The organism is Mesorhizobium sp. M0019, assembly GCF_040323975.1.
GTDB lineage: Bacteria > Pseudomonadota > Alphaproteobacteria > Rhizobiales > Rhizobiaceae > Mesorhizobium.
The window spans coordinates 112,060-168,513 of record NZ_JAMYVK010000004.1 but is presented as its reverse complement, the minus strand read 5'-3'; the positions used below and the strand labels follow the sequence as shown (position 1 = coordinate 168,513).

Below are 56,454 nucleotides of genomic sequence, written 5' to 3'. Positions count from 1 at the left end.
TGAGCCGGCGACGATCGCCAGGACAGCTGGTGTGCGCATGACCGTGCGCGCTACGCCAAGTTCGATCATCATTGTCGGTGGCGGCGCCAGCGGCGTCGTGCTTGCCGCGCATCTGCTGAAGTCGCCCAATCCCGATCTACGTGTCAGCTTGATCGAAAAACGCCCTCATTTTGGGCAAGGCATGGCCTATTCAACGCTGCTGTCGGCACATGTGCTGAATGTCAGCGCGTCGGGCATGAGCGCCTATGCCGACGATCCCGGCAATTTCTCGCGCTGGCTGCTTGAACGCGGCCTGGCAACGCCGGAACAGGCGCCGGTCTATGCGCCGCGCAGCGTCTACGCCCGCTATCTCAAGGAGCTGCTCGACGAGCTCGAGGCGCGTGAGCAGCAGACGGGCCGGCTGCGCCTGATCCGCGAGGAGAGCCTGTCGATCTCGCCGACCGCGTCAGGCGTCGAAGTGGCGCTGGCCAATGGCACCAGCGTGGTCGCGCATCTTGCCGTGCTCGCCACCGGGCATGACGAAGAGCCGGGGGCGGGGCAGGGGCATGCGATCAGGATGGGATCCGAGGCGGACACTGCGCTCGACCCCGAAGCCCGAGTCCTGGTGCTGGGCACGGGCTTGAGCATGGTCGATGCCTTCCTGTCGCTCGAGCAGCGCGGCCACCGCGGCGCGATCGTCGCGGTGTCTCGGCGCGGCCTGCTGCCTTCGCCGCATCGCAAGGGCAATCCGATCAAGCTCGACGTTGCCGACATTCCGCTCGGCACCCAGCTTTCCTATTTCGTCGGCTGGTTCCGCGACCTGATCCGGGAAAACCAGAAGGCCGGCATCGACTGGCGCGACGTCGTCGACGGTCTGAGACCCTTCAACCAGAAGATCTGGCAGAACTGGCCGTCCTCGGCCAAGCGCCGCTTCGTCGAGCACACCAAAGCCTGGTGGGACATCCACCGCCACCGCATGGCGCCTGAAGTCTACGCCCGCGTTGCCGAGGCGGTGCAAGCGGGCCGCATCCGCCTTGTCGCCGGGCGCGTCGTCGAGATCGCCGCCGGCGACGGCTTCAGCGTACAGGTCCAGTCGCGCCACACGCAGCAGCTCGAAAGCTTCGACATCACCCGCATCTATGATTGCACAGGCATCGCCAGGGACATCTCGACCACCTCGAACAGCGTGGTGCGGTCGCTGGTCGAGCGTGGGCTGGCACGGCCGGATCCGCTGCGCCTCGGCCTCGACGTGACCGCGAACTGCGAGGTCATCGCCGGCGACGGCACGGTATCCGCCAAGATCCTCGCCGTCGGGCCACTGACGCGCGGCACCTTCTTCGAAATCGACGCCATTCCCGATATTCGCGTGCAGTGTGCGCGGCTAAGCAAGCGCTTACTCGGATGAGGCCCTTTGTCTTGACGCAATTCCGGACGCAGGACACCTGCCGCCGGGTGAAAAGATCTCGGCCACATAGCCGCGTTCGGTGAAGGCGAACCAAGGGTGCGGGAGCTCGCTCCACCAGAAGCCGACCGGCCAGCCCGTGGTGGTCGAGACAGCCGGGTTGGCGATGACGCCACACGTTTCGGCCGTCTCGCATTGACCGGATTGGTGTCGCGGGCGCTCATCTTCGTTCTCCTCCATGGATTTTGTAGCCGGCCAGGCCGTGAGCCGCGACCCTGGCCAGATGACCGGGCAAATTCTGCTTCCGTTGTCACCGTGCCTTGCCTAGCATTGGCGCATGACCCAACGCGGAAGACTGTACGGCTGTCCGGTCGAGTTCGCGCTCGACGCGCTCGGCGGCAAATGGAAGACGGTGATCCTGGCGCGGATCAAGGAACAGCCGATGCGCTATTCCGACCTGCGCCGGCTGATCCCCTCACTCTCGGACAAGATGCTGACGCAGCGCCTGGCCGAGCTTGTCGAGATCGGCTTCGTCACGCTCGAGACGTCGCCCGACGGCAAGGGGCGCTATGCCTTGACCGGGCGCGGTGAAGATCTCGCCGCCGCGCTCCAGGCGCTCTACGACTGGGGCAGCGTGCACGGCCGCGCCGAGGGCGTGCGTTTTCGCACCGACAGCGCAGCCACCACCTAGATCAATTCCGGGAAAAGCGCGGAGCGGTTTTCCGTCCGCAATTGCGTGAAGACAAAGCGATGGAGCGGTTCGGCGTTGCCGTGAAACGGTGGGTCGCGCGGCAAGCCGATTGCCCTCAACCCGCGCCGGCAAGCGCGCTGCAGAAGCTTGCGACGTCGGTGACGACGGCTTCGCCGAGGAAGCGTAGCGTCGCCATCGAGCGGTCGCGCGCTTCGCGGTTGCCGAAGCCACAGGCGTCGTCGATTACCACGGCGACAAAGCCATTGTCGGTCGCCTGGCGAACGGTCGGCTCGATGCCGATCTCCATGGCGATGCCAGCGAGCGCTATCGTGCGCACGCCGCAATCGCGCAAGGCAAAGCCGAGCGCGGTGGAATCGAAGGCCGACATCGTGAGCTTGTCGAACACCGCCTCGTCATCGCGGGGTTCCAGCTCGGGCACGATCCGCGTCGCTTCGGCGTCGCGCGGGAACCACGGCTCAACCGTGTCGGGGCTGTCGCGCCGCTGCCAGTTCATGGCGGTGCGCAGCTGCGTCGCGCCCATCCATTTGCGCGGCAGCGACAGATGGCGCGTGAACGCCACCCGCATTCCGGCCATGCGCGCCGCTTCCAGCACCGTGCCGGTGCGCTCGACGATGGTGGCGGCGCCGGCCACCTGCCGGCAGATGCCGACCTGCATGTCGTAGACCACCAGCGCCGTGCGGCGCGGATCGCACCACTCAGCCAGGCTGGCCGGGATTTCGATCCCGTCGCTCGCCCGGATCATGCCGCAGTCCGGTCCCATGGCTTGGCGATATCGACCGTCGGATCGAACAGGAATTCCAGCGGCAATGGCGCGTCGAAGGCGATGAAGTGCCATTCCAGCAGCCCGGCCTTGGACAGCGGGAAGTCCTCGGTGTATCGCCTCGCTTCCGCGACGCTGTCGAGCTCGAAGACGATGATGACGCCGCCAATATCGCCGCGCGCATAGTTCTCGCGCACGATCCCCGCCTTCCAGAGCCGCCAGACATTCGACACTTCGTCGCGCAGATAAGGCCGCAAATCGTCGAGCGTGACGCCGGGCCTGAAATTGTCATAGGCAAGAATCTTCATCGGCCGTTCCTTGCATTGCTGTTCGCCCAGCGCCGGGTAGCATGGCGGAATCGGCAGCCGCAACGAACGAGATGGTGCGTTGAAACGGCCGCACGATTGCCGTTCTGTGCCGCGCGATCCCTATGGGCGGCCGGGCGGCCGCGGGATAATTTTCGCTGAGGAGGAAAAGCGCGGTGACATCGAAAGGCTGAACCCCGAGGGCATGCACAGCAATCCGGCCTATTCGCAAGGCGTGTCGCTGCCGGCATCCGCGCGCATCGTGCTGGTCGGCGGCCAGAATGGCGTCGACGCGCAAGGCCGGATCGTCGCCAGGGACGATCTCCCTGCACAGGCCGCTCAGGCGCTTTCCAACCTGGCAAAGGTGCTCGAAGCCGGTGGGGCAGAGCCTGAAGACCTCGTCAGCCTCTCGGTCTATATCGCCGGCGACCTGGACATAGGGCCGGCCTTCGGCGCCTGGATGGCCTTCTGGGCAAACCGTGGCGCGCCGCCGATCATCAAGGTGCTGCGCGTCGCCGGCCTCGGTAATCCGGATTTTCTGATCGAGACCGAAGCCCAGGCGGCGATCGCCTGAACCCTAAGCGGGTTCTGCAAATCTTTTGCCTGCCTGCAGGCCGGCGAAGCTTTCGCGAAATTCCATTCCCCTGCTGGCGGCCGGATTGGCACGATCTATCTTCTTTCCAACTGCAAACGGCTGGAAAAGACGGTAGGTTGCCGTCTTCCAGGGCGGTTGCTCATTCTGGCAACGGAGCATCTGACATGAGCAAGCACAAGATCGTGGCACCAGACGATGCATCGTCCCGCCTGCGCCCGCCCTATGCCTCGGTTCTCGACCTGATCGGGCAGACACCGGTCGTCGAGCTGACCAAATTCGACATCGGCAAGTGCCGGCTGTTCATCAAGCTCGAAAGCCAGAATCCCGGTGGCTCGATCAAGGACCGCATCGCGCTGTCGATGATTGCCGCCGCCGAAAAACAGGGCAAACTGAAACGCGGCGGGACGATCGTGGAGGCGACCGCCGGCAATACCGGTCTTGGTCTCGCCCAGGTCGGCATCCCCAAGGGCTACCGCATCATCCTCGTCGTGCCCGACAAGATGTCGCGCGAAAAAATCCAGCATCTGAGGGCGCTCGGCGCGGAAGTGCGCATGACGCGTTCCGATGTCGGCAAGGGCCATGCCGAATATTATCAGGACATGGCCGAAAAGATCGCCGCCGAGTTGCCCGGCGCCTTCTACGCCAACCAGTTTGCCAACCCGGCCAATCCGCTGGCCCACGAAACCACGACCGGGCCGGAAATCTTTCAACAGCTCGGAGGCGATGTCGATGCGGTGGTCGTCGGCGTCGGCTCCGGCGGCACGCTGACCGGGCTTGGCCGCTATTTTGCGAAAGTCTCGCCGAAGACCGAGATGATTTTGGCCGATCCGGTCGGCTCGGTGCTGGCACCGTTGATCAAGACCGGCAAGATGGTAGAGGCCGGAAGCTGGACCGTCGAAGGCATCGGCGAGGATTTCGTGCCGCCCAATGCCGATCTGTCGCTGGTCAGGAAGGCCTATTCCATCCCCGACAAGCAGAGCATGCTTGCGGTGCGCGACCTGCTTTCGAAGGAAGGCATTCTCGCCGGCTCGTCGTCCGGTACGCTGCTTTCGGCAGCGCTTCGCTATTGCCGCGAGCAGACCGTGCCGAAGCGCGTCGTTACCTTCGTCTGCGACAGCGGCAACAAGTACCTGTCGAAAGTCTTCGACGATTTCTGGCTGGTCGAGCAGGGCCTGGCCGAGCAGGAGCAGCATGGCGATCTGCGGGACCTGGTCATGCGCACGCTCCGCACCGGCGATGTCGTGTCCGTCGGCCCGGACGAAAGCCTGCTCAACGCCTATGGCCGCATGCGCCGATCGGATGTCTCGCAGCTGCCGGTGCTGGACGAGGGCAAGCTCGTCGGCATCATCGACGAAAGCGATATCCTCGCCAAGGTCGAAGGCCCCTATGACAGCCGCTGGGACCGCTTCAAGGCCCCGGTCAGTACGGCTATGACCTCTACCCTGCACACGCTGGAAGCCAGCCAGACGCTGGACGCGTTGCTGCCGGTCTTCGATCGCAACGAGGTCGCCATCGTCTTCGATGGCGACGAATTCATCGGCCTGATAACACGCATCGACCTGATCAACCATCTGAGGCGCGCCCGATGACCGTCAAAGCCACCGTATCGGGCAAAAACCGCCTCGCCTTTTCGACGCGCACCATCCATGGCGGCCAGAGCCACGACCCGACGACGGGCGCGGTGATGGTACCGATCTATGCCACTTCGACCTACGGTCAGCAGAGCCCGGGCGTGCACAAGGGCTTTGAATATGCCCGCAGCCAGAACCCGACCCGCTTCGCCTTCGAGCGCGCGGTGGCCGACCTCGAAAGCGGCACAGCCGCCTTCGCCTTCGCTTCGGGGCTGGCGGCGATCGCAACCATTTTCGAATTGCTCGATTCAGGCGCGCATATCGTCGCCACCGACGACATCTATGGCGGCACGTTCCGGCTGCTGGAACGGGTGCGCAAGCGCTCGGCCAATTTGCAGGTCGACTTCGTCGACTTCACCGACCTTGCCGCGGTCGAGGCGGCGATCCGCCCGGAAACCAAACTGCTCTGGGTCGAGACGCCGACCAACCCGCTGCTGCGTGTCGTCGACCTCGAAGGCGTCGCGGCACTTGCCAGGCGCAAAGGCGTGCTCTCAGTCGCCGACAACACTTTCTGCAGCCCCTATCTGCAGCGGCCGCTGGAGCTCGGCATCGACATCGTGGTCCATTCGACGACGAAATACCTCAACGGCCATTCCGACATGGTCGGCGGCGTCGCCGTGGTCGGCGACAACAAGGATCTCGCCGACCGGCTGAAATTCCTGCAGAACGCCATCGGCGCCATTTCAGGGCCGTTCGACAGTTTCCTGGCGCTGCGCGGACTGAAGACGCTGGCGCTGAGGATGGAGCGTCATTCGTCGAACGGGCAGAAGATCGCGCACTGGCTGGAAAGCCGTCCCGACATCCGCCGTGTCATCTATCCCGGCCTGCCCAGCCACCCGCAGCACGCCATCGCCAGGCGGCAGATGCACGCCTTCGGCGGCATGATCACGGTCGAGCTCGACCGCGACCTCGCCGGCACCAAACGCTTCCTCGAACATACGCAACTGTTCACGCTGGCCGAAAGCCTCGGCGGCGTCGAAAGCCTGATCGAGCACCCGGCGCTGATGACGCACGGCTCGATCCCGGCGAAAAAACGCGCCGAGATCGGGATTTCGGATTCGCTGGTGCGGTTGTCGGCCGGGATCGAGGACGGCGACGATCTGATCGCGGATCTGGATCAGGCGCTGGCCAGTTGAGCCGGATAGCGAGACGTCGGCGGGACGGCGCCCCCTCTGCCCTACCGGGAATCTCCCCACGAGGGGGGAGATTGGCCATTATCTTGCGCTTTCGCCAATCTCCAACGCTGAAACGGACGGGACGGCGAAGGGGAGACGTCCGGCAGGACAGAGGGGGGCGTGAGGGATCGCCGACAAGCGGCAATTGTTCTGCGTCGCACCCCCAAGCTTGCACGCTATTCCGTTGACCCAGGGCGCATCTGCCTGAATTGTAGCGTCCCGATCCTTTTGGCTCCATAAGCTATGAACAACCGACAACGCAACCAACCGACGGCAAGCGACACCCCCCTAACCTTTGCCATCCTGGTCTTCCCAGGCTTTCCGATGATGGCGTTCAGCTCGGTGATCGAGCCGCTCCGCGCCGCCAACGTGCTGGCCAAGCGGGACTGCTATCGCTGGATCATCGTCGGCGCCGCCGAAGGCCCGGTGGAGGCCTCGAACGGCGTCGTCATCCAGCCCGGCTTTGCCGCCCATGACGCGCCGAAGGTCGATCGCGTCGTCGTCTGCTCGGGCGGCGATGCCGATCATCTCGTCGCGCACGATGCGGTGAGCTGGATCCGCAGGAGCCTGCGCGACGGCGCCCATATCGGTGCGGTGGCGGATGCCGCCTTCTTCCTGGCTCGGGCCGGCCTGCTCGACGGTCATGCCTGCACCTTGCACTGGACCAGCCAGGCTGCCTTCACCGAAGCGTTTCCGGATATCGAGCTGAGGCGCGATCTCTATGTCATCGACCGCAAGCTCTTCACTTCGGCCGGTGGCGTCGGCAGCCTCGACATGATGCTGGAGATCATCACCAGCGATTATGGCGCCGAACTGGCCGCCGGCGTCGCCGAATGGTTTGTGCACAGCCCGCTACGCTCCAGCGTCGACCGCAAGCTGATGCCGCTCAGGCTGCGGACCGGCGTGCAGAACGAACTGGTGCTGTCGGCCATCGCCATCATGGAGGATGCGGTGGAGGAGCGGCTCGGCATGGCGGAACTGGCGGGGCGACTTGGTGTCTCCTCCGATAAGCTCGAACGCAATTTCCGCTCCGAACTCAGTATCTCGCCCAACGGCTATTACCGCCGCCTGCGGCTGAAGCGTGCCGCCGACCTCTTGGCGCATTCGACGCTGATGGTGCGCGACGTCGCGCTGGCCTGCGGCTTTGCCTCGATGTCGAGCTTTGCGCGGGCGTTTCGGGAGGAGCATGGCCATGCGCCGAAGGTGATGCGGCGGTCTTAGGTGTTTTAACTGCGCCGAGTTCCCGCCCACTCTCCCCCACAAAGGGGGTAGATTGGCCGTCGCCTCCGCTTTCGCCAATTGCCAACATCGCGAGAGTAGCGCCATCGGCGAAGCTGCCGATCTCCCCCCTCGTGGGGGGAGATGTCCGGCAGGACAGAGAGGGGCGCGAAGGATCGCCGGCGCGTCGGGGCTGCGGCATCCGGCACAACATATGCGGCATCTCGCACAGCCTCTACGCGGCGCATAGCCCATCCTCGCCGCTTCCAGGAGGCACCCATGAGCATCGTCGTTTTTGACCCCGACAGCACCGAGGATGTCGACTTCAAGGACCGCATGCGCCATCCGGCGGCGGCGGATCCGGCCGGCGGCATGTGGCTGTCGGACACCGAGCCGTCCTTCATCGACGCCGACGCGCTGCGCAAGGGCCGGCTGGCCAGGCTGCGCGCCTGGATGCGCGAGGCCGGCTATGGCGGCGTCGTTTTGTTCGACCCCAACAACCAGCGCTACGCCACCGGCTCGCGCAACATGTTCGGCTATTTCCTGCGCAACTCGACGCGCTACTTCTTCATCCCCACCGAAGGGCCGATCGTGTTGTTCGAATATCCGCAGAGCTACCATGTCTCGATGGTGCTCGACACGATCGACGAGGCGCGTCCGTCCAAGCTGGTCTGGTCATCGGTGTCAGGCCGCGACGACGAGACCGCCGGCCCGTTCGCCGATGAGATCGCCGAATTGCTCAAGGCGCATGGCGGCGGCTCGATGAAGCTCGGCCTTGACCGCTGCAGCCATCTGCAGGCACTGGCGCTGGAAAAGCGCGGCTGCGAGGTGCGGGATTGCCAGGGCGAGATTTTGGCGGTGCGCGCGGTCAAGACGCCCGAGGAAGTAAAATGCCTGCAGGTGTCGATGGCTGGTGCCGAGGCTGCGGTCTATGCGGTGCGCGAGGCGATCAAGCCTGGCGTTTCCGAAAACGAGCTGTTCGCCATCATGTATGGTGAGGTGATCCGGCAAGGCGGCGAGTTCATCGAGACCCGGCTGCTGACCTCGGGCCAGCGCACCAATCCGTGGTTCAACGAGGCGAGCGGCCGCAAGATCAGGCCGGGCGAACTCTTGGCGCTCGATACCGATACGATCGGCTGCTACGGCTATTATTCGGACTTTTCGCGCACCTTCCGTTGCGGACCGGGCAAGCCGACGGACTATCAGAAGTCGCTCTACCGCATGGCGCACGACCAGGTTCAGCACAATATCGGGGTCGTCAAGCCGGGCATGGCGTTTCGCGCGATTGCCGAAAGGGCCTGGAAGATACCGGACCGCTTCGTCGACCAGCGTTATACCTCGGTCATGCACGGCGTCGGCATGCATGGCGAAACGCCGTTCATAGCGCACGCCATGGACTACGAGACCTATGGCCGCGACGGTGACATCGTGCCCGGCATGGTGGTCAGCGTCGAAAGCTATATCGGCGAGAAGGGCGGCCGCGAGGGCGTCAAGCTGGAAGACGAGATCCTGATCACCGAGACCGGCACCGAGCTCCTGTCGCGCTTCCCCTATGAGGATGATTTCCTTGACAGGCATGTTTGAGTGTTGACAGGCAGTTTTGCATGAAAAGCCCGATCTCGATCAAGCGCGGCAAGGTGGCGGCGGTGTTCATCGATCTCCAGGAGGAGCATCGGCGGGACAAGCGCTATCTGGTCGAAGGCTATGGCGACATCCTCGCCAACGTCCAGCGGCTGCAGGAGGCGGCGCGGGCCAACAATGTGCCCCTTTACCACTGGGCCTATATCGTCGATCTCGCCACGGCGCGGCCGTTCCACCCGGTCGAGGCCAGCGGCAAGTCGGCGTTTTCCGACAAGGACGATCCGCTGACTGCGATCTGCGCGGAAGTGGGCCCGGCGACAGGCGAGATGATGCTGGTCAAGACCGATGCCAGCGCCTTCCGCGCGGGGCCTGCCGCCGAGCGGCTGAAGGCCGACGGCATCGAGTGGCTGGTCGTTGCCGGCGTCTGGACCGAGGCCTGCATCGATGCCACCGTCAAGGATGCGGTGGCGCTTGGGTTTCGAGTGCTGCTGGTCAAGGATGCCTGCGGCAGCGGCAGCACGGCGATGCACCAGACGGCCATCCTCAACCTTGCCAACCGGCTCTATGGCGGTGCCGTCACCACCACCGACGGCGCCTGCCGGCTGCTGGCAGGCGAGACGGTCGAAGCCTGGCAGGTCGAGGGCTCGGTGCCGCTGCGCTTCAGCTATGAAAATGCTGCCCGGCTCTACGCCGAGCTCTGAGCGGGATCGCGCAGCGATGATCACCGAGGCCGAGCGACCCGGAACGAGAGGGCGCGGAAAATACCAAACGCTGCTCGATCCGGAGCTGTGGGCCTATATCGATCGGGTCAACGAGTGGTATCCGCCCGAAATCGTCTACATGCCGATCGACAGGCAGCGGGCGGTCTATGATGCCACGTGCCGGGCGTTCCGCGAGCCCTATCCACCCGGCGTCAAGGCCAGCGACAGCGCGGTTCCTGCCGGCGACCGTGCGATCTCGGTCCGGCGTTACCAGATGGCGGGCACGGCGCCGCAAGCGATGGTTGTCTATTATCACGGCGGCGGCTTCGTCCTTGGCGGGCTCGACAGCCATGACGACATCTGCGCCGAGATATGCGCCGGCACCGGCTTTGCCGTGCTGTCCGCCGATTACCGGCTGGCGCCCGAGCATCTGCATCCGGCCGCCTTCGACGATGCGCTGGCCGTATTCGAATGGGCGACGGCGACGGCCGGCCTGCCGATAGTGCTCTGCGGCGAAAGCGCCGGCGGCAATCTGGCCGCTGCGGTGGCACAGGCGACACGCCGCCATCCTCGCCATGCGATCGGCCAGGTGCTGATCTATCCCGAGCTCGGCGGCCCGGAACCAGTTGGCAAAGAGAGCGCCGGGTCCTGTGTCGAGCACGCCGAAGCGCCGCTGCTGACGTTGCGCGACATCGAGTTCTATCGCCAGATCCGGTCGGCGAAGGGACAGTCGCAGGACGACCCGACCTTTTCGCCGCTCAGCGACACCGACTTCTCCGGGCTGCCGCCGACGGTCATCGTCACCGCGCAATGCGACCCGCTGTCCTCGGAAGGCGAGGCCTATCGCGACCGCATCCTCGCCGCCGCCGGTCGCGCCTGGTGGCATGAGGAGCCGCGCCTCGTGCATAGCTTTCTACGCGCCCGCAAGACCGTGCCGCGAGCCGGCGAAGCCTTCGGGCGCATCATTGCGGCCATCGCCGCGCTCGGCAAAGGCGACTGGCCTTACTGAGGTTGCGAAGGCCCCCTCATCCGGCCGCTTCGCGTCCACCTTCTCCCCGCTGGGGAGAAGAGGCTGGCATCAACGCTGGCGACCTCGTCTCCCCCCGGGGGAGAGGTCGGATTGCCCCGAATTGCCCTTCGCAATTCGGTTGGCAATCCGGGTGAGGGGGACCTTCCGTTTGCGGAACAGCGCACAAGAACTGCGGAAGTCCGAACACTCCCCCACGGGAGCTCGCCCTATCATCCCCGAGGCAATGGCGCTCCGGCGATCGCATCCGTCCCCCGCGTTTGGCGATCGGCAGAGGTGCCCAACAACAGGGGAATGACGACAATGAAGTTCATGCTGACCGATCGAAAACTGCATCCGCAGGCCGAGCCCGTCGCCGATGGCTTCAAGAAAGGCCAGATGAACCGGCGCGAATATCTCGCCACCATGGCTGCGCTCGGCGTCAGCGCTACCGGCGCGCTGGCGCTCGGCGGGCTTGCGCCGTCACCGGCCAGGGCCGAGGAGCCGAAGCGCGGCGGCATCTTGCGCGTCGCCATGAACGTCAAGGGCTGGAAGGATCCGCGCACCTTCGACGGCGTCGAGATGTCCAACGTCGCCCGCCAGTGCAACGAATATTTGGTGCGCTGGAAGCGCGACTTCACCTTCGAGCCATGGCTGCTCGAGAGCTGGGAAACCAGCGACGACGCCCGCGTGCTGACGCTGCATGTCCGCAAGGGCATCACCTGGTCGAACGGCGACACCTTCAACGCCGACGACGTGATCCACAATCTGACGCGCTGGTGCGATGCGTCCGTCGCCGGCAATTCGGTGGCCGCGCGCATGGGCGCACTGGTCAACGCCGATACCAAGAAGGCCGTCGACGGCGGCATCGAGCGCGTCGACGATTTCACCGTCCGGCTCAATTTGCCCAAGCCCGACATTTCGCTGATCGCCGGCATGGCCGACTATCCGGCGCTGATCATGCACCGCAGCTATGAAGGCGACGGCGATCCGCTGAAGGCATTGGCGATCACCACCGGGCCTTGCGAACTCGTGGCATGGGACGCCGAGGTCGGCGCCGAAGTCCGCCGCAAGGACAAGCCATGGTGGAAGGGCGAGTTCTACCTCGACGGCATCAAATGGGTCGACTACGGCTCCGACCCCAACGCCATGCTGTCGGCCTTCGAATCGGGCGAGATCGACACCGACCACGAAACCGCCTCCGATACGGTTGCGCAGACCGAGTCCATGGGCCTGAGCAATTCCGAGATCGCCACCGGTTCGACCATCGTGGCGCGTTTCAACGTCGGCAACCCGCCCTATGACGACATCAAGGTGCGGCGCGCCGCCCAACTTGCCGTCGACAATGCCGCCGTGCTGAAGATCGGCATGGACAACCGCGGCAAGCCTGCCGAGAACCATCATGTCGGGCCGATGCATCCCGAATATGCCGATATCGGCCCGGCCGTCCGCAACATTGATCAAGCCAAGGCCCTGCTCGCCGAGGCCAGCAAGGCCGACCACGAATACGAACTCATCTCGGTCGACGTCGACTGGCAGAAGAGCACCGGCGACGCCATCGCCGCGCAGATGCGCGAGGCCGGGCTGAAGATCAAGCGCACCGTGCTGCCGGCCGCGACCTTCTGGAACGACTGGAGCAAATATCCTTTCTCCTGCACGGAATGGCTCGGCCGGCCGCTCGGCGTCCAGGTGCTGGCGCTCGCTTATAAGTCTGGCGCCGCGTGGAACGAGAGCGCCTACGCCGATCCGGAATTCGACAGTCTGCTCGACAAGGCGCTGGCGATGCCCGATCCCGGCGCCCGCAAGGAGCTCATGGCCAAGATCGAGCAGAATCTCCGCGATTCCGGCATCATCATCCAGCCCTACTGGCGCTCGGTCTACCGCACCTACCGCAAGGGCGTGCATGGCTGCGAGCAGCACCAGTCACTCGAGCAGCATTTCGAGAAGGTTTGGCTCGAGGCGTAGCCTTGCAGACGACCAATTGTCGGGGCCAGCGCCGCTCCTTCTTCCTTCTCCCCTTGTGGGAGAAGGTGGATTGGCGCGCAGCGCCAAGACGGTTGAGGGGTGCGGACGGAGTGCCGTCGGTATCAAGCTGGAACACCCCTCATCCGGCCGCTTCGCGTCCACCTTCTCCCACAAGGGGAGAAGGAAGAGCCACGCCAGGCCTTGAAATCTCCAGTCCAAGCCGCACGGTCTCCCGCACCAGCAGGTCCAGATCGTCGCGCCGGGTGCGGTGGTTGTTGATCGCCACCCTGAGGCTATGCTGGCCATGCACCGTCGTGTCGGAAATGGCGGCGATGCCTTCTTCCTGCAGCCTCAGCATGATCTCGGTATTGAGCGCTTTCAGGCGCTCCCCGCCCAGTCCGTCCGCGCGGTAGCGAAAGCAGACGATGTTGATGCTCACCGGCGCTACCAGTTCGAGTGCCGGTTCGGCCGCGATCAGCGCGCCGAGATAATGCCCTTGCGCGATGTTCTGGTCGATCAGCCGGCCGAACTTTTCGATGCCGTGCTCTCGCAACGCCATCCACACCTTCAGAGCGCGAAAGCCGCGCGTCGTCTGCAGGCCGTAATCGTGCAGCCATTGGCCGGAGGCCAGGCCGCGCGGCGTCGATTCCAGATATTCCGGCGTCACCGCGAACGCGCCGCGATGCACGGAGGCATCCCGGATCAGCGCGCAGCCGACCTCGAATGGCGCGTGCAGCCATTTATGCGGATCGAGCGCGATCGAGTGGGCGTGCTCGATGCCGGCAACGCGATGCGAATTGTCCGGCGCAATCGCAAGCAAGGCGCCGATGCAGCCATCGACGTGAAACCACAGATCCTCTTTTGCCGCCAGGTCAGCCAGCGCTTGCAGATCGTCGATTGCGCCGGCGTTCACCGTGCCGGCCGTACCGATTACGCAGGCCGGCTTGAAGCCGGCGTCGCGGTCCTCGGCGATCGCCGCCCGCAACGCAGCGATGTCGATCCGCAGCCCGGCATCGCTCGGGATGCGACGCAGCGCCCGGTTGCCGAGGCCGAGCACTTCCATCGCCTTGCGGTGACAGGAGTGAAGCTGGTCGGAGCCGTAGAAACGCAGCGGCTTGTCGATGCCGGCAACGCCGTGCTCGCGTATGTCGATGCCGGCCTTGGCGTTGCGCGCCACGGTCAGCCCGATGATGTTGGCCATCGAGCCGCCGCTGACCAGCGTGCCGCTGGCCGATTGCGGAAAGCCCATCATCTGCTTGCACCAGTCGACGACCTGGTTGTCCATCAGCGCGGCGGCATGGTTGCCGCCGCCGAGGTTGGAGCCCTGGATCGCCGCCAGGAAATCGCCGAGCGCGCCGGTGAAATTGCTCGAGCCCATATACCAGGACCAGAAGCGCGGATGGATGTTGCCCATCGGATAGGGCATCAAGCTCCTGGTGACGTCGCCATAGATTTCTGCCAGCGGCGCCGGCGAACGCGGCAGCGGCGATGTGAAGAAGGTCCTCACATCAACCGGCATCTCCTGCCACACCGGACGCTCTCTGACATCGCGCAGGTAAGCGACGGCATCGTCGACGATCCGATGCGACAGGGCCTGCACGTCGGCCCAGTTCGAGGGGTCAAGCGTTTCCTCGGTGGCCGTGACGGCCAGTCCAGGCTTCGTGTCCATGCAGGCCGCTCCCGATGTGCCGCCGTCACGCCGGAAACTGGCAGCCGGGCGTCGACTGCGAAAGCGCGGTCTCCTCGGCGTCCATCTCCGCCTCGATGCCGTCGAACAGCGGTGTCGTCATGTAGCGTTCGCCAGTATCGGGCAGCATGCACAGGATCACCGAGCCGGGTGCCGCCTTTTCCGCGATCTGCCGCGCCACCGCGAAGGTCGCTCCGCCGGAGATGCCGGTGAAAATCCCTTCCTTCTGCGCCAGCGCCTTGGCCCATTTCATGCCCTCGGGCCCGGCAATCGGCACCACCTCGTCATAGAGGCTTGCGTCTATCGCCTCCTGCAGCACGTCCGGAATGAAGTCGGGCGTCCAGCCCTGGATCGGATGCGGCTCGAACGCCGGATGGCTGGCCGCAGGCGCGCCGCCGGTGCCGCGCTGCTGCGACTTGCCGCTGCCGATAAGCTGCGCATTGGCCGGTTCGGCGAGCACGATCCGGGTCTCCGGCCGCTCGCGGCGCAGCACGCGTCCGACGCCGGCGACGGTGCCGCCCGTGCCGTAGCCGGTGACGAAGCAGTCGAGCCGCGAGCCGGCGAAATCGTTGATGATCTCGCGCGCCGTCGTCGCTTCGTGAATGGCGGCGTTGGCCTTGGTTTCGAACTGGCGGGCCAGGAACCAGCCATTGGCTTCGGCGAGCTCCACCGCCTTCTTGTACATGCCGAAACCCTTCTGGGCGCGCGGCGTCAGCACCACCTTGGCGCCCAGCATGCGCATCAGCTTGCGGCGTTCGATGGAAAAACTGTCGGCCATCGTCACCACCAGCGGATAGCCCTTCTGGGCGCAAACCATGGCAAGTCCGATGCCGGTGTTGCCGCTGGTCGCCTCGACCACGGTCTGGCCAGGCTTTAGAGCGCCGCTGCGCTCGCCTTCCTCGATGATGTTGAGCGCCAGCCGGTCCTTCACCGAGGCGGCGGGATTGAAGAACTCGGCCTTCACGTAGATCGTGGCATGGTCCGGTCCGAGATTATTGATGCGGATCACCGGCGTATCGCCGACCGTGTCGAGAACGCTGTCGAACAGGCGGCCGCGCCCGGCGGTGGTTCTGATTTTCTGTTGATGCAACATGTCGATCTCCTCGCCTTGTCGGTGTCTCTTGTCGTCACGGGCCGGTTACAGACCGGTGGCTTGGGCGGCGAGGTTTCGAGACCTTGCCGCGCTACATTTGCCTCCGGCAATGCCAGCATCCGGAGCGGGAATTCGCTGCCGGATGCACCGTGTCGCGTTTGGTGATAAAACAAAGGCCGACTGGCCAGCGTGGGAGCAGGCGTGGAAACTTACGTGGAATCCGCCCGATCGAGCCTCCACGGCGAGGTGGCCGGCTTTTCCGTGCGTCTGCTCGGACCGCTGACGATCGCACGCAACGGCATCATCATCCAGCTCCCAAAATCGCGCAAGCTGTGTGCGCTGCTCGCCTATCTGGCGCTGGCGCCGCATCCGGTCGGCCGCAGCCGCCTCTGCGAGCTTTTGTGGGATGTGCCGAACGACCCACGCGGCGAGCTTCGCTGGTGCCTGAGCAAGCTTAGAGGCATCCTCGATGAACCGCATCATCGCAGGGTCGAGACACCAGGCGACACGATCGCGCTTGATCTGAGAGGTGCTTCCGTCGACGCTGTCGACATAGCCTCGGCCGCCGCCAAGGGCGTTGAGACGCTCGGTCTAGAGCGGCTGCAGGCTCTTTCCGGAATGTTCGCCGGCGACTTTCTCGATGGGCTGGAGATCGACCGCAGCCCGCATTTCAACAGCTGGCTGATCGCTCAGCGCCGCCGCTTCGGCTCTTGGCACGCCGCAATCCTGGAACATCTCGTCAACAAGCTTCCGGTGGATGCCGACAGAATGTCTTCGCATCTGGACAAATGGCTGGAACTCGCTCCGTTCGACGGGCGCGCGCATGTGGCTCTTCTGAAAGGGCTGGCGCAGCGCGGCCAGTTTGACGCGTGCGAGGAACATCTCGCTTCCGCAGCGCAGCTGTTTGCTTCGGAGGATCTGGATTTCGGACCCGTTCGTGAGGCATGGCGCACGATCCGCAACGAACGACCTGCCGCTACGTTCTGGGCGCGACCGTCACTCGTACCCGCGGCCCCTCACGCGTCAATTGTGCTTCCCAATTCCGACACTGCTGCATCGCAGAAGGCTTCGCTTGCGGTGATGCCGTTTGCCGAAGAGACGGCTGACGGCGGCCCACGCGGAGGCATCGCCGATGGCCTGACCCACGATATCATCACCCGCCTGGCCAAGCTCAGGGATTTCTTCGTCATCGCGCGCGGTTCGGTGTTTGCGCTCGCCGAAAAAAACATTGGGCCGGAGGATGCCGGCCGTCGGCTCAATGTCGATTATGTCGCCACCGGCACGGTACGCAGCCAGGCCGGCCGCGTCACCGTCGCGGTCGAGCTGGTCGAAGTGCGCACGGCCAGGATCGTCTGGGCCGAGACGTTCGAGCGCAAGCCGAACGACATCTTTGCCGTGCTCGACGACATCGGCAACAGCATCGTCTCGTCGATCTCGGCCGAGATCGAGACGGGCGAGCGCAACCGCGCCATGTTGAAGGCGCCCAATTCGCTGAACGCCTGGGAAGCCTACCACCGCGGTCTCTGGCACATGTATCGCTTCACCCGCGCGGAAAACGAGCAGGCCCGGCATTTCTTCGACATAGCCTTGAAGCTCGATCCGACGTTCGCCCGCGCCTATGCCGGCCTTTCCTTCACCCATTGGCAAAATGCCTTCCAGCGCTGGGGCGACCGCGACCACGAAAGCGCCCTGGCCTTCGAGGCAGCCGGCCAGGGCCTGCTCGTCGACGATCACAATCCGGCCGCTCACTGGGCCATGGGGCGGGCGCTGTGGCTGCGCGGCGAGCAGGACGGCTCCCTCATCGAGCTGGAACGCGCCGTAGACCTCAGCCCGAATTTCGCGCTCGGCCACTATGCGCTATCTTTCGTCCATTCGCAGTCCGGCGACCCGCAGGCTGCGATCGGCTCATCCGACCATTCCAGGCATCTGAGCCCCTTCGATCCGCTGCTGTTCGGTATGTTGGGCGCCAGGGCGATGTCGCATGTCCGGCTCGGCCAGTTCGACGAAGCCGCCGAATGGGCGCTGAAAGCAGCCGCGCGTCCCAACGCCCACGCCATCATCCTCGCGATTGCCGCGCATTGCCTTGCGCTGGCGGGGCGGCTGGACGAGGCACGAAGTTTCGCCGCTGCGCTGCGCAAGATGCTGCCGAACTACTGCGCCGACGATTTCATCGGCACGTTCCGCTTCGAGCCGGACGCCGAGGCACTGTTCCGGCAAGGCGCCAAGCGGATCGGGCTGGGGTGAGGCAGGCGCGCGGTTTGCCAGGCTCTCCAAACCGCTCATCGCGGCTGGCCGCCCCAAACATCGTCATGTCTGCAGCCAGGGCGCATCGTCAGGTTGGTTGCGAATTCGTCGACCAGAGCGGATCAGACGGGCTCAACCGATTTGACGTTGCCGTCGGTATCCACGAGGCAGCTTGTCTTCTTGCCACTGGCATCGAGTTCGACCTGATAGGTCTTGGAATCGAGCTTGCTCGATGAAACCGGAAGTATCTTCGTGCTGTCGACACCGCTCGCCTTGGCGACCGCATTGGCGCAAAGCAGTTGAAGGTCCGCCGGGGCCGTCTCGACCTTCGTCCTGGACATCTGGTCCTGAGGCGGCGGCGGTGGCGTGCTGACACAAGCGCTAACGGCTCCAGCCAGGAATCCGATTGCTGTCCCCCGGATCGAAGTTCTCACTGCATTTTTTCCCGACATTGCTTGTCCCTCTCCGAATGCCGCTTCACACACCCTTGTAAAGTGCCGCCCCCTGCATGAGAACGATGACCTTGGCCCCAACCTTGACGCGGGATGCGAGATCGACGATGTCGTCGTTCCTCATACGGATGCACCCCGATGACGCGTCGAGCCCGATCGTCCAAGGCTCCGGGGTGCCGTGTATCCGGTAGATCGTGTCCTGGTCGCGCTCATAGAGATAGAGCGCCCTTGCGCCGAGCGGGTTGTCGGGCCCTCCCTCCATGCCTCCGGCGTATTTCACCGCCTTCGGATCGCGAGCGACCATTTCGGCCGGAGGTGTCCAGGTCGGCCACTCCGCCATGCGGCCGACGCGCACGATGCCGGCCCATCCAAACCCTTCCCGGCCCACGCCGATGCCGTAGCGCATGGCCCGCTGACCCGGCTGCACAAGATAGAGAAAGTGCTGATTGCCATCGATAATGATCGTGCCTGGCACTTCCGCGGTGCGGAATTTGACCATCTGCGGACGAAATGCCTCGGGCACCTCATTATGCGCGGCGTAGTATTTGCGCGCCTTGGTGCGATCGTAGTCCACCCATTTGTGGCTTTTCGGGTCGAAAACCTGTGTTCCCTCAGCCAGCGCCGCCACCGCGACAAGACCGAACGCCGCGGCGACGACTGCCGTGAGGGAGCGCCGCCGGACGGTGCCGCGTTCCGCGAACATAGGATTTCCGCTCATGGATTTGCCCACCCGTGCACCCGTGCGCCTTGTGCGGCAACCCATTGTTTGGCGTATTCGTAAGGATCCTGACGCTCTACCTGGAGCGCATAACTCATCTTGGTGATTTCCTCGGGCTTCAGCTCGACCCGTTCCAGGAACGCCACCACCTTCGGATATTTTTTGCGCAGCGAGGTGGCGTAGGCGATATGGAAATGTGCGGTATCCCATGATACCGGCGCGCTGGACTTCGAGACCCAGAGCGGGTCCTCTGACGGCAGTACGATCTTCCACTTTGCCGGATCAAAGGGCGGCTCGGTAAGCCGGACAATGTCGTGCAACTCAAAGACGTGGTGCGGCGCGTAGCAGGCAAACACCATCGGATGATCCGTGGCGACCGCGGCATCGACAGCCGCCATTCCGGCATCCTCGGGCGTCTCCAACAAGGTCATTGTCTTGGCATAACCATAGCTGTTGGCGCGGACGCGCTCGATAGCGGTTGAGGACCAACCCTCAGCGCCGATCCAGAGTTCGCCGCGTCCGTCGCCATCGGTATCCAACGCGGCCGTTTTCTTCGTATCGCTGAGATCCGAAACATCGTGAATTCCAAATTTGTCGGCTGCTTCACGCGTCGCGCAAATGCCTTGCCAGGCCGGCACTCCAATGGGGCTGATGGCCACGGTGCCGGCCCCGTCCACATACTTCTTCACCAGATTATCCAGATTGGGCAGCCAGATTTCGGGATGAATATCCACCTCACCAGAATTGAGACCGGCAAAGGCAATAAGCGTCCCCATCTCGCGCACGTCGGCATCGAGCCCGAAATTTTCCTTCAGGCTGACCTTGAGGATATTTGCCGTCGCCTGGCCCGACGGCCAGTTCGGCATTGCAATGACGAGGTCAGCCGCGTGGACCGGGATGTTTAGCGCCAGCATCGTCAATGCCGCCAGCGACACTTTCCGCAGGCACTGCCGAAATCGGTTGTGCATCTCTTCCCCCTCGCTTCGGTGCTGAAATGAACCGCGACGGGAACAATCTGTCGCGGCAAGCACCTGGTTGTGACACCAGCCCCATCTTCTGACGGGCAACTGCTGAAGGTGCAGCAGTGCATTCGCCAAAGAGAGCGCCTTCACGTGCCGCCCCTGCACGCTACCCGATGACAATCCGACTGGGAAGATGCCCACGACGCGGCCGCGGCGCCCCCACTGCGCCCCTATTTGGCACGCCGCAGCGTTGAAAAGTCGGGCAAAGGGGCGCGTTTCTTTCGGCCCTCGCAACGGTTGGCTGGGTTCGAAAAAATACCACAATAGATCGCGATTAGGGCGATTCGTATAAGATGTGGTATCGTCGCGCATTTTTTGTAGAGTTGGCGCAAAATTCACAACAACATAGAATATTACTTGTACGAACTCGGCTTAATGAGAACAAAACTAAGGAAGCATTCCGGAATCTTGCTACTGATCACATTTCAGTATCTGCTAAGATAGCCCGTGCTGATTCCGAATTATTAAGCATTTGCAAAATTCAATCCTGCGATATTGGGATTTGTCCTTGTCATAGGCTGACTCGGATGCATTTCTTGGAAGCACAGCCGCGTCAGCGGATCGTTGAAACATGCTTGGGCGGACGGGGCACTAAGCATGGAGAGGAATATTGACACTCGCTAATGCGGGGCCCCCGCTGGGAGCGTTCCCTCCCACGTAAGAGATTACGGCAACCGTCGGCTAAGTCGTCGAATGCATCGACCACAGCCTGGCTCTCGTTTGATGGCCGGCGAAGCTTTGCCCTCCTCCGATTGGCGCCAGCCTTCGCGGCAAAAGCGGGGATCGCCGCCTGCAATGGCCTTCCGATATGGACGATGTCCGCCGCCAGCCAGTCGGAGGAATGAATCATGAAACTCGTAATCTGTGCGGCCTTGGCCACTGCTTTGATGGCGATCGTCGGTTGTACCACCGACGACTACGATGGTTGTCGCGGAAAGGGCTGCCTGGTTGATCGGTCCCATAAAGGGAGCCGGAAGATAGACGACCGGCCGCAGTTCGACAGGAACGGCAATCCCAACTTCGATACCAGGGGCCGTTACATCGGCTGCCATGGGCTCGGATGTAAAGTCGACGATCCTGATGACGGGGATCAAAGTATCGACGACAGACCGCAGTACGACAGAGAAGGCAATCCCAACTTCGATACGCAAGGCAACTACCAAGGCTGCCGCGGCATCGGCTGCGAGGTCGATACACCGGACGATGACAGTTCATCGAACGATGACGATTCCGATTAAGGGACTCGGGGGGGCGAACAAGGAGGAAGCCAATCATGTCTGAATTCAGCGGCCTGGTCCGGCGACGTGTCAAAATCGTCATGGTCGGCCTCACGGGGCTGGGAATGACGCTGACGTCCGCTTTCGCTGCGAATAACGCCTGTGACGGTATAAAGGTCGAAGTGACGAAGGCGCGCAAGCAGGAATATGCCCCTCTCGTCGTCTCGGCGATGACCAATAAGTTCAAGCCCGCTCAGGCAAAGTTCTTCACGATCATGGAGAGCGGCAGCTGGAGCGCCGCCTACGTCTCCACGCCGGTGAGCGACGACGGCATGATGTTCTTCCAGACAGTCGACGGAAAGAAGCAGTTTCGCGACGTATGGGGCGGCTATGCCGAGCCGTCGGAGAAACCTGAACTGGTATCCTGGGCGAAGAAGCTCGGAGCGCCGCAAGACCTGGCAAAGTGTTTTGCCGAGACAGTTACGGAATGACGGTGATGATTGCTGGAGATTGCCGCGCACGCCGTTGGTGCAGGAGGAGAACAACTAGCGGGGGAGCGCTCCGGGCGCCGGGCATCTGGGACATAGGTTCATCAGCTGCAGGATGTGGAAAATGCGAAGTCTTCGAAAATCCAGACTGATCGTACAGTTCGCCCGTGCATTGGCAACGTCAGTGAAAATGACGGCCGTCGTAAGCGTAGCCGTCGCGCAAACGATCAATATTGCGCATGCGAGCAAGTATGATCTGCCGAAACCCTACGTCTCCCGGGCTCTTGATGCGGTTCTGATACCGATCAATCACGCCTCTCGGCACCGCTACCAGATCCCGCCAAAACTTCGCGGCGTGTATGTCCTGGCTGTTGCACCCCATGGCATTGCCGCGCGGCAAGGTATCCGACCGGGTGACGTGCTTGCCACAGTGCGGCATCAACCGATTTCGGCGCCGGGCGACGTCGACATACTCGTTTGGGCCGCCCTTGCCGTGAGTGCCACCAGTTTCCTGTTTGGCGTGAACCGCGGGACAGAAGTCACAGATGTCGTCGAGGTCAACACCAACATCACCGTCAACAACTTCAACACCAACATCTCGGTGAACAATATCTCGCAATGGACGAGCGTCGACAATCGAGAGGAGTGGACGCAGATCGTCGATGAGTATGACGACGAGATGGAGACGGGCCTCAATGACACGAGCTATCGCGAGGACGACTCGCAGCCTGGCGACGCCAATCCGGACGCAAATGTGTCTTCTCCCGATGCTGACGACGATACCAGCACCGACACTGACGACAATAGCCCGGCCGACAGTGCCGACGACAACAGTTCCGATCAGGACGATTCGAGCGATCAGAACGACGATGAAAACTCAACGGACGGTGATGATGACAAGAACAGCACCGACACCGACGACGATAGCACGGATGACGATGCGTCGGATGACAGCACTGACAACAATGATTCCGATGATCAGGACGATTCCAGCGATCAGAATGACGATGACGACCCGTCGGCAGATGGTGAAGACGAAAACAGCACCGACAGTAATGACGATGCGTCGGATGACAGTAACGACGCTGACGGATCGGACGATGACGATGCCAACTAGCGGCGACCATGCCGGCAGTTCCAGACCGAGGACAATCGATGAAAACCGCGATGCTGACCGCTGCCATCGTTCTGGCCATGCCGGCTTTCGCATTTGCCCAGGACAAATGCTACGACGCCGCCAAGGACCAGGCCGACCCGAACGAGTGCGCCGATGCCGCGTCCAAGAAATCCGACAAGAAGCTCAACGAGCTTTACCAGCAGATCGAAACCCGCCTGAACGACGACGCGGATACCAGGACGCTTCTCGTTCAAGCACAGCGGGATTGGGTCAAATTTCGCGACGCCGAGTGCAGTTTCCAGACCGCGGGAGCGGCTGGAGGAAGCGTGATGCCAATGCTCATCGCGGAGTGCATGGACAGCCTGACGCAATCCCGTGTCAAAGATTTCGAGGGTTACCTGAAATGCAGGGAAGGCGATGCGAGTTGCCCCGTTCCGGCAGCGAACACATCACATGCCGTACCTGCCGTGGCCGATGAGAACGGCCAGGCCGGCCTTGCCCAGGCTGCCGACCCGATACCTATTCCATTGCAACATGTTAGGGGCCACGGAAGCGCTGACGTCGTTTATCACAATCTCGGGATTGCGTTGGGCATCAATGGTGCCAAGCCTCGTCTGTTCGAATTCGACACGGGGTCGGATGAGTTCAACGCCGAGATCGATTCGAGTGTCCCTGGCGTAGAGCCGGTGCACGGCAGCAAGCCCGAAATGTACGCCTATGGAGACGGCACCTATGGAGATTGGGTACAGCAGGTCCGGTTCGACAGCCTGTCCTATTACGATCCGGATGATCCCTCGCAGCCTGTCGTAACCTTCGACGGTGGCTATGGCGCCGGTCGGGTGGTGGATTACGTCTTCACCAAGGGTTTCGGCTATCTCAAGGATATGAAATTGACGCAAAAGCCCGTTGGCCACCGCGGCGATACGCCGGTCTATGCGGATCTTAATGCGCGCAAGAGCATGCAGAATGGCGAACCCGGTGGTTCGACGACGTTTTACGGTGTCTTTGGAGCCGGCGATTTTCTCGATGAGGGGGACGAGGCCGCCGCTCCCGCCAGTCAGACACAAAGCGGCTATGTGGTCTCGGCCAATGCAAATCTTGGAAAGAAGACGACACCGGGCTGCGCTCCCTGCCTGACGCTGAATTTGTCCCCCAGTCTGAGATCCCAGTTTACGGCCCTGATGCCCTGGGGCGAACTGGATTATGAATTCCGCCAGAGACGATTCCCGCGATCAGGCGCGAACGCATCCAATCACTACGAAGGGTCTTACCATTATACAATTTCTTTTGACTATAAGGGAAAGAAGCAATCGGTTGATTTCAGTGGACCTGTTTTATTGGATACTGGATCGTCGACCTTTCTCGGTATCACCACAGAAGGCTTTTTTAATAAGCTTCGCTCGAAAGGATTTCATCTTGATGAATATGATTATACGGTAGTCGATTTTAAGATTTTGGGATTTGAAGATAGTTTCAACAACAAGGAATACAGCGATGTCGTTATGGATCGACAAAGCGATGAGGAGGGGGGCAATGGAGTTGTTGTCGGGCTACCCTTCTTCCAGTCAAATTCCGTAATGTATGATCTGGAGAACAAGACGACCGCATATTCACCCTATTTTGTCAGCGCTGCTAACTTTACCACAGACGCGGCTGCCGAGGATCAAGTGCAGCTGAATCGCGCGACCAGCGATGCTGGAAGCAAAGGATGGCTCGGACTGGCCGGCATCATCTCCGGCGCCGGCGACTTCACGATCGAGAAGGATGCGGACGTGCGTATGACCGGGGCCAATACCTACACCGGCACAACCCATATCGCGGCCGATGGGTATCTTACTCTGGCCGGGCCGGGCAGCATCGAGCATTCCTCGCGCGTCATGGTCGACGGTGTGCTCAACATTGATCAGAAAGGAAACTACCTGAAGCCCTGGGGAGTGGCGCACTCCATGAACGATACGGCCATTCGCACCCTTGGCGGTAAAGGCGAGGTCTATCTGGGTGCGGGCAGACTGATCCTGACAGAAGCCGACGGGCAATTTGATGGAACCATCGCGAACTATGATGACGCCGGCGACAGCGGCGGCCTCGTTGTCGCCGGTGGCAAGCTGACGCTGAGCGGAAAGAACAAATATTCGGGCATGACCGAAGTGGCGTCTGGGGCGGAGTTGCGCGTGACCGGATTGTTGACTGGTGACGTTTCCGTCTCGGGACTGCTTGTCGTTGACGGAGAGGTCTCCGGCAAAGTCATGGTCAAGGAGGGCGGCACGCTGACCGGCTCAGGAAAGGTCGGCAACGTCACGGTCGCCGAAGGTGGCAAAGCTGATCCAATGAAAACCAGATAATCAGGCCATGGGCCGATCGTGGCAATAACGGACAGCTGACGAGAACATAGGGCGGGGCTGAGCAACTTAAGAGCTTGACTGCAACCGGAAAGGGAAATCGATGAAAATCGCGATACTGACTGCTGCCGTGGTTCTGGCTGCGCCGACATTCGCCCTTGCCAAGGACAAGTGCGCCGAGGCCAAGGATCAGGCCACCATGAACCAGTGCTTCGGTGCCGAGTTCCAGAAATCCGACAAGAAGCTCAATGAGCTTTACAAGCAGATCGAAGCCCGCCTGAAGGACGATGCGGATACCAAGAAGCTTCTTGTTCAGGCACAGCGGGATTGGGGCAAGTTTCGCGACGCGGAATGCAGTTTCCAGACCGCAGGCGCGGCCGGAGGAAGCATGATGCCAATGCTTATCGCGCAGTGCATGGACGGCCTGACGCAATCCCGTGTCAAAGGTTTCGAAGGCTATCTGAAATGCCAGGAAGGCGACATGAGCTGCCCTGTTCCGGCCGCGAACTGACACATGCCACAGCTGATCGGATCACGATGAAGCCGGCGGCGAGCGTGACGTCGCCGCCAGACATGAAAGGATGCGAGGGCATCATCATTGCGTGAGGGACTTGAAGGAGGTGGATCGTGAAACCCTATAAATCGTCACTCGCAATGACGATTGCGGCATCTGTACTGTTGGCATGTGTCGTGCCGGCAACAGCCCAGACTGACATGAGCTTCGACGTCAACGTCACGCTTTCCAAAAAGGCAGCTGCCAAGCTCGCGGCTGAAAAGGAGGGGATCGTTGTCTTCGCCTCCTATTACGGTGACCCGAAGCGGAGCGCCGAGAAGCATGCCAACGAAGTCGGTCAGATCGATCTCGCGCCGCAGGACGAAGTGGTCGAGATAGCGGGCACAGCGGGCCACGCTCACATCAGCGGCACAAAGGTCGACACGAAGCGTCTCGAGTGGCTTGCCGGCCCTCCCGAGGTGAACGTCAACGTTGCGTCGGCGCGCAAGAGCAGCCCGGACAATCTGCTCAAGTGCGATTTCATCGACGGTCCACTAAGCGATGCCCAAAGGAAGCCTGTGACGCTTCATTGCGGATTGATTGAAGAAAATGTGGACACGAAGTTGAGGCCATAAGGCTTACAAAATCATGCCGCCTCGTGACCGGCGTCAACGCAGATTATCGGCGGCATTGCCTGCTTTGCTCAAGGGAGATGAAGATTCTCATGCGCCCATTGTTCGCAATCTGTTTCTGCCTGACCATCATGTCCTTGTCTGCCGCCGCCTATGCCGAGCGCCGTTGTGGCTGGTACTCCAGCCCGACACCCGGCAACCTCGTCCTGACCGACAGTGACGGGGATTGGTGGATCCAGATGCAGGGACGCCCGGATCCCAAAGGCATCGACAATGTGCCGGCCTTTGACGAGCGGCAATTCGTCGAGACCAATGTGCCTGGTTCGGGCCACGGCTACGGATGTGCGTGCATGAACGTCGTAACCAACGCCAAGCAACAGAAGATCACCAGAGTGATCTCGGGCCAAGTCCTTCCGCTGCTGCGCTGTCGCAACGACAGATCGCTGCCTAACCCGGACGGATAATTGTTAGATATCTTGTGGATGCCATGGCTGACGGTAGGGCAGCCTAGAGCATTGGATCAAGAAAAAGCCCGGCAAACCGGGCTTTTTCTTGGGTCTCTGAAACCGCATCAATCGGTTCGAAGCGGGAATTTGGTGCCAGAAGAGGCGCCGAACTGCGTGGATAACTATTTGCTCTATATGCTCTTTAACAATTCTAAAGGACCGAATACCAACAAAAATACCAACAAACTTGGCGGCAACTGTCGGCTCAGGCAGTCCAAGAGGGAATCCCATTCATCCAAGGCGACACTCATCCGGCCAACCGAAAAGGCTGATCGCAAACCTCAAGATCGCCGCCTCAGATCACCCCCCGCTCCGGCGTTGACACTCGAAATCATTTCGGCTTGAGGCGCGAACCGACATGCGCGAATGGCAGATCAAACGCCGTGAACGCACGCGGCAACTGATCGAGCTCGGCGGCCTGGTCGTAAAGGCCGGGCTGGCCGAACTCGCCGACGCTGATCGCGCCACGCTCTACGGCGCGTTCCTCACCGTCGCGGCCAAGCTGCGGGGCGAGGATCGCGAACAGGCGCTGCTGTATGGAAGCGGAAAGGCAAGCGAGCGTTGAGGATCAACGCGAGTCCTGAATGAGCTCGTACTGCAAGACAGTCTGCGTTATGCCAGCTTTAGCGGGTTCAACTCATCCCGAACAATAAACATGCTTAGCCGTCGGCTTTGAAGGCAGCAGCGAGCCGTTGCACTGAATTCGCTTTCTGCCGATGCCATCGTGATTAACTCTTGTGCCAGTTCATCAATCGTCTCGCTCTCTTCGGCTGACCGCTGCCCCTTAGGTTTGCGGATGAATCGATCATACTTGTCGATTGTTCGCGAACATTCCCTCCACTTCTTCCGACGCTCCTCATTCAGCATTTCCTGTCTGATGCCCATGCGCACAATTGCCAGATCAATCACCGCCTTGGCATCGTCGTCCAAGTGAGCTGCCGGATGTGCTTCCCCATTATCATTGAACTCTATCTTTTGGGGATCATCCAAATCAGTCGGGTCAAGCAATAGCGGCGTTTCGCCAGCAATAGATTTATTGGCTAGTATCGCCCGCGTCGCGGGATCAGCTAGGGGGAACCAAATCCCCTTCCCAACCGTCTCCTCAGAATATTCCTTGTTCAGCGTGTTAGCTAGGACGCCGATGATCCGAAAATTCTCGACATCAAACGCTAGCCAGCAATAACCTTCCGCAAACTCCTTTTCCGCCTGCTTGACTCTGCCATGCGGACGAAAATGGTCGGTCTGGTAACGGGAAACAGCCTCGCGAGACTCGGTATACCAGCATTTTCGAAATGACATAGCAGCCAGTTCATCGCGGACATCCGACCAGGCGGCGGAATTGGCATCAATGAAGGCCTTCCGCTCAGCCTTTCCCTCAATCTGTTCAAGCTCTTCGGACAGCGCTTTGAGGCGGGCAAGCTTTTCAGCTGGTATCTTCTTGGTTAGGTCACGATGAACGTAGATCATTGCCTTTTGAGCAGCCTTTCCACGATTTCGCGCGACTCCGCCTCTCTCTCACGCAGTTCGTCGGGCGTCAGCGGTTCGACATCCGCAAGTTCAACTCGGTCCAGTTGTCTCAAAAACTCGCTGTAGAGCCTATCCCGCTCTTCATATAGGAAACCAAGGTGACGGAGCTCATTCTTAATGTCTTCAAACTCCTTGGCCATTGCGGGGGTTAGCTCCTCCTTCGAAGCGAGCTTGTTGCGCTTGTCTATGAGCTCCTGTGTAGGCTTGTCCAAAGACGATGACAGGCCGAAGATATCTGTCAGCACGCCCGCGAAGCCCAAGCCCTTAGGATCTATGCGCGGCGGCGCGACCGAGACATTGCCCTCGTCGTCGCTAGACATCACCCGCACTTCCTTCGCCTCCAGCGCCGCGATGGTCAGGGGGTTGTGGGTCGTCATGATGATCTGGCACTTGCCTTCATCTGCCGCGACTTCGGTCCATTCGCGGATCAGGTCGAGGTAGGTGAGCTGCCACGCGGGGTTGAGATGGGTGTCGGGTTCGTCGAGCAGGAACAGCGCCTCCTTGCCGCGTGAGACGCGAATCAGGCCGAGGACCATCAGCAATTGCCGCTCGCCATCGGAAAGGTCACTGAAGCTGATGTCGCCGCTCTCGTCATTCTTACGCGTGACCCAGACGATCATCTCGCGGAGCAGGTCGGAAATGTCGGCAGCTTCGAGCGCGGTGAACATGTCTTGGTCAGACTTATAATTGGATGCAAATTTCTTTAGCGCGTTATCGTCGCGCAGAAAGCAGGCAAGCTGGGCCTCCTTGCTCGCCTTGCGCCGGTAGTCATCGACCACCGAGCCTTCGAGTTCGAGCGGATGGAAGGCAGTATCGCGCAACGCGCGGACGCAGTCGCCCGCCGGACCGTGCGCACCCCATAGATTGCTGGTTTCGCGGACAGCTGCAACTTTGCTTCCGGAAAACCAAGAGGGTTCCTTTATAAGGGCGAGTGCCGAGTGAAAGCCGGTGATGCTTAGCTTTTCTGTGAGCAGTGCCTTCGCGTCTGCATTTTTCCCAGGCTTCGCGAAGTAAGCGAGCAGGGCGAGCACACCGTGAACTGGGCGGCAATAGAACAGGCTGCGCGCCTTGTGCGCCTCTTCATATTCAGCCTCGGGACGCGCCTTGTTGATGCGTGCATAGTAGCGAGACTGGTGCTCATCGAATAGCTTCTCCAGCCGTCTCCCGCTGCCGGAGTAGTATCCAAACACGAAATCAGGGAAGAATTGGCTTACGATATCGCCCGGCTTGTCCGGGTCCGGGATGATGGGATCCGGCATCCTTGTCGTCGCATGCTGATCAAACCGAATGTGGGTTTTCAGTTCGGGATTTGCATCAGTATCAAACGCCAGACCCTCGTCTGACCGAACCTGAATTTTTACTCCCCGCTGCACGTAGAAAATCGAGTATCTAAACCTCAGTTCCTTTTGCGTGCCCAGACTCCACGCCCGGAAAATCTCGACAATCGCTTCGATCAGGTTCGACTTGCCGCTGCCATTCTCCCCGATCAAGACCGTGGTCAAGCTATCCCGGTCGAAATCGACTTCGACGTTCTTCAGGTTGCGATAGCCGTCGATGTAGACGCGGAGGAGGCGCATCAGGCGGCTTTCAGTTCGTCGGCGCTGTGGACGATGTGGCCCGCGTCGATTTCCCAGGCGAGCTGCTTGTAAAAATCGGCAACCGGCAGATCGGCGGCGCGGAACAAATCTTGCACACCGCTGTATCGGCCGGATTTCAACAAATAGGCGAGATAGGGCTTGAGCTTCACGTCGTCGTCTTGACGGCTCTTGGTCATGGAGACTTTCCTTGCTCTCTTGGGCACGTTCCTGACCGTGCCAGTTACGGACGCGGTGAGCGGTCCCAAGGTGAGTTCGGCGGTGCCAGCGATAGGTGGCAGTTTCGCGTTGCGCCGGCGCTCCGCCTTGATCCGCTCCAGCAGCACGCTGGCGGGTTCGTCGTTTGGGTCCTGGGGGACGAGTGCGCCGCGGAAGGCTTTGGCAAGGATGGCGGCGTCGAGTTTGGGGATGAGGCGGGCGGCGGCGGCGTGGTCTGCGGCCATGCGGTCAAGCCAGCCGAAGGCGGACTCGATGCGGCGGACGATTTCGACTTGTTCTTCCAACGGCGCAATGGGCAGCGCCAATTGCCTGAAGCGATCCAGACTGACCTTTTGCTGCGCAACGCCAGCCGTAATGGCTTTGAACTGGCTTTGGACAATTTCAGATCGAATAGCGAAATTGAGATATTTGGCAGTCACCAATTCATCATGGGGGGTCAGTTTGATGCAATCTGCGGTGATAACTGCCGGTTGCGCACCCATCGGGAACAGCGCCGAGTCACCCGGAGGGTCTCCCATCTTTGTTATCAGCACATCGCCCGGTCCAGCGATGTGTTGGTGTAGTTCTGCCGCTTTGGATTTATCCACGTAGCGAGCGTCTGAATCTTCAAATTTCTCCCGGCGGATATCTCTCACGAAGACAAGCCGGACCCCACTTTCACGGTAGTCGGTGCGCACCAAATTGCTGCCAAATGGGCCGATGCCGATAGAGTATTTCGCATCAGCAGCAACTTCATCGGGTGAAATCCAAGACCAGGTTTCGGGAATGTCATTGTCAGGCAGGATAGCAGGACGATTCCTTCTGGCCAGCCGGGTGTCAGCTGTTCGGTCGGCACGTACTTTTTCAAGCGCCGTTTGCAACGATGGATGCTCTTCTCGCCACCCTGCCGTCAGTTCCCCCGAAAAGGCCAGCGCGAGGAGGCGTTGTTTGTAGCGGGCGATGAGGGTGGGGATGCGGCCAAGCTCATTGCGTGCGCGAGCGGTGCGCGTGGTCAACCCTTCCACCTTCGCCACAATCCGCCGCTGTTCGGGGAGTGGTGGAAGGGCGACCGGAAATTCTGAAATTTCTTTGAAATTGACGCGTGGCCTGTCCCCTTTGTCAAGCAGCGCAGCGAAATCGAGAAATTCCCGCGTCATTATACTGCGCCGGACGAACTCAGCTTCGGTAGCCGGTGTCGGCTGAAGCACGAAAATTTCAGCGGAAGCTATCCCGTCAAAATCAGGAACGGTTACCTTGTTCAAATAGGGTCGCAGGCGACTGTAGAGCACGTCCCCCGCCGAAAACCGTGCGACCGAGCTTTTGACGTCGGAGCCTTTGCCAGTTTTGAGAATCCGCGAGGTATGCGGCTCAATGTCTTCAAGGCCGATGAAAGTCGCATCCGGCATGGATGCCGGATCGAGCTTTTCCCCGCGCAGCGACGTGATTTCACCAAGGCTTGTGCCTGCCCAGCCGTCCGGCAAATCGCTCACGCGCTTGGCCCTTCAGTCATCGCCCGCGCCTGTTGCCGCGCTTCCAGATATTCGACATGCCCCTTGGGTAGATCATCATCGCTGGTGGTGACGGCAATCGCCGTCTCCCAGAACTCACGCTGATCGGCGCTCTGCTTGATCCGTTCGAGCACGCTGTTGGCCGACCCGATATAGGCTCGGGTGCCCCCCACGGCCTCGGCATCCGGGCCGGAGAGAATGTAGATGCCAGTCCGGTCCAGCTCTGGCCGGGCCGTGAGCGCGGCGAAGGTGCTTCCAGTGGCGACGAAGGTAAGGCCGGTCCAGCCGTGGATCGTTGCTTTCCGCAGCCCGGTGGGCGTGCCATCGACCAGGAAAAGCTGGATGGTACGGCCAAAAGTTTCGGGGGTCATTCTGCCTGCCCCCGCTTTACGATGAATGGAGCATCATGGATTTCCTTCAGGAGCCTGGGACGATCAGGCTGAATCTCAGGCAATTGTGGCTTCGATTCCCAATCCGGGATTGACCCTCGCAGATTAGTCTTCTGCTTATAAAGCCAGAACAATCCACCTGCCGTCGCAACGGCAACCCCGATCACAGCTGGCTGCGTAAAATCGGCCTCGCCCATAGATGTTGCGACGCGCAAGCTCCACTGGGAAACTGCACTAAAGCAGACGACCGCGAAAACCAACAACCAGAAGACGACGAAAAACAAGATCAGCCGGTCATTTATATTAGACACCGACCAGCGGACGCCCATCCGCCCGAGCCACGCTGTCTTGTGCAATTTTCCCTCGAATTCATCTTCCAGCATGTCGATGTGGCGTTCCCAATTCTCCTGCCAAAACTTTGATCCTTGGGCCGACAGCCAACCTGCGGCAGACGTGAGCAAGCCAAGCGAGGCCAACGCAACAGGTATGATGTGCGGGATACCCTGACTGCCATTTTTCCAGATCAAGCCAAGTGCGGTGAACACGGCGGCTTGAAGTAGCCAGAAATAGGTGGCGCGCTTCCAGTATAACTCGATTTCGAATTGCCGGATTTCATGCGAGCGATTGAGGGCGGCCAGTCGGGCCTGCCTTTGGTGATCGATAGTCGTTGCGCTTGTCTCTTCGGTAGCCGTGCCTGACGTTTTTGTTCTGGTTGAAGGAGCGGGAAGAGCGAGCGCTTTGAAATAGGCCAAACGATTCTTGCTCACGCCTCAACGTCCTCGGCCTCGGCTAGCTCATCGGCAACCGCCTCGATCTCCTCCATCGCGGCTCGCAGGTGTCCAAGGATGGCAGCGGCAATATCATCGGGTTCGGTCAGGCCTTCCTCGACAACTTCTTCGTCCTCGCGAAGCCAGGATATGTCGAGGTTGTGATTGCGCTTGGCGATTTCCTCGCGCGTGTACACGCGGAATCGTCCAGCTTCGCCCTCGTCTGTGCGCTTTGCGATGCCCAGAGGGTCAGAGCCATAAGCCTTGACGAAGGGCGCAAAATCATCCGCCGTCAGCGTCCGCGTCTTGCCAAAGTTGGGCATCTGCGCCCGCAGGTCATAGAACCAGACCTGTTTGGTAGCGCCGATGCGCTCCTCGGATTTCTTGGTGAGGAACATGACGTTGGTCTTCACGCCCTGGGCATAGAAAATGCCCGTTGGCAGGCGGAGAATGGTGTGCAGGTCGCAAAGGTCCATCAGCCAGTTTCGCAGGTCGCGACCCATATTGTCTTCGAACAGCACATTGTCCGGGATGACGATGGCGGCGCGACCACCAACCTTCAGGCCGCGCACAACATGTTCAATAAAAGGTAGTGGGCCTTTGGCGGCCCCGGCGGTGATGACGAAATCGCTGCGGGTCACGCGTTCCGGAAACTTGTTGAACGGCGGATTGGTAAGGATCAGGTCTGCCTTGTCGAATTTCTCAGCATCTGAAGTCAGCGCGTCGATACAGTCGATGGGCTGATCGATGCCGTGCAGCAGCAGATTCATCGTGTTGAGGCGGTGCGTGCCGGTGATCAGCTCAGCGCCCTGGTATGCGTTATTGCGCTGGAAATGCCCCATGGCCGGGCTGATCTTCATCAACTCATCCGTATCGCGCAAGATCGCGCGGTGCGCCGAAATCAGGAAGCCACCGGTTCCCGCTGCCGGGTCTTGGATGGTCTCGCCCGCCTTGGGCTGGACCAGTCCGATGATGGTGTCGATCAAGGGGCGCGGTGTGAAGTACTGTCCGGCCTTCGACTTGCGTTCAGACGTTGTGCGTTCGAGCAGGCCTTCATAGAGGTCGCCGAGGCCATCCTCTTCTGCCGCATACCAATCGACATTGTCGATCGTCGTGATGAGCGAAGTGAGCGCAGTGGCCTTGGTCAGCGATGTCTTGGCATCGGTGAACACCTGTTTGACCAGCGGGAAATTGATGTCAGCCCGCGTGCCAAGTTCGAGCAGCAAGGCGCGATAACGGACCAGTCGAGCTTCGCCTTCCAGCTTCTTGAGCGCGCGCCAACGGCAATCAGCGGGCAGTCGCTCTTCTAGCTTCTTGCCATCGCGCGATACTTCTTCGAGCATCTTGAGCAGCAGGAGGTAGGTCAGTTCTGTGACATATTCATAATAGCTGACGCCGCCGCCCTGCAGGCTCTTGCTGGCGTTCCACAACTTTTGGACGGTCTCACGCGCCCTTGGTCCGTTCATTATCCCGCCTCTTTCCAAATGCTCTCGTTGATGTCGCGAACAACCTGTTCCAGCTCGCCATTAAAGACCCGGTCGATCCGTGGCCAGCCGCCAAGCGACGCAAAAGGTTCGGCATCGAACGCTGCGCGATCGACGACAATTTCAAGTTCGAGCTGGCGGCCAATGCGCTCGATCCATTTACGCTGAACATCGGTCCAGTCGCGCTTGCGCAGAATAGCTTCGACAGCGTGCCGAACACGATCCGCATAGGAAATGAGGGGGTCACCAATCGCGGCCTGGCGTATGTATCCGATGATCGAAGCGGCAATGTCCTGATTCTTGGCATCGGCCCAGGCCCGTTTGATCTTGCTGTCCGTGAAGCCTTCCGCGTCGAGTTCGAGCCGGAGTTGCCGCAGCGCTTCGCGCGTCAGTTCTTGCGGGCGCTGGACGACAATGCGCAGTGCGGCGATCCGGTTGACGTTTTCGCGGACAAACTGCGTAAACTTGTCGAGGAAATCCTCTGGCTTGTCAGCGGTGCCATAACCGCGCGTAACGCTGGTCACCTCGTCATCATGTGCGGAAATCGGCACGTATCGCGGGATACCATCCTCATTTGTCCAATCGAGAATCGGACCAAGGTTTGGTCGCTCGGACGCCCATCTAGAGAGGTCAACAGGATCGCCCTGCACGAAACGGTCTAAGCTGGCTTCGGGCGTTTCGCCGGCTTCCCTTTCAAATCTTGCGCGCATTTCAGGCGCCAGTTTCTTCAGGCCACGGCGGAGGCGGACAATGATCTGTTCGCGGATGCGGTTTTTGTGTTCCGCATCACCGCGACCGGCCAGCTCTTCGAAGAGCTTGGTCAGGGTGAATTTTGGGTCCGCCGCAACCGGCTTCATATCGGTCATGTCTTGGAGGTGAGCGTAGAGATCGACCGCATCGAAGATGCGAAATGCCTCCTTGTCGATCTCTGGACATAGGCGTGTCGCGCGGCCCAGCATCTGCTCATAGAGAATGCGGCTGTTCACGCGGCGCATGAAAACGATGTTGGTAATCTTCGGGACATCAACACCGGTTGTGAGCAGGTCGACCGTGACGGCCACTTTCGGCAGTGGATCGTTGCGGAATGACAGGATCAAACTCTCGATCTTGTCGACATCGCCCGTCAGCCGCTGGACGGTTTCATCCTTCATCGGGCCATAGGCATTGCGGAACGCGTCGCGCAGTTCTTTGACGAGGATATCTGCGTGCGCCTTTGAAGCTGCGAAAATCAGCGTTTTATCGGGATCACCAAGATCAATGTATTTGACCAACTCTTGAGCAACCGCGCGGTTGAAGGGAACGGTCACCACCCCCTTGTTGAACTGCTCGACCTCGAAGTCGACTTCATCGGCAAGGGTGACGGTTTCAACTTGGCCGGTCGGCGGGTGGATGAAATCGACGGCTTCCTCCCGAACGAAGTGAATTCCGCCTTCGGACAACTTGGTGGCAATCCGGATTGGCGGCTCGTGATCGTTGAGGAAGCCGTCGATGACGGCTTCGCGGTACGAGTAGGTGAAGGCGGGCTTGCCGAAAATGTCGGTTGTATGAAGCGCAGGGGTTGCCGTTAGGCCTATCTTAACCGCATCAAAATGCTCCAAAACACGGCGATATTTGGAGACGTAGTCGGATTGATCGCGGAAGCTGAGATCACCATCCGACATTTCGCGGTCCAGCAGATAGCCCCGATGACATTCATCGACGACCATGAGATCGTACTGATCGATCGGCGGCGCATCTTCCGCGCTCTCTGAATAGAGGACGCGCCGGACCAAGCCCTGAATTGTGCAGATGTGAACCCGCGTATCCTCATCGGGTGTTACATCCTCTAGGCCCTTCAGACCAAAAATGTCAGCGAACGCCTTGCCGTTCACCACCTTTGTTGTAGTGAATTCGTCCTTGGTCTGTCGTCCGAGCGCGCTCCTATCGACTACAAAGCAGACGCGCCGGAACCGTTTGGCGGAAATGAGGCGGTAGAGCATCGCAATGGCCAGCTTGGTTTTGCCGGTCCCCGTGGCCATCGCCACCAGCATTGCGCGCCGATTTTCCGCCAAACCGCTTTCCACAGCCTCAATGGCTTTCCGTTGATAGTGACGAAGAGGAAAGCCAAAGTCGAAGGGTTGGGCAACAAGCTCCTTCTGCGCCTGCTCCTTATTGACCCTCAGTCTCTCCAAGATACCGCGTGGCGAGGGCCAGCCTGCAAGGACCTCGGCAGGATTGTTAGGATCGCGCAAATCTCGGCGCCAAATTCCGGAAAGAGCCTCAACCTGCTTTAAATAGGGACGACCATTCGTCGAAAACGCAAACGGTGCCTTGAACTCGTACCAAGGGCCGTCTTCTGCAAATTCGGCCTCCTGCATATGGATCCCCGAAGCATAGCGCTCTGCTTGTCTCAGCACTGCCATCACGTTGCGGTTGCGCCGCTTCGCTTCGATTGTTCCCACAAGCGTCATGCCACAGAAAAGAGCGTAGTCGGCTGGACCAGTCATTGCGGGCCATTCGGCAATCGCACGATTGCGCCCTTTAACCGGACGGCTCCCCTTCGAGTAACGAAGGACTTGAGTATCAGCCTCCCAACCGGCTTCACGCAGCTGCTGATCAATCAGCGCCCGTGTATCAGCTTCGTCAAGGTTGATCTGGTCAGCGGCATCCCTGGCCAACTCGGCCACGATCTCGGGCGCAGGCGCATTAATGCTGTGGGAGGCTTCGAGAGCAGCTTTGAGCTGCTCGGCAAGTGCAAAACGGCCCTTCTCAGCCTCCTCGGCCAGTGACTCCCAAATTGCTCGTTCCTGCCGTTCTGCAGTTGCTTGATCCGCTGCCGTTCGCCTCTCTACTTCAGCGGCCAATGCCTCAGATTTGAGGCGTTCAGCTTCTGACTGGGTCGCAGCAAGCTCCGCCTTGAGACGATTCAATTCTTCAACAACCGCAGCATTTGCATCGGCTGGCCGAGCTGGCGGTACGAACGGTCCAAATCTGCCAGCTGGGTTGTGGAACGTGCGGGAGTACCAAATGGCTAGCTGGCGAGCCAGTTTGAGCCCAGTTAGCGCGCTGGCATGGTCATCTGCACCGCCATGTGCGGCCTGATTTCCAGCAATGCGCAACGAGTGAAATAGCTCACCAGCTTCACGCGGAAGGCTACATTCTAACTTCAAACGGCGAAGGATGTCGGTGAAATTGTCAGACGGGTCGATGACGAGGCCAAAACGTGACGCAGTTAGTTGTGCAGTGAGTTCTGAAAGCTGGCGCAACTTGATTTGGCAAGTGTTCGGGTCTTCTACGAAGTAACGCTCTGCAAGCACCCCTAGGCGAAAAACCTGCGGCTCAAGCTTCTGAAGAAATGCAAAATTCGAATCACCCCCGACCATGATCACTGGATATAGCCAGTCAGGCATTTTCACCATAGCTTTTCGCCGTGTGCATCCACCAGCGTTCGACCCGACGACGGTTTATGGATGCGGAAAAACGCATAGCGTTCATGGTTGTTATACTGGGCATGAGTTATCAGCTCGTCACGGTCGCAAGTGTGACATTCGAGACTATGCAGCATTTTTCCGAAGGTGCTCCAGGACCCGGCGCACCGTATCCGGATCGGGTTCACTGCTGCGATCGGGCACGCAACGTTGGGCATTGAGAAGGGCCGTGAAAATCTCGCCCTGGCGGTGGAATGGAACAGTGGCGTAGCTTCGAAAGGTTGTCGCGGCACTCTCATGGCCGAGATTGGCGCACCAGGCGGCCCAGACCTCCTGAGTCGGACAGATATCGGCACCATGCCGCGCCAAGGTGGTTCGAATTGAATGCGGGTTGAAGTAAGGTAGGCCGGCGGCTTCGAAGCGCTGGCGGAATATGCGGCGGATGGCGTCTGCGTTTTTCCAGAATGCCCGAGCAATACCCATCGGAGCAAATCGCCGGTCGCTGTCTAGCGCGATCTCCGTCGCCGGAAATATGGGATCGTCGGGACCGAAGAGCTTTTCTGATTTCAAGAAACCGATCCAGTCGGTAACGATCACCTCGATATCGTCGCCAACCGGGAAGAACCACGACGTAAAGGTCTTGCGGTTCTTAGTCCGGACGCTGCGCGCGTCCTGAAAAACCGTTCGACCAACGATATCGATGTGGCGCAGTGCCAGCGAGGCTATGGCGTCGTCGCGCATCCCGGTCAGCAAAGCAAACGCGATTAGGGCCTGATCTCGGCGGTCCAGGTCGGTAGCTGGCTTGATCGAGGTCAGGACATGGCGAACCTGCTCGATGCTCGGAGCCGGCTTCTGGCGCAATGCCGTAGCAATTCGGCTGTCATTGGCCGTCGGGTTGAAGTAGTCTGCGTCGGTGTAGCTGATCTTCCGATAGCCGGCCTGGCCCGACAGCCAGCGGAAAAATGCCCTCAGCGCCATCAGCCGCGAATGAACCGTCGCATGGGCGAGAGGCTTTCCCGTCTCGGCGTTCGTCTGGGCGGCAAGCTGACTCTTGAAGCTGCGCGCCTGTTCAATGTGGAATGCGGCGAAGTCCTTCCACCGCGTTGAGGCTTCGAACATCGCGATCGCTGCGGCCGCCTGGTCGGCGCTACTCGACGACAGGCGCTTGGCGTCCTGAAGATAGGCGAGGTAGCGGCGCTTGATCCGCTCGTTCTTGGGATGGTGCTTACGCATGGGCTTCAGGCTCCTTGATCACGTGATCATTCAGACAGGGTTGCCGGCTATCGGCTAAGCGTTCGCGGCCCTGCATGACCGTCACGTCAACAAGCGTCACCAGATGGTCGAGTTTGGCGGTCGCCACGCGCTTGTGCATGACGGTAGAACAGCTTTCGCAGAGCGCTCGCAAATTGCCGCTGGATCGCGTGAGCGGCAAGAACTCGACCGCTGCGAAGGCTGGCGCTTTCGGCTGCCGACAGGAGAAGCAATAGCATTCGTGAGGCCGGCAAACTTGGCGCGGCTGAGTTCGTCGTTTCAGAAAATCGATCAGATCACCGCCCAGAATCAGCGCCGGCTTCTGATCGGTCATTGCCGGTAAGCCGTGCTTCAACCAACGCCGAACCGTGCCCTTGCAAGCACCAGTGGCGCGCGCAGTCTCTTCAACAGTGTAGTTGCGATGCATCTTGACGCCCCGCATCGATGGCCGCCGATTGCCCATTCACGGCGTCCTCCACTCGATCAAGCGGCGGATGTCATCGACCCGCCAAGCCGTGATGCGCGGCCCAAGCTTCACCGGTTTGGGAAAACGCCCGTCCTTGACGCCAGCCCACCATGTGGACTTGCTGACCGGGATAGGGCCATTGGGGGAAAGGATAGATGCGAGCCGCAGAAAGCCGGTCGCGGGAAGCTCAGTGACGTTCGACATAGTGCCGCCTCGTGTTGTTGAGTACGAGGCGGTTCTAGGAGGGCCGGTTCGATTCGTGGCCGAACTCGGTTAAGGCGAGGCCGAATTCGGTTTCAGCGGAGCCGTTCGGTTTCGTCGCCGGGAAGCAACTGCTTGGCTTCAGTCAAATATTTGCGGACGGTGTCTTCGTCCATGGCTAGTCCGATTAGATCCAGATCGCCCGAAATCTCTTTTGCGGTCGCGCTTCGGCCCGAGCGTGGATCGAAGCTATAGCCTTTGATCGCCATTCCGATTACCAGTTTAAGAAGACTGTCACGTTCGCGAGCGCCCAGCGGCTTTTGATGCGCTTTCGGTAGCGTCTTCTCCATCTCAACGAGCCTTGCCGTTAGACTCTCGATCCGATCATTTTTCAGACCGATCAATTCGTCCCGCTGGGCCAACAACGCGCTGTAGCCCTCGGTGAGTTTTGAGATCGATTGAGAATGGTCGGCCATAGCCGCCATCAGTGCCGAATGCTTTTCTGTGACCAAGGCTTGGGCGCTTTGAGCCACCCCATTCGCTTGATCATAGAGCGTTTTCCAGTCGGCAATTTGTATCCCCAGTCCCTTAACTGCGGCGACCAACTCGGTCGGAACAGAAACACGCATGCGTTCCGCCCACGCGAGAAAAACAGCTGGAACGGTTGAATCCCACAGCTGCCCCATCGCTTTCGCACGCATGGCGAGTTCGCGTTTCGCCGCGTATTCCGAAGCGAATGGCGAAATATTCTCTATCGACTGAATATGCTTCCAGCTGATGCACTTCGGATTTTTACCGAAGGACAGCGAAATTGCCTCGTCAATCGACCAAGTCGACATCTTTGCCCAATAATCGAAACCTGCCGAAGCGTCCGGCTGATTGAAGCTACGCTGTCTTTCCTCGTTCTCGCGAAACTCCTCATATCTGCGGGCTTCGTCGGCTTTGGCTGTTTCAAGCAATGCAGTCAGATTGTCGGGCGATTGGCTCAGCAGCTCCTTGCGATATGCCTGCGCATCGTCGGCAATCGCATTTAAGTCCAGCGTTTTCGAAGACATTACATCCGCGAGCGTTTTACTGCCGAACGCGACTAGCTGCGGAAACTTCCAATTCAGGATGTATTGAATTGGATCAGACCTCCATAATGGTGCGATCGTTGCCATCCTATCCCGACTCCTCTCCGCCGAGATGTTGGCAAAGCCAGCGGTTAAAGACCAGCGCCTTTTCCCATCTTACACTGTCTTAAACGCTCGAAGTCGATTAATCTCGCTCGCCCACCACTCCGTCATCTCCACGCGAGTGTCCCAATATAGCGCGCGATGATAGGCCTTGCGGACTTCGTCGGCGCCGACATGCCCTAGCTCCGCTTCAATAGCGTCGGGCTGCCATTTGCCGCTTTCGTTTAGCAACGTTGAGGCCGTAGCCCGGAAGCCGTGCGACGTGGCCTCGGTGCTTGCGTAGCCTAGGCGCCGCAACGCGGCATTGAGTGTGTTTTCACTCATTGGCCGCTCGGGTGACCGTATAGATGGAAACGCAAGGCGCCGGTTGCCTGTGTGGTTTTGCAGATCGCGAAGAATATTGACGGCAAGCGTGGACAGTGGCTTTCGGTGTTCCCGGCGCATCTTCGTTCGCCTGGCCGGGATCGTCCACACTCCTTGGTCGAGTCCGAATTCCGACCATTCGGCATGGCGGAGTTCGCCAGGTCGTGGATAGAGAATCGCCATCAGCTTAAGAGCGGCACAGGTTTGAGGCGTCCCCTCGTAATCCCAGAGCGCCCTCAACAAACCGGCCAGCTTCTTTCTTTCAATAATCGCGGGTCGGTGAGTGACGGTAGGTGTGACCAGAGCGCCGCGAAGGCCGAACGTCGGATCGTTTGAAACCCTGGATGTCGAAATAGCGTACCGAAAGACTTGGCCGATAACCGCGCGCAGTCGTCTTGCTGTTTCATAGTTGCCGTCCCCTTCCACCTTTCGAAGTGGGATAAGAATTTGGGCCGCCGTGATTTCAGCTATTGGCAGTTTGCCAAGACTCATGGCTGCTATGCCGATCAGCCATTTCTTCTTTGTTAGCGTCGCTTCTGCCTTGCCTTCCCGCTTCACCTTCGCAAGGAATTCCTCGCCCACCGCCTGGAAAGTATCAGCTGTCAAAGCTTTGTGCCGCACCTTCGCTGCCTTGGCTTCGGCAGAGGGATCGAGACCAGCAACTAGGAGGCGCTTCGCCGCTTCTCGCCCCGAGCGGGCATCGGATAGAGAAACCACGGGGTAGGCGCCTAGTGCTAGGAGCTTCTGCTTGCCACCATAGCGATACGCGAGCCGCCAGAGCTTTCCACCTTGGGGCGTGACAAGGACATGAAGCCCACCGCCATCACTGACTTTTCGGGCGGTGTCACCCTTTTTAAGGCTGCGCAATTGTGCATCGGAAAGACGCATTGTTGGTATCCTTGCGGCGTGCCACCGCAAATACGACGGCAATACCAACAGAGATACCAACAAACGCGTCGGATACCAACACACGACCTCGGACATCACAGGACCACCCAGCAACAAAAAAGCCCGGAAACCCCGGGCTTTCTGTTAGTCGGCTGGACTGTTTCGGACCGTCCTAACCAGTAATGTGGTGCCCAGAAGAGGACTCGAACCTCCACTCCTTGCGGAACACGGACCTGAACCGTGCGCGTCTACCAATTCCGCCATCTGGGCTGGTGCGCGCTCATTAAGCGGGCGAGGGATGAGTGTCAACGCGCTTTTTTGAAAGCCGCGTTCCTTCTCCGGCTCAATGCTCCAGCACTTCCTTCGACGCCACCGTGGAATCGGCGTTGAGCGTGTAGATGATCGGCACACCGGTGCCGAGCTCGAGCTTGACGATCTCCTCGCCCGATTTGCCGTCCAGCGCCATGATCAGCGCGCGCAGCGAATTGCCGTGCGCCGCCACCAGCACGGTGCCGCCGCGCAGCACATGCGGTTGCAGATCGTGCAGGTAATAGGGCCAGACGCGCGCGCCGGTGTCCTTCAGGCTTTCACCGCCGGGCGGCGGCACGTCATAGGAGCGGCGCCAGACATGCACCTGCTCCTCACCCCATTTCTTGCGCGCATCATCCTTGTTGAGGCCGGAGAGATCGCCATAGTCGCGCTCGTTCAGCGCCTGGTCGCGAATGGTCTCGAGCTCGCTCTGGCCAACGGCGTCGAGAATATGCTGGCAGGTCTTCTGCGCCCGGATCAGCGACGACGTGAAGGCGATGTCGAACTTCATGCCGCGCGCCCTGAGCTTGGCGCCGGCCGCCTTGGCTTCGGCATGGCCCAGTTCGGTCAGGTCGACGTCGCGCCAGCCGGTAAATAGGTTCTTCAGGTTCCATTCGCTCTGGCCGTGGCGCACGAGCACGAGAGTTCTCGACATATTTGCTCCTTCAAATCTTGTGGATCAGCCAATCTTGTGGATCAGCTTGTCAGGCCGAGCACGTCCCGCATCGAATACAGTCCCGGCTTCCTGCCGCGCGCCCACAGGGCGGCCTTGACCGCGCCACGGGCGAAGATCGCCCGGTCTTCGGCATGATGGGCGAGCGTGATGCGCTCGCCGGTACCGGCCAGCACCACACTGTGGTCGCCGACCACCGAGCCGCCGCGCAAGCTGGCGAAACCGATCGAGCCTGCCTTGCGCACGCCGATATGGCCGTCGCGCACGCGAACATCGTTGCCGGCAAGTGCTACGCCACGCCCGGCAGCGGCGGCTTCGCCGAGCAGCAGCGCCGTGCCCGATGGCGCATCGACCTTGTGCCGGTGGTGCATTTCCAGGATCTCGATGTCGAAATCGTCGGCATCGAGCGCGCGCGCCGCCTGTTCCACCAGCACCGCCAGCAGATTGACGCCGAGGCTCATATTGCCTGACTTGACGATCGTCGCGTGCCGTGCCGCCGCCGCGATCCCGGCATTGTCTTCGGCCGAGCAGCCGGTGGTGCCGATGATATGGGCGATGCGCGCCTGCGCCGCGTAGCCGGCGAATTCGACGGTCGCCGCCGGCGTAGTGAAATCGAGCACGCCGTCGGCCTTGGCGAAGGCCGGCAGCGGATCGTCGCCGATCGCCACCTCGAGCCTGCCGACGCCGGCCAGCTCGCCGGCGTCCTTGCCGATATGGGGCGAACCGGCCCGCTCGATCGCGCCGGCGACGCGGGCGCCCGGTATCGTGTGGATGGCGCGGATCAGCGCCTGGCCCATGCGGCCGGCCGCGCCCACCACCACCAGGCCCATTTCACTAACGGTCGGCGTGTCACTCATGAATGTCTCCCGGCCGCCATTTTCGCGCGACCATTTTCCGCCGCACTCTGGATTGGCTCGCCGTCATCGACAAGCCCCAGCCCCTTCCTGCCTTGCACCCGGTGGAACCGGGCATAGACGCTGTGCGGGTCAGCCATCAACGAGGCATGCGTGCCTTGTTCGACCAGCCGGCCCTGCTCCAGCACGATGATATGGTCGGCATTGACCACCGTCGACAGCCGGTGCGCGATGACAATGGTGGTGCGCCCTTCCATGACATGGGTCAGCGCTTCCTGGACGCGGGCCTCGGCCTCGTTGTCGAGCGCCGAGGTGGCTTCATCGAGCAGCAGGATCGGCGCCTGCCGAACGATGGCGCGTGCAATCGATACACGCTGGCGCTGGCCGCCCGACAGCGTCACGCCGTTCTCGCCGACCGGCGTGTCGTAGCCTTGCGGCTGCTGGCGGATGAAATCGTCGGCCGCGGCCTGTTGCGCGGCGCGTTCAATCTCGGCGTCCGTGGCGCTCAGCCTGCCGTAGCGGATGTTGTCGCGGATGGTGCCTTCGAACAGATAAGGCTGCTGTGAAACATAGGCGATCGAGCCGCGCAGCGAATGCTTGGTGACCTTTGAAATGTCCTGGCCGTCGATTTCGATGCTGCCCGACTCGACGTCGTAGAAGCGCTGCAGCAGCGCAACCAGCGTCGTCTTGCCGGCGCCCGAGGCGCCGACGATGGCGGTCACCTTGCCGGCGGCGGCGACAAAGCTCAAATCCTGCAGGACCGGCGCCTCTTCGACATAGCGGAAGGACACGTTGTTGAAGCGCACTTCGCCAGAGGTGAATTTCGCCTCGGCGGCTCCCGGCACGTCACCCTGCTGCGGCTCGAGGTCGAGAAGCTCGTAGATCATGCGCGCATTGACCAGCGACTTTTCCATGCCGACCTGCATGCGCGCCAGCCGCCTGGCGGGGTCATAGGCAAGCAGCAGGGCGGTGATGAAGGCAAACACCGCGCCCGGCGGCTGGCCGCCGACGGTCGCCCGGTAGCCGGAATAGGCGATGACACCGGCGACGGCGAAGCCGGCCAGCATTTCGGAGATCGGCGTCAGCCGTTCCGAGACGCGGGCGATCTTGTTTGCCCGCTGCTCGGCGCCCGCGACGAGGCCGCCGATGCGGCGCGACAGCTCGTCTTCCAGGGTGAAGGCCTTGACGATAGCGATGCCTTGCGTCGCTTCCTGCATGGCGCCGATCAGCCGCGAGTTGATCTGCACCGATTCGCGGGTGATGCGACGCACCCGGCGCATCAGATAGGTGACACTGTAGATCAAGGGCGGCCCGATCAGCAGCGACATCGCCGAGAGCATCGGGTCCTGCCAGATCATGACGCCAACCAGCGCGACAAGCGATACGGCATCGCGCGCCAGCGATGTCAGGGTCATCGACAGGAGATCGCGGATGCCGTTGACGTTCTCGTTGATCTGCGCGGCGAGCCGGCCCGAGCGGGTGTCATTGAAGAAGCTGACGCCGAGCTTCATCAGGTGGTCGAAGATGCGGCGTTGATAGCGCGCCACCAGATTGTTGCCGATTTTGGCCAGCGTCACTGCCTGGCCGTAGCTGGCCAGCCCGCGCAGCATGAAGGCGGCCAGGATCGACACGCTGATCAGCGCGATAAGATCGCCGCGCTGCTTATAGAAGATCTGGTCGACGACATCCTTCATGATCCAGGCGGTGAAGGCGGTCGTCGCCGCGATCGTCACCAGGCACAGCACGGCAAGAACATAGTACCAGCGATAATCGCGGCTGTTTTCGGCGACGATGCGGCGGATCACCGCCACGATCTCGCTGGGCCGGGCTTTCCCTTTGGTTGGTGCTGGAAGTGTCAAGTTGGAGCGCTTTGTGGTTTTGGCTTCGGCCGGCTGCAATTCGGCAACCTCTTAACGCCCCGATGGCGGCTTGCCTATGGCCGAGGACGGCGAAACTTCGTCGCGGCGCAGCTTGTATCCTAGACCCGCCAGCGCCGCCCCGCCGTCTGCACGCCGAACAGCGACGGATTTCTGGCATAGGCGGCCAGCCCTAAAAGCGCCGCCAGCGGATGGGTGATGACATAGACCGGCATGCTGCGCATCAGGGCGCTGTGCGGCGCCTTATCCTCGAAGGCGGCGCGGAAATTGCCGATGCGCAGTGCCGGCAGGATTTTTTGCGCGATGCCGCCGGTGAGAAACACGCCGCCGCGGCTCATGAACACTAGAGCGAGATCGCCGGCGGTGCGCCCCAGGCAAGTGACGAAGATCGACAGCGCCTCTTCGGCCACCGGATCGTTCTTTGCCAGCGCCGCGGCGGTGACCTCGGCAGGCGTTGTAAAGGGCGACGGCTTGCCGTCCGCCTTGGCCACCGCCCGGTAGGCATTGACCAGGCCGCGTCCGGACAGGATCTGTTCGCCGGAGATGCGGCCCTCGAGCTTCTCGATATGCGGAAACACCTGGAAATCGCGCGGCGAGCGCGGGCCGATATCCATATGGCCGCCCTCGCCGGGTACCGGTATCCAGTGATGCAGCGCATAAACCAGCCCGGCGACACCGAGCCCGGTTCCCGGGCCGAGCACCACCCGCCCGGAATTCGGTTCCGGCTCGTCGCCGCCGATCTTTTCCATATGCTCTTCGCCGAGCGCGACGACAGCCAGCGCCTGTGCCTCGAAGTCGTTGAGCACCACGACGTCGCTGAGACCGAGACTGGCGAACATCTGTCTCGGCTTGACGATCCATGGGCAATTGGTAAGCGGGATCTCGTCGCTTTCGACAGGACCGGCTACCGCCAGCACTGCTGAATTCGGCCGGACCGACGAGCGGTCGAGCACGGCCGACTGGATCGCCTCGTCTATCGTATTGAAGTTGGCGGTCTGGACGATGGTCGGCTCGCCGGCCTCGGAATTCGCGTCGAGCACAATCGAGAAGCGCGCATTGGTGCCGCCTATGTCGCCGATCAGGATCGGAAATCGCAACAGAGTGTCGTCGTCGCTTACGCCTGGCATGCTCTCGTCCGTTCCCGACGCGTATCGCCGTTCTCTCGTTGACTAGCGCATGACCGCAAAAAGGGAAATCGGTTTTCGAAGTGGAGATGCACGGATGCAGACAGCAAACACGCTGCCCGCATCAGTGCCCCGGTCGTGGCCGCGGCAGCGGAATGCCGATCTCGGGGGTCGCCACAAAGGCGTTCGCCAAGGCCGGAAGCGCTGCCGCGCCGGCTGCGACCGTCGGCGGCGGCGAAGACTCTGCCGCGAGAGCGGGTTCTGCCGCGATCGGTACGCCGTCGCCATAGTAGGTGACTGCTTCGGCCGAGGCCGGAGCCGGCGCGTCGAGCACGAACTGGCATTGTCTGGGCAGGTTCGCCATCGTCATCACGTCGCGTGCCTTCGGCTTGTCCGGGTTCTTGTTGGGGCGCCACGGCCCCTCGGTGAACCACCAGGCCAGCGCCTGGTCGCAGCCATCGCCCGGCGCCGTCGCTTCCTGCGCCTTGCAGTCGGGTGATCCAGCCTGGCAGCCGATGCGAATGTGGAAGTGGTAGTCGTGGCCCCAGAACGGCCTGACCTTGCGCAACCAGCCGCGGTCGCCTTTGACCGTGTCGCAGAGCTTCTTCTTGATCCCTGGATTGACCAGGATGCGCTCGACTTCGGGATAGCTCGCGGCGCGCTTCAACAGCCGCGTATGCATCGGCGTCCACACGCCGTCCTTCACCAGATGGGTTTTTTCATCGACCATCAAGGTAGCGCTGATGTTTTCGCGCTCTTCGGCCGAGAGCTTGCGGTCGGGCATCGGCGTCAGCCAGATGTCGGCGTCGAGGCCGATCTGGTGCGAGGCATGGCCGGTCAGCATCGGCCCGCCGCGCGGCTGCGAAATGTCGCCGATCAATAGACCCGGCCAGCCGTCGGCGGCAGCATCGCGCGATAGTTTCTCGATCAGCGCGATCATTGCCGGATGGCCCCAGCGGCGATTGCGCGACGGCCGCATCACCTCCCAGTGCCGGCCGTCCATGGGCAGGGCGACGCCGCCGGAAAAACAGCCTTTGGAGTAGAAGCCGATCGATTGCGCTGCTGCGACCGCCGGCAGCTTTTTGGCGCCAAACAGGTCTTTTGCCCGTTGCTCGGCGCTCGCCGTCTGCGCTGCAAGCGTCAGGCCGGCGACGGCCAGAGCTGCCGTCAGCAGCAGTGTTTTGCCCGGCAAGGCTCGCTTTAACGTCTTTCCCAAGCTGGACCCCTCCGCGATTTGAACCGCATCATACCACGCCCCGCGCAGCGTATCGATCATGACCGTTTCATCGGGCTGCGCGCCTCGCCGTCGCGCCAGTCGCCGCTCGCCCACATGGCATCGAGCGCCGAGCGATAGTCGGGGAAGCGAAAGCCATAACCGGCCGCCTTGATCGCCGCGTTGGCGACACGCTTGTTCTCGCCGTAGAAGGACCGCGCCATGGGCGAAAGTTGGGCGGTCTCGAACGGAATTTCGGGCGGCGGCTCGATGCCCATCAACTTGGCGGCATAGGCGACGACGTCCTGCGGCGGCGCCGGCAGGTCGTCGGTGACGTTGAAGATGCCGCCGCGATTGCCTTCGGCCAGATGCCAGAGCGCGCCGGCAATGTCGTCGCAATGGATGCGGTTGAACACCTGGCCCGGCTTGACCAACCGCCGGGCGGTGCCGTTTTCCAGATTGACCAGGGCGTTGCGGCCCGGCCCGTAAATGCCGGAAAGCCGCAGGATCGCCACCGGCCGGCCGGTGTCGTGGCCCAGTTTCAGCCAATCCTGCTCGGCGGCAACCCTCATCGCTGATCGCTTCGATACTGGCCGGCATTCGGCGGCCTCGTCCACCCAATTTCCGCCATGGTCGCCATAGACGCCGACGGTCGAGAGATAGGCGATCCATTCGAGCTCCGGCATGTTGGCCGTGATCACCTCGCGAGCCGCGCCCAGCACCGGGTCGCCGGCCTCGTCCGGCGCGACCGAGACGACGAGATGGGTTGTCTTCCCAAGCGCATCGCCGATTTCGGAGGTCAGCGTGCCATCGAAACGCAGCGGCACGATACCGGCTTGCCGCAGCGCCGCGAATTTTTCCAGCGACCGTGTTGTACCGAAGATCGCTGTGTCGGCATCCTTGTTGGCGCGGGCAAAGGCCTTGCCCGAATAACCGGCGCCGAAGATGAAAATCTGCTGTTTGGTCATGTATGTGCCTCGATCGGCTTTGGCAGGGCCAGAAGCCATTCGCCTCTCACCGCCTCGTCATCTTCTGCTTGCAATGCGGCCGCTGCACGCTCGGCAAACTCCCGACTCGGCACCAGCCGCAACAGCGCCCATACCGCAGCTCCGCGAACCAGGGGCGAGGCGTCGTCGAGCAGCGCGCGGACGGCGCCGGCCAGCGACAAGTCCTGGGAATTGCCGGCGGCGATCAGCACGTTGCGGATAAAACGGGCGCGGCCGATGCGCTTGACCGGCGAGCCCGAAAAAAGCACGCGGAAGGCAGCGTCGTCGAGGCGCAGCAGCTCGGCGATCGGCGGTTCGCGCAAGTCCGCGCGGGCGGCAAGCTTTGCCTCCGAAGCGGCTTGGGCGAACTTGTTCCACGGGCAGGCGGCCAGGCAGTCGTCGCAGCCATAGATGCGATTGCCGATCTTTTCCCGGAACTCATGCGGGATCGGTCCTTTGTTCTCGATGGTGAGGTATGAAATGCAGCGCCGCGCATCGAGCCGGTAAGGCGCCGGAAAGGCATCCGTCGGGCAAACGTCGAGGCAGGCCCGGCAGGAGCCGCAATGGTCGTCCTCAGGCGCGTCCGGCACCAGTTCGGCCGTCGTGAAGATGGTGCCGAGGAACAGCCAGGAGCCATGCGTTCGGCTGACCAGGTTGGTGTGCTTGCCTTGCCAGCCGAGGCCGGCCGCCTCGGCCAGCGGCTTTTCCATCACCGGCGCGGTGTCGACAAACACTTTCACGTCCCCGCCGGCGCGCGCCACGATCTTGCCGGCGATCTCCTTCAGCCGGCCTTTCATCACGTCATGATAGTCGCGGTTCTGCGCATAGGCCGAGATCGCGCCGCGGTCGCGCTTTGCCAGGATGTCGCGTGGGTCGTGGTCGGGGCCGTAATTCATCGCCAGCACGACGATCGAGCGGACCTCTGGCCAAAGCGTCGTCGGTTTGCCTCGCCGCTCGAGCGTTTCGGCAATCCAGCCCATCGAGCCGTGAAAGCCGTCGGCAACGAATTCGGCCAGCCGTTCCGGCGCCTGCGGAATCGCATCGGGCGTGGTGACGGCAACGGCGTCGAAGCCGGCATTCCGCGCCTCGCGGTCGATCAGCGCGCGCAGCTTTGCCGTATCAGAAATCGAGGTCCGCATAATGTGACACCGGCGACAGGCCACGCACCCGGTCGGACAGAAGCGGCCGGAACGAAGGCCGTGATTTCACCCTTGTATACCATTCGCGCGCGGCGCTGTGTTCGCGCCAGTCGATCTCGCCGAGATAGTCGAGCACCGACAGTGCTGCCGCCGCCGCGAGATCGGCATAGGTGACCTTGTTGCCGGCCAGCCAATGACGGGTGCCGGCCAGCCAGTTGGTGTATTTCATGTGCTGGCGGATATTGGCGCGGGCGGCGCGGATCGCCGCCGAATCGGGCGATCCGCCGCCTGCCGTTTCCGGCATGACCGGCTTCAGAACGCGTTCGCGCACCAGATGCCGGGTAACCTCGCTTTCCGCCTTGTTGAGGTACCAGTCGGTCAGCCGGCGGATTTCGGCGCGCTCCATCGGATCCTCGGCGAATAGCCGCTTGTCGCGCTTGAGTACGCCGCGCGTCTCGTCGAGATATTCGGCAATGACCATCGCGCCGACGATCGGCACGTCGCCTTCGGCGAGCAGGATCGGCAGCGTGCCGGCCGGGTTCAGCGCCAGGAACTCCTTGCGCCGCGTCCACGGCTTCTCCTCGATCAGCGCTAGTTCCTCGCCATACTCACCAAAGGCGAGGCGGACGAAGCGGCAGCTGGCGAACATCGGATGGTGGAAAAGCGTCAGCATGGTCCCGCGATAATAGAGCGCACTGGCAAATCGCCGGCTGCGCCGGTAAGTCTTGGCCGCCCGATTCAGCGGGCTGTCAGGGTGCTGCGACCTATAGGGGGAGTTCCGCGCCGTGACAAGCAAGCCCTTTTCTCAAGCCCTCACTCCAACGCCGAGGTTGCCATGGAAAGCCAGACCGTCGTCGAAGCGCTGCTGCTCGGCCTGCTCGAGGGCCTGACCGAGTTCATTCCGGTATCTTCGACCGGTCACATCCTTCTCGCCGGCCATTTCCTCGGCTTTCATTCGACCGGCAAGGCCTTCGAGATCCTGATCCAGCTCGGCGCCATATTGGCGATCCTCAGCGTCTACTTCCGCCGTCTCTGGAAGATGCTGCTCGAGCTACCCTACGATCGGCTGACGCGGCATTTCGTCCTTGGCATTCTCATCGCATTCCTGCCGGCGGCCATTATCGGCGCACTGGCGCATGACTTCATCAAGACGGTGCTGTTCGAATCGCCGCGGCTGATCTGCATCATGCTGATCATCGGCGGTGTCATCCTGCTGCTGGTCGATCGCATGAAGCCGAAGCCGTATTACCACGATGTCGAGCGGTTCCCGACCAGGCTTTATCTGCAGATCGGGCTGTTCCAGTGCTTGTCGCTGATCCCCGGCACGTCGCGCTCGGGTTCGACCATCGTCGGCGCGCTGCTGCTCGGGGTCGACAAACGGGCGGCGGCGGAATTCTCCTTCTTCCTCGCCATACCGACGATGGTCGGCGCCTTCGCCTTCGACCTGTTCAAGAATCGCAATGTGCTGAGCAGCGCCGACCTGCCCATCATCACCGTCGGTTTCGTCGCCGCCTTCGTCACGGCATTGATCGTCGTGCGCTTCCTGCTCGACTACGTCTCGCGCCACGGCTATGCGCTGTTCGGCTGGTGGCGGCTGGTCGTCGGCATCGTCGGGCTGGCGGGGCTGGCAATCTGGGGGTGAGCCGGCGCGGATAGCGCAATCCCAGCCGGAACTCTATTCTTGCCCGAAGCCGAGCCATACGATCTTGTGGACGTATGGTTGGCAGGGGGAATGCATGAGCGAAGTTCTTGACGCCCTCGTTATTGGCGCCGGTCCGGCGGGACTCGGCGTCAGTTACTTCTTGAAACGGCAGGACCGCGACCACCGCGTGCTCGATCGAGGCCGGATCGGCGAGACGTGGCGAACGCAGCGGTGGAACTCGTTTCGACTGAATTCGCCGACCATTCGCTCCATCTTACCCGGTGATTCCTACGAGGGGCCCGAGCCGTGGGGCGCGATAAGCCACCACGAATTTGTCGCGTATCTCGAAGGCTATGCCGAGCGGCACCGCCTGCCGGTAAGCACCCAAACTCCGGTGCAAGAGCTGACGAGAGACGACGGGATCTTTCGCATCACCACGACGGACGGGGCATTTCTGGCGCGCAACGTGGTGATCGCCACCGGCGACCAGAATCGGCAGGTCCGGCCAGCAGGGTCGGCGGATTTGCCAACCGCAATTGGCCAAGTCGATTCCTCGGCTTATCGCAACCCGGCCGAGTTCGAGAGTGGCGCGGTGCTGGTGGTCGGCAGCGGCCAGTCGGGCGGCCAGATCGCCGAGGATCTGGCGTTGGCAGGACGTGTGGTCTTTTTGGCGACCAGCCGCAACGGCCGTTGGGTGCGGCGCTACCGCGGGGGCAACATACTTAAATGGCTGACGCTGTCCGGTTTTCTCGACGTTCCGCGCAAGGAACTCGTCCTCCCTTCCGGCAAGCTGCAGGCCCGCGCGCTGGTCGGCGCGACGCACACGATCAGTTTGCAATCGCTGAGTGCGCAAGGCGTGGTGCTGCTCGGCCGCTTCAGGGGAGTGGAGAATGGCAGCCTCGTCTTCGGCGACGAGCTCGACGACCACATGCGATTTGCCGACGAGGTCTCCGCGAATACCAAGCGCCTGGTCGACGGGTACATTGAGCGCGCCGGCCTCGATGCGCCACTGGCCGAGGATGATCCGGCCGAGACGGTTGACCCGCGCTTGCCCGATCCTCCGATCCGCTCCCTCGACTGGACGGCAAGCGGCATCAGATCAGTGATCTGGTGCACGGGCTTCACCGGCGATTTCTCATGGGTCCGGCTCCCCGGCGCCCTCGATGCAGCCGGCCAGCCCGTCCACGAGGATGGCGTCGGCGCTGTTCCAGGTCTCTTTTTCGCCGGCCTCGATTTCGGATCGACGCGGAAGTCGGGCACCATACCGGCCATTCCAGAGGAGGCGGCCGCCGTCGTGGAGCGACTTGTCCAAGCGGGAGCCGACTTGCCACGGAACGGCGTCTAACCGTCGAACGCGGGTTCTTGAACGTGCAAGAACATGACAGCTCTGGCGCGATCAAGACGACGCACGCTGCCTTTTGTCGAAGCGCACCGACAATTTTCCGTAGTCCATTGGTGCGACAGCCAGAAATCGCGAGCACCTTCGATACGGCGCTCCGATTCGCGGCCGACTGCATCCATTGCCTCCATCAGCGTGCGGCGGCCTTGACCTCGGCTGGTCGTCGTCGTGCTGACAGCACTGGCCATATGGGATGAGCCGGCGCAGTCGTTCGGAATGGTCGACCTGGAGACGCCAAAGGAGGTGCGTCAAGGCGCACGATCGGTCAGCGCGCTCGCGCCTTCCTCCGCGGCGCAATGTGCGCAGCAGTAGATGATGTCATCCTGTTCGACGCCATGTCCGATGATCCGGCATCCGCAATGCGGACACGTCGGAGCAAGTTTCTGGACCGCGCATTCGAAGCTGTCGAATGTGTAGGTCTCGTCGGCCATCGTCACGTTGAAAGCCTTGTCGTAGTCATTCCCGCATTGATCGCATCTGGCCATAGTTCTTCTCCTTCTTTCACTGGCTTCAAGCTCGACCAACCTGTCGCGCGGCGATAGGTTCCCGCCAGGATCAGGGGGCCGTCCTAAGCCGGAGACGAGAGCGAGCCTACGCGACGGCGCTGTTCGATCGCACGGATCACCTCGTCGATATCCCGCGGCTCGATGTCGAGTTCCTTCAGGCCAGGCGCGTCGATTACTGCCACATTGTCCTGACGCATAAGATCGATCTGGTTGCGCGTTATGGGGGCAGCCGGGAGGAGTTCCGCGACGCCAGCCAAGGCGTTCCATACCGCAAACGGCACCGGCATCAGCTTGACGTGCGTATCGAGCTGTCGGGCGATCTCCCGAAGCAGTTCCTTATAGGTATAGATACGCGGGCCACCGAATTCGAATATGGATGAACCCTGGGTTCGCCCGTCGATCAGCCGGCTCACTGCTTCTGCGACGTCTGCCACATAGACCGGCTGAAGCCGTGTGCCACCATCGCCGAACAGCGGATAGACCGGCAGGAGGCGTATCATCCTCACAATGGTCGTGAGGAAAGCGTCGTCAGGTCCTGTCATGACGGCGGGACGCACAATGAAAGCGCCGGGAAATGCGCTTTCCACGGCACCTTCTCCGCGCCCACGCGCCCTTATGTAATTCGAATCCGATTGAGGATCGGAGCCGATCCCTGAAATCTGGACGAACTGGTCGATCTCGCGGTCGCGCGACGCGGCAGCGAGATCGGCCGCGGCTTTCACATGCACGCGTTCAAAGGTCTGGACGCCCTGCTCGACGTAAAGACTGACGGCATTCACGACCGCCTGTGATCCGGTAATGGCCGACCCGATCGAGGACGCATCCAATATATCCGCCTCGACTGCTTCGGGCATCCTTGTAACCGAGGAAAAGACCAGGGCCACGCGAGCCGGATGGCGAGATGCGGCGCGCACCGTGAAACCTCTTTCCAGGAGCCGCTTCACGATCCTGCGCCCGAGAAAGCCAGTTCCGCCGAACACGGTGACGATCCGTTCCGGGTTGAGATCGTCGGGATCCATTTGCCTCGCCATCCCTTTGTCCTCGCATAGCTGCCACGCGGACTGCCCTGGCCGGCATTTGAACCAGCCCGTCGAACATCAGGACGATTGGGGAACAACGCAGGAACGCTTTTGTTCCAGTCAGCGCTGGGCGGATGCTTGACAGATCGGCAAACCATGATCTGAACCGCAGGCGCAGCAAAACGGCCCCACGTCGAGAATGGCCTAGTTTCGCCCGTAAAACACATTCTCGACATGCACCGGCCAGCGCCACGGCAGCACCGCCACCATGTCGAAGCGCACCGATAATTTTCCGTAGTCGGATTGGCGCGACAGCCAGAAATCGGCGGCGCCTTCGATGCGGTGCTCCGATTCGCGACCGACGGCTTCCATTGCCTCCATCAGCGTGCGGCGCGCCTTGACCTCGACGATCAGCACCAGATCGCCACGCCGCGCGATCAGGTCGATCTCGCCGAACCTGGTGCGGTGGCGGCGGGCCAGAATTCGGTAGCCTTTCAGCATCAGCGCCGCCGCCGCCAGCCATTCGCCGTGATGGCCGCGCCGGTAGGCCTTTTGCCGGCTGGCGCTCGGCCGTTCAGCCATCGCCGTCTCCGCCGGTCCCGTCTCTTCCGGCATTCTTGAGGTCGAGCAGCCGACGATAGAGCGTCTGCTTCTGGCCACCCGTCATCTTGGCGGCTTCCGCCGCTGCCTTGGAGGCCGGCATCTCGGCGGCGAGCGAAAGCAGCAGCCGGTCGATGTCTTCAGGCTCATCAGCGACAACATCCGCCAGGCCGACGCAGATGACGATTTCGCCTTTCGGCGTATCAGCTGCGGCGTAATGGCTGGCGAGCGACTGCAGGGTGCCGGTCCGCATCTCCTCGAAGGTCTTGGTCAGCTCGCGGCCGATGGCCGCCTTGCGGGCACCGCCCAGCACCTCGACCATGGCGCTGAGCGTCTCGGCCAGCCGGCGCGGCGATTCGAAGAAGATCAACGTTGCCGGCACCGCCTTCAGCGCTTCCAGCCGCGTCAGCCGCTGCCCGGTCTTCACCGGCAGGAAGCCGGCAAACAGAAACGCGTCCGAGGGCAGGCCGGATGCCGTCAAAGCGGCAAGTGCTGCTGATGGGCCGGGGATCGGCACGACACGAATGCCGCGTTCCAGCGCCTCACCGACCAGCCGGTAGCCGGGGTCGGAGATGAGCGGCGTGCCGGCATCCGAGATCACCGCTACGCTTTGGCCGGCCAGCAGCGCCGCGATCAGCTTCGGTCCGGCCTCGCCGGCATTGTGCTCGTGGTAGGCGGTGGTGCGGCGGCGGATGCCGTAGCGGTCGAGCAGCACGCGGCTGACACGTGTGTCCTCGCAAGCGACGATATCGGCGGCGGCGAGCGTTTCCAGCGCGCGCAGCGTGATGTCGGCGAGATTGCCGATAGGCGTCGCCACCAGGTAGAGCGCCGGCTCGAGCGGCCGGGCGGCGATTTC

General features: G+C 61.5%; 53 protein-coding genes, 1 tRNA gene and 1 pseudogene (1 of these 55 only partly in view). 22 read left to right on the top strand and 33 right to left on the bottom strand.

The features are described from left to right. Positions 1-37 precede the first annotated feature (37 nt). Positions 38-1,384 carry an FAD/NAD(P)-binding protein gene (locus NKK47_RS05280; RefSeq protein WP_352575411.1) on the top strand — a complete coding sequence of 449 codons (1,347 nt, stop codon included), beginning with the start codon at positions 38-40 and terminating at the stop codon, positions 1,382-1,384. A 334-nt stretch (positions 1,385-1,718) separates the two neighbouring features. Continuing rightward, on the top strand, positions 1,719-2,072 hold the full coding sequence (locus NKK47_RS05275) for a winged helix-turn-helix transcriptional regulator (protein ID WP_023675899.1): 354 nt from the start codon (positions 1,719-1,721) through the stop codon (positions 2,070-2,072). Positions 2,073-2,187: 115 nt separating this feature from the next. Here the strand turns inward: NKK47_RS05275 and NKK47_RS05270 are convergent, their stop codons facing one another. Then, positions 2,188-2,835, bottom strand: a complete 648-nt coding sequence (locus NKK47_RS05270) for a cysteine hydrolase family protein (RefSeq protein WP_031211561.1) — start codon at positions 2,833-2,835, stop codon at positions 2,188-2,190. Further along, on the bottom strand, positions 2,832-3,161 hold the full coding sequence (locus NKK47_RS05265) for a hypothetical protein (protein ID WP_023675896.1): 330 nt from the start codon (positions 3,159-3,161) through the stop codon (positions 2,832-2,834). Before NKK47_RS05265 ends, NKK47_RS05270 begins: the two co-directional genes overlap by 4 nt. Before the next feature lie 79 nt (positions 3,162-3,240). Between NKK47_RS05265 and NKK47_RS05260 the strand changes: the two genes are divergently transcribed. The 8 genes from NKK47_RS05260 (at position 3,241) to NKK47_RS05225 (ending at position 13,030) form a co-directional block, all read left to right on the top strand. Beyond that, complete coding sequence (locus NKK47_RS05260) at positions 3,241-3,732, top strand: RidA family protein (RefSeq protein ID WP_245274665.1); 492 nt, start codon at positions 3,241-3,243, stop codon at positions 3,730-3,732. A 185-nt stretch (positions 3,733-3,917) separates the two neighbouring features. Beyond that, the gene (locus tag NKK47_RS05255; RefSeq protein WP_352575409.1) at positions 3,918-5,342 is read left to right on the top strand and encodes a pyridoxal-phosphate dependent enzyme; all 1,425 of its coding nucleotides are present in this window, start codon (positions 3,918-3,920) and stop codon (positions 5,340-5,342) included. Further along, positions 5,339-6,520, top strand: a complete 1,182-nt coding sequence (locus NKK47_RS05250) for a cystathionine gamma-synthase (protein WP_023675892.1) — start codon at positions 5,339-5,341, stop codon at positions 6,518-6,520. The genes NKK47_RS05255 and NKK47_RS05250 overlap by 4 nt, the downstream gene beginning before the upstream one ends. Positions 6,521-6,802: 282 nt before the next feature. After that, entirely contained in the window at positions 6,803-7,780 is a 978-nt protein-coding gene (locus NKK47_RS05245) for a GlxA family transcriptional regulator (RefSeq protein WP_352575407.1), read from the top strand. 276 nt (positions 7,781-8,056) lie between these two features. After that, positions 8,057-9,361 (top strand): M24 family metallopeptidase, encoded by a 1,305-nt coding sequence (locus tag NKK47_RS05240; RefSeq protein ID WP_023678942.1) that lies wholly within the window; start codon positions 8,057-8,059, stop codon positions 9,359-9,361. A 20-nt stretch (positions 9,362-9,381) separates the two neighbouring features. Continuing rightward, positions 9,382-10,059, top strand: a complete 678-nt coding sequence (locus NKK47_RS05235) for an isochorismatase family protein (RefSeq protein WP_023678943.1) — start codon at positions 9,382-9,384, stop codon at positions 10,057-10,059. Between the two features lie 16 nt (positions 10,060-10,075). Further along, positions 10,076-11,068 carry an alpha/beta hydrolase gene (locus NKK47_RS05230; RefSeq protein WP_051406197.1) on the top strand — a complete coding sequence of 331 codons (993 nt, stop codon included), beginning with the start codon at positions 10,076-10,078 and terminating at the stop codon, positions 11,066-11,068. Between the two features lie 321 nt (positions 11,069-11,389). Continuing rightward, positions 11,390-13,030 carry an ABC transporter substrate-binding protein gene (locus tag NKK47_RS05225; RefSeq protein WP_352575404.1) on the top strand — a complete coding sequence of 547 codons (1,641 nt, stop codon included), beginning with the start codon at positions 11,390-11,392 and terminating at the stop codon, positions 13,028-13,030. A gap of 139 nt (positions 13,031-13,169) precedes the next feature. On the opposite strand, the gene NKK47_RS05220 is transcribed toward NKK47_RS05225, so the two are convergent. Continuing rightward, complete coding sequence (locus tag NKK47_RS05220; protein WP_352575402.1) at positions 13,170-14,699, bottom strand: pyridoxal phosphate-dependent decarboxylase family protein; 1,530 nt, start codon at positions 14,697-14,699, stop codon at positions 13,170-13,172. Between the two features lie 25 nt (positions 14,700-14,724). Then, a complete protein-coding gene (locus tag NKK47_RS05215) occupies positions 14,725-15,810 on the bottom strand; it encodes a PLP-dependent cysteine synthase family protein (protein ID WP_352575400.1) in 1,086 nt (361 codons plus the stop codon). Positions 15,811-16,011: 201 nt separating this feature from the next. Here NKK47_RS05215 and NKK47_RS05210 point away from each other — a divergent pair, with 201 nt between their 5' ends. Continuing rightward, entirely contained in the window at positions 16,012-18,054 is a 2,043-nt protein-coding gene (locus NKK47_RS05210; RefSeq protein WP_352575398.1) for a transcriptional regulator, read from the top strand. A 122-nt stretch (positions 18,055-18,176) separates the two neighbouring features. Here the strand turns inward: NKK47_RS05210 and NKK47_RS05205 are convergent, their stop codons facing one another. From NKK47_RS05205 to NKK47_RS05195, 3 genes are all read right to left on the bottom strand, one after another. Continuing rightward, complete coding sequence (locus NKK47_RS05205) at positions 18,177-18,395, bottom strand: hypothetical protein (RefSeq protein ID WP_031212349.1); 219 nt, start codon at positions 18,393-18,395, stop codon at positions 18,177-18,179. Between the two features lie 136 nt (positions 18,396-18,531). Then, positions 18,532-19,209 carry a L,D-transpeptidase gene (locus NKK47_RS05200; RefSeq protein WP_352575396.1) on the bottom strand — a complete coding sequence of 226 codons (678 nt, stop codon included), beginning with the start codon at positions 19,207-19,209 and terminating at the stop codon, positions 18,532-18,534. A gap of 11 nt (positions 19,210-19,220) precedes the next feature. Then, a complete protein-coding gene (locus NKK47_RS05195; protein WP_502897742.1) occupies positions 19,221-20,192 on the bottom strand; it encodes an ABC transporter substrate-binding protein in 972 nt (323 codons plus the stop codon). Between the two features lie 902 nt (positions 20,193-21,094). On the opposite strand from NKK47_RS05195, the gene NKK47_RS05190 reads away from it, so the two are divergent. From NKK47_RS05190 to NKK47_RS05150, 9 genes are all read left to right on the top strand, one after another. Continuing rightward, complete coding sequence (locus NKK47_RS05190) at positions 21,095-21,484, top strand: hypothetical protein (RefSeq protein WP_352575394.1); 390 nt, start codon at positions 21,095-21,097, stop codon at positions 21,482-21,484. 35 nt (positions 21,485-21,519) lie between these two features. Beyond that, positions 21,520-21,954 (top strand): hypothetical protein, encoded by a 435-nt coding sequence (locus NKK47_RS05185; protein ID WP_352575392.1) that lies wholly within the window; start codon positions 21,520-21,522, stop codon positions 21,952-21,954. Positions 21,955-22,141: 187 nt separating this feature from the next. Further along, positions 22,142-23,068, top strand: coding sequence for a hypothetical protein (locus NKK47_RS05180; RefSeq protein WP_352575390.1), 927 nt, complete (start codon positions 22,142-22,144; stop codon positions 23,066-23,068). A 38-nt stretch (positions 23,069-23,106) separates the two neighbouring features. Then, positions 23,107-25,410 carry a lysozyme inhibitor LprI family protein gene (locus NKK47_RS05175; protein ID WP_352575388.1) on the top strand — a complete coding sequence of 768 codons (2,304 nt, stop codon included), beginning with the start codon at positions 23,107-23,109 and terminating at the stop codon, positions 25,408-25,410. 100 nt (positions 25,411-25,510) lie between these two features. Beyond that, positions 25,511-25,918, top strand: coding sequence for a lysozyme inhibitor LprI family protein (locus tag NKK47_RS05170; protein WP_352575386.1), 408 nt, complete (start codon positions 25,511-25,513; stop codon positions 25,916-25,918). A gap of 116 nt (positions 25,919-26,034) precedes the next feature. Then, positions 26,035-26,535 carry a hypothetical protein gene (locus tag NKK47_RS05165; RefSeq protein ID WP_352575384.1) on the top strand — a complete coding sequence of 167 codons (501 nt, stop codon included), beginning with the start codon at positions 26,035-26,037 and terminating at the stop codon, positions 26,533-26,535. 89 nt (positions 26,536-26,624) lie between these two features. Then, positions 26,625-26,996, top strand: a complete 372-nt coding sequence (locus NKK47_RS05160) for a DUF4087 domain-containing protein (protein ID WP_352570173.1) — start codon at positions 26,625-26,627, stop codon at positions 26,994-26,996. Positions 26,997-27,014: 18 nt separating this feature from the next. Beyond that, on the top strand, positions 27,015-27,383 hold the full coding sequence (locus tag NKK47_RS05155; RefSeq protein ID WP_352575382.1) for a hypothetical protein: 369 nt from the start codon (positions 27,015-27,017) through the stop codon (positions 27,381-27,383). 13 nt (positions 27,384-27,396) lie between these two features. Further along, positions 27,397-27,603: a conjugal transfer protein TraD gene (locus NKK47_RS05150; RefSeq protein ID WP_352575381.1), complete on the top strand. Its 207-nt coding sequence runs from the start codon at positions 27,397-27,399 to the stop codon at positions 27,601-27,603. A 47-nt stretch (positions 27,604-27,650) separates the two neighbouring features. Here NKK47_RS05150 and NKK47_RS05145 read toward each other — a convergent pair whose 3' ends face one another. The 21 genes from NKK47_RS05145 to NKK47_RS05045 form a co-directional block, all read right to left on the bottom strand. Continuing rightward, a complete protein-coding gene (locus NKK47_RS05145) occupies positions 27,651-28,505 on the bottom strand; it encodes a hypothetical protein (protein ID WP_352575379.1) in 855 nt (284 codons plus the stop codon). Continuing rightward, the gene (locus NKK47_RS05140; RefSeq protein WP_352575377.1) at positions 28,502-30,142 is read right to left on the bottom strand and encodes an AAA family ATPase; all 1,641 of its coding nucleotides are present in this window, start codon (positions 30,140-30,142) and stop codon (positions 28,502-28,504) included. The genes NKK47_RS05145 and NKK47_RS05140 overlap by 4 nt, the downstream gene beginning before the upstream one ends. Continuing rightward, positions 30,142-31,848, bottom strand: a complete 1,707-nt coding sequence (locus NKK47_RS05135; RefSeq protein ID WP_352575375.1) for a restriction endonuclease subunit S — start codon at positions 31,846-31,848, stop codon at positions 30,142-30,144. The genes NKK47_RS05140 and NKK47_RS05135 overlap by 1 nt, the downstream gene beginning before the upstream one ends. Then, a complete protein-coding gene (locus NKK47_RS05130) occupies positions 31,845-32,237 on the bottom strand; it encodes a GIY-YIG nuclease family protein (RefSeq protein ID WP_352575373.1) in 393 nt (130 codons plus the stop codon). Before NKK47_RS05130 ends, NKK47_RS05135 begins: the two co-directional genes overlap by 4 nt. Continuing rightward, complete coding sequence (locus NKK47_RS05125; protein WP_352575371.1) at positions 32,234-33,022, bottom strand: RipA family octameric membrane protein; 789 nt, start codon at positions 33,020-33,022, stop codon at positions 32,234-32,236. Before NKK47_RS05125 ends, NKK47_RS05130 begins: the two co-directional genes overlap by 4 nt. Further along, a complete protein-coding gene (locus tag NKK47_RS05120) occupies positions 33,019-34,488 on the bottom strand; it encodes an HsdM family class I SAM-dependent methyltransferase (protein WP_352575456.1) in 1,470 nt (489 codons plus the stop codon). The genes NKK47_RS05125 and NKK47_RS05120 overlap by 4 nt, the downstream gene beginning before the upstream one ends. Further along, positions 34,488-37,895: a type I restriction-modification system endonuclease gene (gene hsdR, locus NKK47_RS05115; protein ID WP_352575369.1), complete on the bottom strand. Its 3,408-nt coding sequence runs from the start codon at positions 37,893-37,895 to the stop codon at positions 34,488-34,490. The genes NKK47_RS05120 and hsdR overlap by 1 nt, the downstream gene beginning before the upstream one ends. Before the next feature lie 144 nt (positions 37,896-38,039). Then, on the bottom strand, positions 38,040-38,891 hold the full coding sequence (locus tag NKK47_RS05110) for a site-specific integrase (RefSeq protein ID WP_352575367.1): 852 nt from the start codon (positions 38,889-38,891) through the stop codon (positions 38,040-38,042). Between the two features lie 247 nt (positions 38,892-39,138). Next, on the bottom strand, positions 39,139-39,627 hold the full coding sequence (locus NKK47_RS05105; RefSeq protein WP_352575366.1) for a helix-turn-helix domain-containing protein: 489 nt from the start codon (positions 39,625-39,627) through the stop codon (positions 39,139-39,141). Next, positions 39,628-39,834 carry a helix-turn-helix transcriptional regulator gene (locus tag NKK47_RS05100; protein WP_352575364.1) on the bottom strand — a complete coding sequence of 69 codons (207 nt, stop codon included), beginning with the start codon at positions 39,832-39,834 and terminating at the stop codon, positions 39,628-39,630. 92 nt (positions 39,835-39,926) lie between these two features. After that, positions 39,927-40,991: a hypothetical protein gene (locus tag NKK47_RS05095; RefSeq protein WP_352575362.1), complete on the bottom strand. Its 1,065-nt coding sequence runs from the start codon at positions 40,989-40,991 to the stop codon at positions 39,927-39,929. A 69-nt stretch (positions 40,992-41,060) separates the two neighbouring features. Further along, positions 41,061-42,257 carry a tyrosine-type recombinase/integrase gene (locus NKK47_RS05090; protein ID WP_352575360.1) on the bottom strand — a complete coding sequence of 399 codons (1,197 nt, stop codon included), beginning with the start codon at positions 42,255-42,257 and terminating at the stop codon, positions 41,061-41,063. A 185-nt stretch (positions 42,258-42,442) separates the two neighbouring features. Beyond that, positions 42,443-42,527: transfer RNA gene (locus NKK47_RS05085), tRNA-Leu, on the bottom strand. A 73-nt stretch (positions 42,528-42,600) separates the two neighbouring features. Beyond that, positions 42,601-43,221 carry a 2,3-bisphosphoglycerate-dependent phosphoglycerate mutase gene (locus NKK47_RS05080; RefSeq protein ID WP_352570175.1) on the bottom strand — a complete coding sequence of 207 codons (621 nt, stop codon included), beginning with the start codon at positions 43,219-43,221 and terminating at the stop codon, positions 42,601-42,603. 41 nt (positions 43,222-43,262) lie between these two features. Next, the gene (gene dapB, locus NKK47_RS05075) at positions 43,263-44,096 is read right to left on the bottom strand and encodes a 4-hydroxy-tetrahydrodipicolinate reductase (protein WP_352570177.1); all 834 of its coding nucleotides are present in this window, start codon (positions 44,094-44,096) and stop codon (positions 43,263-43,265) included. Continuing rightward, on the bottom strand, positions 44,093-45,952 hold the full coding sequence (locus NKK47_RS05070) for an ABC transporter ATP-binding protein (protein ID WP_352575358.1): 1,860 nt from the start codon (positions 45,950-45,952) through the stop codon (positions 44,093-44,095). Before NKK47_RS05070 ends, dapB begins: the two co-directional genes overlap by 4 nt. Positions 45,953-46,071: 119 nt before the next feature. Continuing rightward, positions 46,072-47,097 carry a glucokinase gene (locus NKK47_RS05065; RefSeq protein WP_352575356.1) on the bottom strand — a complete coding sequence of 342 codons (1,026 nt, stop codon included), beginning with the start codon at positions 47,095-47,097 and terminating at the stop codon, positions 46,072-46,074. A 121-nt stretch (positions 47,098-47,218) separates the two neighbouring features. Further along, positions 47,219-48,310, bottom strand: a complete 1,092-nt coding sequence (mepA, locus tag NKK47_RS05060; protein WP_502904974.1) for a penicillin-insensitive murein endopeptidase — start codon at positions 48,308-48,310, stop codon at positions 47,219-47,221. A gap of 56 nt (positions 48,311-48,366) precedes the next feature. Then, the gene (locus tag NKK47_RS05055; RefSeq protein ID WP_352575352.1) at positions 48,367-49,275 is read right to left on the bottom strand and encodes an SDR family oxidoreductase; all 909 of its coding nucleotides are present in this window, start codon (positions 49,273-49,275) and stop codon (positions 48,367-48,369) included. After that, a complete protein-coding gene (queG, locus tag NKK47_RS05050; protein ID WP_352575350.1) occupies positions 49,272-50,432 on the bottom strand; it encodes a tRNA epoxyqueuosine(34) reductase QueG in 1,161 nt (386 codons plus the stop codon). The genes NKK47_RS05055 and queG overlap by 4 nt, the downstream gene beginning before the upstream one ends. Then, on the bottom strand, positions 50,413-51,105 hold the full coding sequence (locus tag NKK47_RS05045) for a glutathione S-transferase family protein (RefSeq protein ID WP_352476844.1): 693 nt from the start codon (positions 51,103-51,105) through the stop codon (positions 50,413-50,415). The genes queG and NKK47_RS05045 overlap by 20 nt, the downstream gene beginning before the upstream one ends. 162 nt (positions 51,106-51,267) lie before the next feature. Here NKK47_RS05045 and NKK47_RS05040 point away from each other — a divergent pair, with 162 nt between their 5' ends. Both NKK47_RS05040 and NKK47_RS05035 read left to right on the top strand, forming a co-directional pair. Further along, positions 51,268-52,074 (top strand): undecaprenyl-diphosphate phosphatase, encoded by an 807-nt coding sequence (locus NKK47_RS05040; protein ID WP_352575348.1) that lies wholly within the window; start codon positions 51,268-51,270, stop codon positions 52,072-52,074. Positions 52,075-52,168: 94 nt separating this feature from the next. Continuing rightward, entirely contained in the window at positions 52,169-53,419 is a 1,251-nt protein-coding gene (locus tag NKK47_RS05035) for a flavin-containing monooxygenase (RefSeq protein WP_352575346.1), read from the top strand. Positions 53,420-53,494: 75 nt separating this feature from the next. On the opposite strand, the pseudogene NKK47_RS35170 reads toward NKK47_RS05035, so the two are convergent. The 5 genes and pseudogenes from NKK47_RS35170 to rsmI form a co-directional block, all read right to left on the bottom strand. Further along, a pseudogene (locus NKK47_RS35170) lies at positions 53,495-53,622 on the bottom strand (YraN family protein); the annotation flags it as partial. 99 nt (positions 53,623-53,721) lie between these two features. Next, complete coding sequence (locus tag NKK47_RS05030) at positions 53,722-53,958, bottom strand: metallothionein (RefSeq protein ID WP_254817997.1); 237 nt, start codon at positions 53,956-53,958, stop codon at positions 53,722-53,724. An 83-nt stretch (positions 53,959-54,041) separates the two neighbouring features. Then, positions 54,042-55,010, bottom strand: a complete 969-nt coding sequence (locus NKK47_RS05025; protein WP_352575344.1) for a complex I NDUFA9 subunit family protein — start codon at positions 55,008-55,010, stop codon at positions 54,042-54,044. Between the two features lie 192 nt (positions 55,011-55,202). Further along, a complete protein-coding gene (locus NKK47_RS05020; RefSeq protein WP_023678973.1) occupies positions 55,203-55,580 on the bottom strand; it encodes a YraN family protein in 378 nt (125 codons plus the stop codon). Next, on the bottom strand, positions 55,573-56,454 hold the 3' portion of the coding sequence (gene rsmI, locus NKK47_RS05015) for a 16S rRNA (cytidine(1402)-2'-O)-methyltransferase (RefSeq protein ID WP_352575342.1). Its footprint extends 45 nt past the window's final position; the window shows 882 of its 927 coding nt (coding positions 46-927); the start codon falls outside the window, past its right edge; its stop codon occupies positions 55,573-55,575. The genes NKK47_RS05020 and rsmI overlap by 8 nt, the downstream gene beginning before the upstream one ends.

What these genes read in the sequence shown, in the direction of transcription:
- NKK47_RS05250 (WP_023675892.1), top strand. Translation starts at nt 5,339, where the DNA reads ATGACCGTCAAAGCCACCGTATCGGGCAAAAACCGCCTCGCCTTTTCG.
- NKK47_RS05195 (WP_502897742.1), bottom strand. Translation starts at nt 20,192, where the DNA reads ATGCACAACCGATTTCGGCAGTGCCTGCGGAAAGTGTCGCTGGCGGCA.
- NKK47_RS05040 (WP_352575348.1), top strand. Translation starts at nt 51,268, where the DNA reads ATGGAAAGCCAGACCGTCGTCGAAGCGCTGCTGCTCGGCCTGCTCGAG.
- dapB (WP_352570177.1), bottom strand. Translation starts at nt 44,096, where the DNA reads ATGAGTGACACGCCGACCGTTAGTGAAATGGGCCTGGTGGTGGTGGGC.
- NKK47_RS05225 (WP_352575404.1), top strand. Translation starts at nt 11,390, where the DNA reads ATGAAGTTCATGCTGACCGATCGAAAACTGCATCCGCAGGCCGAGCCC.
- NKK47_RS05145 (WP_352575379.1), bottom strand. Translation starts at nt 28,505, where the DNA reads ATGATCTACGTTCATCGTGACCTAACCAAGAAGATACCAGCTGAAAAG.
- NKK47_RS05155 (WP_352575382.1), top strand. Translation starts at nt 27,015, where the DNA reads ATGCCATGGCTGACGGTAGGGCAGCCTAGAGCATTGGATCAAGAAAAA.
- NKK47_RS05120 (WP_352575456.1), bottom strand. Translation starts at nt 34,488, where the DNA reads ATGAACGGACCAAGGGCGCGTGAGACCGTCCAAAAGTTGTGGAACGCC.
- NKK47_RS05045 (WP_352476844.1), bottom strand. Translation starts at nt 51,105, where the DNA reads ATGCTGACGCTTTTCCACCATCCGATGTTCGCCAGCTGCCGCTTCGTC.
- NKK47_RS05180 (WP_352575390.1), top strand. Translation starts at nt 22,142, where the DNA reads ATGACGGCCGTCGTAAGCGTAGCCGTCGCGCAAACGATCAATATTGCG.
- NKK47_RS05255 (WP_352575409.1), top strand. Translation starts at nt 3,918, where the DNA reads ATGAGCAAGCACAAGATCGTGGCACCAGACGATGCATCGTCCCGCCTG.
- NKK47_RS05200 (WP_352575396.1), bottom strand. Translation starts at nt 19,209, where the DNA reads ATGTTCGCGGAACGCGGCACCGTCCGGCGGCGCTCCCTCACGGCAGTC.
- NKK47_RS05230 (WP_051406197.1), top strand. Translation starts at nt 10,076, where the DNA reads ATGATCACCGAGGCCGAGCGACCCGGAACGAGAGGGCGCGGAAAATAC.
- NKK47_RS05185 (WP_352575392.1), top strand. Translation starts at nt 21,520, where the DNA reads ATGTCTGAATTCAGCGGCCTGGTCCGGCGACGTGTCAAAATCGTCATG.
- NKK47_RS05220 (WP_352575402.1), bottom strand. Translation starts at nt 14,699, where the DNA reads ATGGACACGAAGCCTGGACTGGCCGTCACGGCCACCGAGGAAACGCTT.
- NKK47_RS05160 (WP_352570173.1), top strand. Translation starts at nt 26,625, where the DNA reads ATGCGCCCATTGTTCGCAATCTGTTTCTGCCTGACCATCATGTCCTTG.
- NKK47_RS05150 (WP_352575381.1), top strand. Translation starts at nt 27,397, where the DNA reads ATGCGCGAATGGCAGATCAAACGCCGTGAACGCACGCGGCAACTGATC.
- NKK47_RS05090 (WP_352575360.1), bottom strand. Translation starts at nt 42,257, where the DNA reads ATGCGTCTTTCCGATGCACAATTGCGCAGCCTTAAAAAGGGTGACACC.
- NKK47_RS05275 (WP_023675899.1), top strand. Translation starts at nt 1,719, where the DNA reads ATGACCCAACGCGGAAGACTGTACGGCTGTCCGGTCGAGTTCGCGCTC.
- NKK47_RS05140 (WP_352575377.1), bottom strand. Translation starts at nt 30,142, where the DNA reads ATGCGCCTCCTCCGCGTCTACATCGACGGCTATCGCAACCTGAAGAAC.
- NKK47_RS05270 (WP_031211561.1), bottom strand. Translation starts at nt 2,835, where the DNA reads ATGATCCGGGCGAGCGACGGGATCGAAATCCCGGCCAGCCTGGCTGAG.
- NKK47_RS05035 (WP_352575346.1), top strand. Translation starts at nt 52,169, where the DNA reads ATGAGCGAAGTTCTTGACGCCCTCGTTATTGGCGCCGGTCCGGCGGGA.
- NKK47_RS05065 (WP_352575356.1), bottom strand. Translation starts at nt 47,097, where the DNA reads ATGCCAGGCGTAAGCGACGACGACACTCTGTTGCGATTTCCGATCCTG.
- NKK47_RS05025 (WP_352575344.1), bottom strand. Translation starts at nt 55,010, where the DNA reads ATGGCGAGGCAAATGGATCCCGACGATCTCAACCCGGAACGGATCGTC.
- NKK47_RS05215 (WP_352575400.1), bottom strand. Translation starts at nt 15,810, where the DNA reads ATGTTGCATCAACAGAAAATCAGAACCACCGCCGGGCGCGGCCGCCTG.
- NKK47_RS05020 (WP_023678973.1), bottom strand. Translation starts at nt 55,580, where the DNA reads ATGGCTGAACGGCCGAGCGCCAGCCGGCAAAAGGCCTACCGGCGCGGC.
- NKK47_RS05190 (WP_352575394.1), top strand. Translation starts at nt 21,095, where the DNA reads ATGAAACTCGTAATCTGTGCGGCCTTGGCCACTGCTTTGATGGCGATC.
- NKK47_RS05245 (WP_352575407.1), top strand. Translation starts at nt 6,803, where the DNA reads ATGAACAACCGACAACGCAACCAACCGACGGCAAGCGACACCCCCCTA.
- NKK47_RS05030 (WP_254817997.1), bottom strand. Translation starts at nt 53,958, where the DNA reads ATGGCCAGATGCGATCAATGCGGGAATGACTACGACAAGGCTTTCAAC.
- NKK47_RS05265 (WP_023675896.1), bottom strand. Translation starts at nt 3,161, where the DNA reads ATGAAGATTCTTGCCTATGACAATTTCAGGCCCGGCGTCACGCTCGAC.
- NKK47_RS05130 (WP_352575373.1), bottom strand. Translation starts at nt 32,237, where the DNA reads ATGACCCCCGAAACTTTTGGCCGTACCATCCAGCTTTTCCTGGTCGAT.
- NKK47_RS05100 (WP_352575364.1), bottom strand. Translation starts at nt 39,834, where the DNA reads ATGTCGAACGTCACTGAGCTTCCCGCGACCGGCTTTCTGCGGCTCGCA.
- NKK47_RS05205 (WP_031212349.1), bottom strand. Translation starts at nt 18,395, where the DNA reads ATGTCCAGGACGAAGGTCGAGACGGCCCCGGCGGACCTTCAACTGCTT.
- NKK47_RS05105 (WP_352575366.1), bottom strand. Translation starts at nt 39,627, where the DNA reads ATGGGCAATCGGCGGCCATCGATGCGGGGCGTCAAGATGCATCGCAAC.
- queG (WP_352575350.1), bottom strand. Translation starts at nt 50,432, where the DNA reads ATGCGGACCTCGATTTCTGATACGGCAAAGCTGCGCGCGCTGATCGAC.
- NKK47_RS05110 (WP_352575367.1), bottom strand. Translation starts at nt 38,891, where the DNA reads ATGGCGCTGAGGGCATTTTTCCGCTGGCTGTCGGGCCAGGCCGGCTAT.
- hsdR (WP_352575369.1), bottom strand. Translation starts at nt 37,895, where the DNA reads ATGCCTGACTGGCTATATCCAGTGATCATGGTCGGGGGTGATTCGAAT.
- NKK47_RS05055 (WP_352575352.1), bottom strand. Translation starts at nt 49,275, where the DNA reads ATGACCAAACAGCAGATTTTCATCTTCGGCGCCGGTTATTCGGGCAAG.
- NKK47_RS05280 (WP_352575411.1), top strand. Translation starts at nt 38, where the DNA reads ATGACCGTGCGCGCTACGCCAAGTTCGATCATCATTGTCGGTGGCGGC.
- NKK47_RS05235 (WP_023678943.1), top strand. Translation starts at nt 9,382, where the DNA reads ATGAAAAGCCCGATCTCGATCAAGCGCGGCAAGGTGGCGGCGGTGTTC.
- NKK47_RS05080 (WP_352570175.1), bottom strand. Translation starts at nt 43,221, where the DNA reads ATGTCGAGAACTCTCGTGCTCGTGCGCCACGGCCAGAGCGAATGGAAC.
- NKK47_RS05170 (WP_352575386.1), top strand. Translation starts at nt 25,511, where the DNA reads ATGAAAATCGCGATACTGACTGCTGCCGTGGTTCTGGCTGCGCCGACA.
- NKK47_RS05175 (WP_352575388.1), top strand. Translation starts at nt 23,107, where the DNA reads ATGAAAACCGCGATGCTGACCGCTGCCATCGTTCTGGCCATGCCGGCT.
- NKK47_RS05240 (WP_023678942.1), top strand. Translation starts at nt 8,057, where the DNA reads ATGAGCATCGTCGTTTTTGACCCCGACAGCACCGAGGATGTCGACTTC.
- NKK47_RS05095 (WP_352575362.1), bottom strand. Translation starts at nt 40,991, where the DNA reads ATGGCAACGATCGCACCATTATGGAGGTCTGATCCAATTCAATACATC.